Source organism: Mitsuokella sp. AF21-1AC, from assembly GCF_003458855.1.
In the GTDB taxonomy this organism is placed as follows: Bacteria; Bacillota; Negativicutes; order Selenomonadales; family Selenomonadaceae; genus Mitsuokella.
Window position 1 is genome coordinate 25,285 of sequence record NZ_QRVW01000007.1, and the last position, 57,671, is coordinate 82,955.

The following is a 57,671-nucleotide window of genomic DNA, read 5'->3' on the forward strand; positions in this document are numbered from 1 at the left end:
GGTGCTCTCCCAGCTGAGCTACGCCCCCATTATGGTATGTATATTTCCCTCTTAGCCTTCCCCTCTGGGGAAGGTGGCAGTCCGTAGGACTGACGGATGAGGTTTGTGAGAGGTTGTTCTCTCAAAACTAGACAATGCAACTTAGGCCAAATGACCGACCAGAGTCATGAGCTTGCGCTCATTTACTCCTTAGAAAGGAGGTGATCCAGCCGCACCTTCCGATACGGCTACCTTGTTACGACTTCACCCCAGTCATCGCCCCCACCTTAGACGGCTGCTCCCTTGCGGTTAGCCCACCGGCTTCGGGTGTGAATGACTTCCGTGGTGTGACGGGCGGTGTGTACAAGGCCCGGGAACGTATTCACCGCAGTATGCTGACCTGCGATTACTAGCGATTCCAACTTCATGCAGGCGGGTTGCAGCCTGCAATCCGAACTGGGAGATGGTTTATGGGGTTCGCTTGGCCTCGCGGCTTCGCTGCTCTCTGTCCATCCCATTGTAGTACGTGTGTAGCCCAGGACATAAGGGGCATGATGACTTGACGTCATCCCCGCCTTCCTCCGCGTTCTCCGCGGCAGTCTCTCCTGAGTTCCCACCATTACGTGCTGGCAACAGAAGATAGGGGTTGCGCTCGTTGCGGGACTTAACCCAACATCTCACGACACGAGCTGACGACAGCCATGCACCACCTGTTTTCGTGTCTCCGAAGAGAGGGAGCTATCTCTAGCTCTTTCACTCAATGTCAAGCCCTGGTAAGGTTCTTCGCGTTGCGTCGAATTAAACCACATACTCCACCGCTTGTGCGGGCCCCCGTCAATTCCTTTGAGTTTCAGCCTTGCGGCCGTACTCCCCAGGCGGAATACTTATTGCGTTAACTCCGGCACAGAAGGGGTCGATACCTCCTACACCTAGTATTCATCGTTTACGGCCAGGACTACCGGGGTATCTAATCCCGTTCGCTCCCCTGGCTTTCGAGCCTCAGCGTCAGTTACAGTCCAGAAAGCCGCCTTCGCCACTGGTGTTCCTCCTAATATCTACGCATTTCACCGCTACACTAGGAATTCCGCTTTCCTCTCCTGCACTCAAGAAAGATAGTTTCCATCCCCTCACGGGGTTGAGCCCCGCACTTTTAAGATAGACTTACCTTCCCGCCTGCGCTCCCTTTACGCCCAATAATTCCGGACAACGCTCGCCACCTACGTATTACCGCGGCTGCTGGCACGTAGTTAGCCGTGGCTTCCTCGTCAGGTACCGTCATTGGAAACGACTGTTTGCCGTCTCCACGTTCGTCCCCGACAACAGAGCTTTACGAGTCGAAACCCTTCTTCACTCACGCGGCGTTGCTCCGTCAGGCTTGCGCCCATTGCGGAAGATTCCCCACTGCTGCCTCCCGTAGGAGTCTGGACCGTGTCTCAGTTCCAATGTGGCCGTTCATCCTCTCAGACCGGCTACTGATCGTCGACTTGGTGGGCCGTTACCCCGCCAACTATCTAATCAGACGCAGACCCATCGCAAAGCGATAGCTTACAAGTAGAGGCCATCTTTAATGAAGTTCCCATGCAGGAATCTCACAACATTCGGTATTAGCAGTCCTTTCGGACTGTTGTCCCCATCTTTGCGGCAGGTTGTCTACGCGTTACTCACCCGTTTGCCACTCGGTTCATCAAAAGCAAGCTTTCAATTCACCTCGTACGACTTGCATGTGTTAAGCACGCCGCCAGCGTTCGTCCTGAGCCAGGATCAAACTCTCCATAAAATTTATGAAGAACCTTGATTGGCTCTAATTATCTTTGGATCTAAACTTCAATGAAGCTTAGTAAAGAAATTGCCGATTGCTTATAGTTCATAATCAATCGATGTTTTTAAAAACATCTGGCTTGAATCACAAATGATTCATGTTGCATTGTTTAGTTTTCAAAGAACAACTTTTGTCTTTCGAAGCTCTCGCTTCAAGCGACTTTTATATCTTATCGCATTTTGTTCAGGCTGTCAAGAAGTTTTTATTTCTTTTTTTCAGCCCGATGCGTCCGGCCCCAGCGGCTTCCGTTCAAGGAGCTCTGCGTGGCTGCCGTATCTCGCAGCGACTTGTATTATGATACACGTCCTTGCTGCTTTTGTCAACACTCTTTTTGAAAAAATCTCAAAAAGTTTATAGAATGCACGATACTCTGCCAGGAAACGAAAAAGCACCGCTTGCGCGGTGCTCACTTCCATATGGCAGGGGTAGCTGGACTCGAACCAACGCATGCGGGATTCAGAGACCCGTGCCTTACCAACTTGGCGATACCCCTGTGTTTTCAGCTCTGCGCTGTCAACATGTGATATTATAGCGCATATATACGTTCTTGACAAGCCTTTTTTTAATTTTTTTCGTTTCCAATAAATAAAAACAAGGAATGAAGTACAAAAAAAGGATGAAGCCAGATGTCCTCTTCACAGAAAAGACTTTATGATATAATATAAAGATATAGATGTGTGAAATAAAGCAACGATATTGTATGTATGTATATATCAGGAGGAACGAAAACATGGAAATTAAGTATGATGTCTCAATTACAGCCATCGGCAATCTCGCGCGCAACTTCTTAACAAACAACCACAGCGCCATCCTGCTCGATGAAGGCATCCGGCCAAATCTCGCCGATATGGTCATCGAGCATACGCCTGGCCAGCTCACGGAAGACATCAAGAAGGGCGACAAGCTCCTGATGGGCGGTGTAAAGTACACGATTGAAAAAGTCGGTGCGGCTGCCAACGACAATATCCGCGAAGAAGGTCACTGCACGATTGTCTTCAACGCCGAAGGTTCCATGCCGGGACAGATCATCGTCAAGGGTCCGTCTCAGCCTACACTGTCGGTTGGTGCTCACATCACCTTCACCAAGAAATAAACGGCTCCCTGCACAAAAATACGGCTTGTGGCAATTGCCACAGGCCGTATTTTTGTGCAGAATCATGTCATGCTTGCATAAGCTGTCGGTTCCTGCTGCTCAAAGTCCTTCTTGAGATTCCGCACGCTCTCGCGTTCGACAAAGAACACCGGCATTTCCATCGGACCTTCGGGTTCTCTGTCAGCCAGCAAATCCAAGAGATACTGCGCGGCCTTCATGCCCATGAGCTCATAATCAAAGGCCACTGTCGTCAAAGCGGGATAGACGACTGCACCGACATCATAACCGCCAAAGCCGACAACGGAAATCTGTTCCGGCACCCGGATGCTGCGTTCATGAAGATAGCGCAATACGCCGAGGCTGATATTATCCGTAGCGCCGACAATCACGCTCGGCTCCAGCTGCACGATATCGGCCGCCCGGTTATATGCCGAGAGAAAATCAAACCCCGTTTCCACAAAATCAACACGGGCTTCCGGGCGATTTTCCGTAAAGGCATCGATAAAGCCCTGCTTGCGCTCGATGCCAACGGCCTGGTCTGCTTCGGTAACACCGGCAAAAACGGCACGCGTATGTCCCATCTGACGCAGATATGCGCCGACCAGGCGGCCGGCCTGATGATCATCGATCTTGATGCAGGGTACCCCCTCGTGACGCTGCCCCGTATAGAGGATTGGCACGGACGTGCTGGCCGAAAGCTCCAGATGTTCCTCCGTAATGCCAACGGAATCCACGAGGATGCCATCGACGCCTTGCTGCTGCAGATTGCGGATGTTCTCCAGTTCCTTGGCTGGTGACAGATGGCTGACGAGCAGGATTCCCTGGTAGCCAGCCGGCTCGAAGATGCGGCTGATACCCATGAGCAGCTTGCCAACCGTCACGGAGTCCATACGCGGCAGGACAATACCGATGAGCTTGCTCTGTTTCGTCTTGAGCCGTTTTGCAAAGAAGTTGGACTTAAAGCCTGTCTTTTCGATGGCTTCGCGGACACGCTTCTGTTTCTCTACACTGATATAACCGCGATTCAGATAGCGGGAAACTGTGCTTTTCGAGACGCCTGCCAGCTCCGCCACATCCTTAATGGTTACCTTTGTTCCCAAAATTGCTCCCCCATATATAAATATATTGTTGTTTCACGGCCGCTCATCATACGGCCGGTATCATCAGATATCGGGCAGCTGCCAGTCAATCGGCGTCTGCCCCGTGCTGCGCAAGAAATCATTGACGCGGGAAAACGGACGGCTGCCGAAAAAGCCACGATGTGCCGACAGCGGACTCGGATGTGCCGACTCTACGATATAGTGGCGCGGATTCGTGATCATGGCTTTCTTGCGCCGCGCCGGACTGCCCCAGAGAATGAAGGCCATCGGCTTTTCACGCTGGTTCAGCAGCTCGATGATGCGGTCGGTGAAGATCTCCCAGCCCTGTCCATGATGCGAGTTGGCCTGATGTTCCCGCACCGTCAGTACGGTATTGAGCAGGAGTACCCCTTGATCGGCCCAGGGCTTCAGGCAGCCGTTGTTCGGGACCTTGCAGCCAAGATCCGTCTCGAGCTCCTTGAAGATATTCAGCAAAGACGGCGGCGGCTGAACGCCTGGCAGAACCGAGAAGGAAAGTCCGTGCGCCTGGCCGGGGCCATGATAGGGATCCTGACCGAGTATGACCACCTTCGTATCGGCATAGCTCGTATAATGAAGTGCATTGAAGATCGCGTACATGTCCGGATAGACATGATGGGTACGGTATTCCTGGATCAGGAACTGCCGCAATTGACGATAATACGGCTTCTGCAGCTCCGGATTCAAGAGTTCCGCCCAGTCATTATGAAAAATCTCCATGGTAAACACTTCTTTCTATACGATTAAACACCTTTTCCAATCACAGCCATTCGCATCGGATAGCAATAGCTGCAAAAGGCAAATCCCGGATGAACCTCCCGCCCCGTGCAAATGACTGAGCCCAGGGGCGGCAAATGACAGTCTGCCGCATAGGATGCCGTGAGTTCGGTGATATAGGCCTCACGCACATAGGGCAGCAGTTCCTCATAGACATGAGCGCCGCCAATGCACCAGAATATGCGGCCCGGATGCGCCAGAGCCAGCTTTCCCAGTAACGTCCAGAGTTCTGCCAGGCTCCGGCAGAGCAGGAATCCCTGTGCGTCTTCAGCCGGAAGCGTGCGGGAAAGGACGATATTGACGCGCCCTCGCAGAGGCTGCCGCCCGGGCAGGGATTCCATCGTACCACGGCCCATGATGACCACCTGCCCCATCGTCAACTGGCGAAACCGCGCCATATCCTCGGGCACGGATGCCAGGAGATGCCCGTTTTTCCCCAGTCCACGATCCGCATCAATGCAGGCCAGCAGGCGAAGAGGCCAGGGGTCCGACAGCTCTGCTGCAGGCACGACTCCCTCCCTGCTTACCTCCCGGCACCAATCACGAACACTGCGCCCTTTGACGAAATGTTCCGGCGCAATATCGGCCAGCGGCACGAGGACAAAGGCACGTTCCGTCATATAGGGATGCGGCAGGCGCAGTTCCTCGTCATCCGATGTAAAGCCTTCGATGGACAGTAAATCGATATCGATGGTTCTGGCGCCCCAGTGCTCATGGCGCACACGTCCCAGGTCCCGTTCAATGCTCTGGCAGGCGTGAAGGAAATCACGCGGCGCCAGCGATGTCAGGACCGTGGCCGCCGCATTGAGAAAAGACGGCTGATCGAGTTTGCCCCAGGGGGCTGTTTCATAGAACGGCGAGACTGCCTCCAGTAAAGTAACGGGCAGTGCTGCGATACGCCGCAGGGCCTCGCGCAGTGTCTCACCTCTCTCGCCGAGATTGGCTCCTAGGCTCAGATAACAACGGTATTCCATGTCATGACCGCTTTCTGGTCAGCGAAACGGCAGCATCGCGGAACTTGCCCGGAATCGGCGCAGAAGGCTTGTGAACCGTCACATCAATCACCGAAACGGGAGGATATTCCCTGAGAATGGCCGCTGCTATGCGCTCCGCCACGGTCTCAATGAGGTTGACGGGCTCGCCTTCCACGATGTCGCGAATCGTTGCAAAAACCTCGGCATAATTGACCGTGGCCGACAAATCATCATGAAGACCTGCCATCTGAAGGTCCAGATACAGCCTGACGTCCACGAAAAACGCCTGTCCCGCCCGGCGTTCAGCCGGCAGACAGCCATGATACCCATAGAATTCCATTCCATCCAGTTTGATGCAGTCCATGCGATCATCCTCTCCATTTTCTTCCGTCCGACAAACGGCATCAGGGTGCCTGCAGGACTGCATCCGTCATGCGGCACATGCGCGCGATAGGCTTGACATCGTGAACGCGCACGATGTTTGCCCCTTTTGTAATGCCGATCACACAGGTCGCCCCCGTCGCCTCCATGCGCTCATGAACATCGAGCCCCAGCGCAGCTCCCATGAAGCTCTTGCGGCTCGTGCCGAGCAACAGCGGATACGATTCTCCATCGATTGTCAGGAGCTCCTGCTGACGCCGTAATACCGTGAGATTTCCCTCCGGTGTCTTGCCAAAGCCAATGCCCGGATCAAGGATCAGATTCTCGCGCTTCAGGCCAGCCCGGTCGGCAATTGCAATGGTACGGCGAAAGAAATCCTGCATGGATGCGATGATATCCTTGTCGTAAACCTTCGTCGTCTGATTGTGCATGACGACAATCGGCGCATCGGCTCTGGCTGCAACCTCAGCCATGCGGCCCGGTTCTTCCGCATACTGCAGGCCCCAGATATCATTGAGGATATGCGCTCCGGCCTCAACGGCAGCCTGCGCCGTATCAGCCTTGAACGTATCGACGGAAACGGGCACCGGGCACTCTGCCAGCACCTTGGTCAGAAAAGGCATCAGGCGCTCGATTTCCTGTGCTGCCGGCATGGTATGAAACCCCGGACGGCTTGATTCCGCACCGACATCGATGATGTCGGCGCCATCACGTACCATGTCTTCCATATGCTGCAGGGCTTTGTCAAGGGTATTCCAGCTGCCGCCATCCGAAAAAGAATCCGGTGTAACATTGAGGATACCCATGATCAGCGTGCGCTTGCCGATCTCCAATTCCTTGCCGTCCCGAAATACATACTTACGCGTTACTGTCATTTCTTACTCCTTCCAACAGGGACCATGCCTGCTGACACAGTCCATGATCTGTCGCAAAAGCCCCGGTATATTCCGAAGTAACCGTCTGGGTACCATGTGCACGGCTGTCCCGCATCGTCATGCAGAGCTGCTGTGCCGTGACGACAGTCAGTACGCCGCGCGCGCCGAGGCCATCGGCCACCGCATGTGCGATCTGCGCCGTCAGCCGTTCCTGCAGCTGCGGCTGATGCGCCAAGCAGTCGACCAGTTTGACGAATTTGCCAAACCCGGCCACCTGCCCATCCCGCGGCAGATAGACAATACTGACCTCACCAAAAAAGGGAACAAGATGATGCTCGCACATCGAATGGAAGGGAATGCGGCGCACCGCCACGAGGCCATCCGCTCCCGTATGGAACAACTCGCCCCATAAATCTTTCGTATTGCAACCGAGGCCGTCAAACAAGGATGCATACATCTTCGCGACGCGCTCCGGCGTCTTTTCCATACCACGTGCCGCCAGATCGATTCCCAGTGCTTCCAGGAAATCCCGCATGGCCCGTACTGCCCTTTCATTCGTATCGCGCATTTTACTTTGCCCTCTCGTTTGCTATGACTTCATTCCTTTCCATTATAGGGAATCCCGTCTTAAAAAACAACTAAAACCGCGGCATACGCTCATGCAGGATCTGTCCTGCGCAATTCGATGGCACCAGCCGGACAATCCTCCAGCACCTGCCAGGCATCATCGAGATATTCCGCAGGGATTTCCCGTCCACCTCTCGCCCGTTTCCCTTCCATCGAGAAAGCCACCGGACAGGCAGCGGCACACATCCCGCAGGCAACACAAAGTGCCTCATTCACATACCCCGTATAACCGGCCATCTGCCCATTCCTCCTTGTAACAGAGCATACATACATACATACGTTTCCTACATATATAATATATCGGAAATCACCGCTCTGCAATCAGCAGCGGCTCATTTTCGGACCGAAAAAAATCCCCGCCAAAAGGCGGGGATTCAGAAGGGGTTGGAAAAAGGGGTAATTATTCTACTTATTCAGCAATGCCCGGCGTCGTCATCTGCTTCGGGGAGAGGATGTGCTCCATCTTTTCCTTGGAGAGCAGGCCCTTCTCCATGATGACCTGACGGATTGGTTTGCCCGTGTTGTATGCTTCCTTCGCAAGCATTGCGGAGTTCTCATAGCCAATATGCGGCAGCAGAGCCGTGACAACACCGACGCTCTTGTCGAGCCATTCCTGGCACTGTTCCTTGTTCGGTTCCAGACCGATGAGGAGCTTATCAACAAACGTATTCACAGCATTCGTCATGTACGTCATCGAATTGAACATATTGAAGGCCATGACCGGCTCCATGACATTAAGCTCAAACTGGCCATTCTCAACAGCCATCGAAACAGCGAGGTCATTGCCGATAACCTGATAGCAGGACTGATCGAGGACTTCTGCAATAACTGGATTGACTTTGCCCGGCATGATGGAGGAACCCGGCTGGCGTTTCGGCAGCTTGAGTTCGTTGAGGCCGCAACGCGGGCCGGAAGCCATGAGACGGAAGTCGTTTGCCATCTTGATGAGGACGAGTGCCGTCGTCTTCATAGCACTCGAAACATCAGAGAAACCATCCGTGTTGTTCGTGGCATCAATCATATTGTCAGCCGTAACGTATTTCTCACCCGTTACCTCACTGAGTGTCTCCGCTACTTTCTTGATGTAAGCAGGCTCTGCATTGAGGCCCGTACCAACAGCTGTGCCGCCCATGTTCATGACATGAATTTCTTCTACCGCATGATTGATACGGCGGATGCCACGACGGACAGCCGACGCATACATGCCCATTTCCTGGCCGAGCGTGATAGGAACAGCGTCCTGCAGATGCGTACGGCCCATCTTGAGGATATCCTTGTATTCCACAGATTTCTTCTCGAGTTCCGTAGCAAGACGGTCAAGAGCGGCCGTAACCTTCTTGGCCTTATGGCTCAGGCAGACCTTAATGCTCGTCGGAAACGAGTCATTCGTGGACTGTGCCATGTTGGCATGGTTGTTCGGGGAGATGATGTCATAACGGCCTTTTGCTTCACCGATAATCTCCAGAGCACGGTTGCAGAGGACTTCGTTCATGTTCATGTTGATAGATGTGCCAGCACCGCCCTGAATCGGGTCAACTGGGAACTGATCGAGGAGCTTCCCGGCGATAATCTCGTCAGCGGCCTCTACCAGGGCATCACCGATTTTCTTATCGAGACGGCCCGTTGCCATATTTGCCATAGCAGCAGCTTTCTTGACCTTTGCGATTGACTGAACAAAATCCGAATCGATTACCTGGCCGGTAATATGGAAGTTGTCGATAGCACGCATCGTCTGAACGCCGTAATAAACCTCATCCGGTACTTCGAGCTCACCAATGAAATCATGTTCTTTTCTCATTGTGTCCACATTCCTTTCTTAATCTCCGGTCTGTCCGGATCATATTTACCTTTTTATACTCCCCTGGCTCTTGGAGGACCAGGTCTGCATGGATAAGCGGCATTTATTTTTTTATTATCTCCGCTTGATGACTGTATTGTACCATGTATACAAAATACATGCAAGTACATTTTTGACAAAATGTTTATTTTTGTATACAATGTTGCAGGTGACTCAGAGAAAACATCGAATGATGCTTTCTCTCAAGGACACCTTCCTCTCAGATTTCCCTTACATCATACCAAGGATCCCCATGATTGGCAGGCCGAGCGCCATCCAGACCACGATATGCATGACCGTGATGACGAAACCGATCTTCCACCATTCGCCTTGGCCCATGAAGCCGGCACCGAAGAAGATTGGCGTAACACCGCAGCCGTAATGCGTCAGGAACGAAGCACTGTTGCAGAGGATGGCCAGGATGATGGCCGTCGGGATGACAGGCGCACCTGCTGCCACCAGAATGGTTGCAAAGGCAATGAACATTGCAGCGATATGTGCACTGTTGCTGGCAAGCAGGTAATGGGCCAGCGTGTAGATGATGCAGAGGACGATGAGCATCGTGAACCACGACATGCCGGCACAGGCAGCAGCCATCGTAGCAGCAAACCATTTCATGAAACCGAACTTCGAGAGATAGGCAGCCATGTTGACGAGAACGCCCATCCATACGAGGACATCCCATGCACCATGCTGTTTCGTGACATCGCTCCAGTCAATGCATTTCGTGATGAGCATTGCCGAAAGACCGAGCAGGGCGACAATGGCAGAATCGATGTGATGGATGCTGCCCGTTGCCCAGAGGAGCAGGCAGGCGATGAAGATGACGCAGAGGATCTTTTCCTTGCTGCTCATGGATCCCATCTTGCTGAGCTCTTTCTTGGCAAGAGATAGTGTCTCCGGTGTTTCCGTGAGTTCCGGCTTGATGAACTTATAGAGCAGGTACGGCGTGACGATCGAGAGAAGCAGGCCGGGGATGATGCTGACCATGAACCAGGACATCCAGCTCAGGGACTGACCAAAGGCCTGTTCCGTCAGGGTATTGGCCAGCACGTTGTTTGAAGCACCTGTCATGAAAATGCAGGCCGACGTGATGACAGCGGCATAAGCACTGTACATCAGGAATGCGCCCGTGCGCTTGTTCTTGCCATTTTTAGCATCACAGCCGAGAGCAAGGGCAACACTGTTGACGATCGGGTAGATGATGCCGCCGCCACGGGCCGTATTCGACGGCGTGAACGGTGCGATAATGAAATCAGCTGCGCTCATGACGTAAGCAACGCTCAGCGTGTTCTTGCCGAAGCGCGAGAGCAGCAGGTAGGCGATGCGCTTGCCGAGGCCCGTCTTGATGAAGCCCGTGGCAAACATGAACGCGGATACAATCAGCCAGATCGTGCCGTTCGAGAAGCCTTCCAGTGCCTGACCAGCCTTCATGATGCCGAGGACCGGGAGAAGTGCGCAGGCGATGAGTGCAATAGCGCCGAGTGGCAGCGGCTGCAGGATGAAACCCGCGATCGTCGCGACGAACACCGCGAGCAGGCCCCATGCCTGTGGCCCAACGCCAGCAGGTGCCGGGATGAACCAGATGATTGCGCCGAGGGCCACACAGAAGAGTCCTCGTAGCAAGTTTCCACTATTTTCTTTTGACATATCATACCCTCCTAAACTATCGATATGACTTATTGTTTTATTACTGTATTTAATATACAGTATCACCTACTGAAAACGACAAAATCCTACATTATCGTATGAATAGTTTTTTTTTTACTGACAACTTGTAATATACGTTTTCGAAGATGGACGTATGATATAATAAAGACAGTGCTTTGCCGCACATATTTGCACAAGAAACAAAGGATATGCTAAACTAGAGCACATACATCGCATATTTCATTCCTATCGTGCATGTATGGTATCATAAAAGGAGATTGTCATGCTTAGCAAACACCGGGAACTCTTCATCTTCATCTGTATGCTCATCATCGTGCCGCTGGCAGGCGAGCCGCAGATCCATCCGTTCGGCGGCGACTTCCAGAATTTCCGCGTGAGCTTCGGTTCACCGCTGTTCCTGCTGTTCCTGCTCTGGCTGCGGCGTGTCCCCATGGTCGTCTCCGGCCTCTGCACCGGTATCGCCGTCGTGCTGTTCCGCGCCCTGCTCGATGTCATAGGCGGCATGGATTTTTTCCCTGCACTCTATCTGCACGTCCCGACCTTCTTTTATTATTTTACCTACGCCATCTGCTTTGCGACCCTGCGTCTCAATGACATGCCCATTACGACGCAGGCCATGAAGATTGCCTGCTACGCCATCGGTGCAGAGGTGATTGCCAGCATTGCCGAACTCTATTCCATGGATTTCTTCCTCGGCACACATGCGGCCATCATCAATCTGTCCGTACTGACCAGGCTCACCGGCATTGCCTTCCTGCGCTGCTTCTTCATCCTGAGCTTCTTCTTCCTCTCACAGCTCTACATCACGGAAATCCATCTCTCGCACGAATCGCGGGAAAAGAATCGCTTGACCATGCTGATTGCAGGACTCTACGAAGAAGTATTTGAGCTCCAGAAAACCCTGCGCAACGCCGAAACGGCCACGCACGACTGCTACGGTGTATACGAGGAACTGCGCGTCCTGCACAGCAGGGAAAGCCTGCCGCGCATCACGCAGGAAGTCCTGCGCATCGCAGGCGAGGTCCATGAGATCAAGAAAGACAATCAGCGCATCTACGCAGGGCTCAGTGAGCTCACGAACAACCACCACATGAGCGATTACCTGTCGGCACCGGAGCTCTGCCACCTGATCATCAGCACGCAGAAGAAATATGCCCGCCGCCTCGACAAGAACATCACCTTCCTGACGAATCTCTCGCCGGAGCTGCCGGACATCCATGTCTACACGATGCTTTCCATTCTCAACAACCTCGCGGCCAATGCCGTCGAAGCCATTCATCAGAAGGGCACGATTTCCATTACGATGCGACGATCGATAACGGAAGACCTGATTCTCGAAGTACAGAATACAGGCAGCTCCATTCCCCTGCGGCGCCTCGCGCAAATCTTCCGCCCGGGCTATACGACGAAGTACGACAGTACCGGCCGCGCCTCCAGCGGCGTAGGCCTGACCTATATCAAGACCCTGGCGGAATCCCTCGGCGGCTCCATCACGGCGGCTTCCGACGGAACGTCCCAGGTACTCTTCAAGGTCACTCTGCCCCTTGCGCAGATTGCCCCGCAAAATGAAATGACTCCTCCCGCAACCACAAATGCCGAAACCATCGGCAAGAAAGGATTTTCATCATGAACATCATGCTCGTCGATGACGATGAAGCCGTCCGCACAATGCTGCAGGACATTATCGAAGACTACGAACTGGGGACAGTCGTGGCCTCACTCCCGAGTGCGGCCAATCTCACGCTTTCGGAGCTCGTTGCACGTCATATCGATCTGCTCATCATCGATATGCTGATGCCCGACTGCGACGGCATCGAGACGGTCCGGCGCCTGAAGAAATTTACCGGCAAGATCATCATGCTCTCACAGGTCGACAGCAAGGATCTCATCGGCAAGGCATATGAGAGCGGCATCCATTCCTACATCACCAAGCCGCTGAACCGCAATGAGATCGTTTGCGTGCTGCGCTCGGTCGAAGAACACATCCGCCTCGAGCGCTTTGCTCACACGCTGCAGAATACGCTGCAGACGACCCTGAATCCGGACGTCGTCATGCCGCAGAAGATGACACCGGAAGAAAAGGGCTCCAGCCTGCTCAAGGAACTCGGTGTCGCCAGTACGGCCGGGTACGATGATCTCATGGAGATCCTGCGTTACCTGCAGCTCCATGTCCAGGGCACGACCATTCCACCGCTGAAGACCATCTTCACGGCAGTAGCCGCTAATCACGCCACGGATAACGTGCAGAAAGAAGCCAAGGCCATCGAGCAGCGGCTGCGACGCACGATTTTCCAGGCCATGGTCAGCACGGCATCGATGGGTGTCGTCGATTACACAAATCCGAAATTCGAGGAATACGCGCCCTTTTACTTTGACTATGCCGATGTCTGTGCGCTCATGCACGTCATTGAAAACCATGAGAAGCCTCATATCTCCCATGTCCACATCAATATGAAGAAATTCATCCAGGCTTTTTACGCCGCATCCCTGGAACGATGATCTTATCCACAGAATTATCCACAAATCAGAAAAATGCTGTGCACAACTTGTGAAAAATCACGAGTTATGCACAGCATTTTATCATTTCTGCCTCAATCAGCCTTTGGAAGAAACTTCATTGTAAACGTCTTTCAGCAGGGTTTCCTTGCGCAGCTCACGGCATTCGCAGTGGTGGTCATCGGCGTCGACCTGACGGATTGTCTCGAGGATGATCTCGCCGATCATCGGCGCATCGTCGTAGAAGATGTTGCTCATATCCTCATGCGACCACTTCTCGCGGATGCCCTCACCGTAATTGACCGTGAAGTAAAGCCCCGCATAGCAGGCCCCAATCTCACGTGCCAGATAGACCTCCGGTGCGATGCTCTGGCCGACGATATCGGCATGGCCGTTCATCATCGCCACTTCAGCCGGACTCTCAAAGTGGCGGCCATCCGTGACGGCATAGGTGCCGCGCGTGAACACGCGGCCCGTGAAACGCTTCTTCGTCGCCCGGATCAGTGCCTGCCGCATCTCCGGACAGAGGGCATCGCGCATGATAAGCAGATAGCGCCCGTCGAGCATGACATCCTTGCGCACCGAAAGGTCCAGGTAATCATCGGGAATAATGAAATCGCGCAGATCGAGCAGCTTGTTGACCGTGCCGACACCGCCCTCCGAGATGATGCGCCGCACACCGGCTTCGCGGAACGTCCAGAATACCTGCCGGGAGGCATCGGCACGCGTTACACCGGAGCGCCATCCATGCATCCTGACGGTCAGCACGCGCTTCTCGCCCACGCGGAAGAGACGCATGGCGGGACTCATGCCGTAAGGTGTCTCAAAATGCATGTTATCGCTTATGATTTCCACATCTTCATCCGGCAGTCCCGCCGGGAAATTGCTCGAGAGCGTTCCCGAGCCGCCGACCACGGCATAAGCTGCCTTTGGGATTTCCTGATTCGTCATACTTTGCCTCTCCCCTTTTAAAATTCGCGGATGATCCGATATTCCGTATTGCGCTGCGCTGCTTTTTTGCCGGCGCCTTCGATAAGGTGGACCATCTTTTTCGTCGACATATCATAGGCCGTGCCGGCCGCCCGCACGACATTCTCCTCGAGCATGATGCTGCCGAGGTCGTCAGCGCCAAAGCCCAGCGTCAGCTGGCCGATGCGCTCACCCTGCGTGACCCAGGAACCCTGGATATGCGCGATATTGTCCATGTACAGGCGCGTGACTGCCAGCGTCCGCATGTAGTCCCAGCCGCTCGTCTTCTCGCCGCCGAGTTCCGTATGGCCCGGCTGGAACGTCCAGGTGATGAAGGCTCGGAAGCCGCCCGTCCTGTCCTGCAGGCGGCGCACTTTCTCCATATGCTCGATGCGCTGCGCCATCGTCTCGCCAAAGCCGATGACCATCGTGGCCGTGCTCTCCATGCCGATGGAGTGCGCACACTCCATGACATGCAGCCAGTCATCCGTCATGATCTTCTTGGGGCTGACGCGGCGGCGTACTTCGTCGACCAGGATTTCGGCACCACCGCCCGGCAGGCTGTCAAGCCCGGCTTCCTGCAGGCGCTTGAGCGTGTCGAGGATGGAAAGGCCGGCCTGACGGGCAAAATGCTGGATTTCCGTCGCCGTGAACGAATGAATCGCGATGCTCGGGAATTCCCGCTTGATGAGCCGCAGCATCTTCTCGTAATACGAAAGCCCGAGATCCGGGTACAAGCCGCCCTGGATCATGACCTGCGTGCCGCCGGCAGCCACCGTTTCGCGAACCTTGTCGAGAATCTCATCGTACGACAGGAGGTAGGCATCCCGGCTGCCCTGACGGCGGAAGAATGCGCAGAACCGGCATTCGTTGACACAGACATTCGTGTAATTGATGTTGCGGTCGATTATGAACGTGACGCGGTCCGACGGATAACGCCGATGACGCTCTGCGTCAGCCAGGCGTCCGAGTGCAATCGGGTCGCCGTGCAGGAGCATCTCCTCCCCTTCCCGTGGTGTCAGTCGCATGATGTCTCCTCCTTCCCGATTGCCTCAACCGGCTGATAAAACGTGTCACGTTCCACAGGCTCATAGCCCGTCTCACGGATGATGGCCTCGAGCTTCGTGCGCGTGATGCCCGTATTCGTCCTGGCACCGGCGGCATGGATGATCTTTTCCTCGCCGATCGTGCCGTCGAGATCGTCCGCACCGAAGCCCAGAGCCAGCTGCGCAATCGGCATGGTCAGCATGATCCAGAACGCCTTGATGTGATCGATGTTATCGAGAATCAGACGGGAAAGGGCCATCATCTTCATGTCTTCCCACGAGCCGGTGCGCTGCAGGTGATACGTGTCCCCAAGCTCCGTATGTCCCGGGTGGAACGGGAAGAGCATAAAGGCCTGGAAGCCGCCCGCCTCATCCTGGATGTCGCGGATCGTGAAAAGATGCTGCAGCCGCTCTTCGATGGTTTCCACATGACCGTACATGATGGAGGCATTCGTGCGGATGCCGAGGCTGTGCGCCGTCTTCATCGTCTCAATCCATTCCGCCGCCGTCGCCTTATTCGGACAGATAATCCGGCGCACACGGTCCGACAGAATCTCCGCGCCGCCGCCCGGCAGGCTGTCAAGCCCGGCCTCCTGCAGGATGGTCAACACCTCACGGATGGATTTCCCGGTCATATGCGCGAAATTCGCGATCTCCACCGGCGTAAAGGCCTTGACATCCACCTGCGGCAAAGCTTCCTTGACCTGCCGCACGACCTCCACATAATAAGAAAACGGCTTGTCCGGATGCAGGGCGCTGACGATATGAATCTCAGAAAGATGTTTCGTCGCCTTCGCTTCCATCAGGATTTTCGCGATATCATCCCGTTCCAGCACATACCCGCGCGCATCGCCCGCCCGTACCTGGAAGGCGCAAAGCGGGCAATTGGCACTGCAGATATTCGTCAGGTTGATATGACGGTTCACCGTATAAAAGACCTGTCTGCCGCTCTTCTTTTCCTTGGCTCTGCGGGCACAGTCCGCCAGGAAGAGCAGATCATTGTCTTCGTAGAGGGCCATCGCATCGACGAGGTCAAGGCGTTCGCCATTTGCTGCCCTTCTGCGGGCCCTTGCTGTATCTGCCATGAATCTTCACCTCACTCAATTGTCCGGATGATGTTGAAATTGCAGTCACAGGCTGCCGGAATGCGCCCGGCCTCCTTGATGATGCGGATGATCGTATCCTCGCGCAGCGCCGTCGGGCTCTTGGCTCCGGCATCGTGCAGGATGGTTTCCTTGTGGACCGTGCCGTCGATGTCGTTGGCACCAAAGCCCAGCGCCACCTGTGCCACGGGCACCGTCAGCATAACCCAGTACGCCTTGATGTTCTTGAAATTATCGAGCATCAAACGCGAAATTGCCATCGTGCGCAGATCATCCCAGACACTCGTCTGCTTGACGTGCTCGCCGAGCTCGGTATGCTTGGGCAGGAACGGGAAGCAGATGAACGTCTGGAACCCCCCTGTCTCATCCTGCAGCTCCCGCAGGCGCAGCAAATGGTCGACGCGTTCCTCCAGTGTTTCGATATGGCCGTAGAGCATGGATGCATTCGACTTGATGCCGAGCTCATGTGCCGTGCGCGCCACCTCCAGCCATTCATCCGCCGTGGCCTTATGCGGGCAGAGCTCTCCGCGCACGCGGTCCGACAGGATCTCGGCTCCGCCGCCGGCAATGGCCTGCAGGCCTCCTCTATCCCGCAGCTCGATGAGGACCTCGCGGACGGAAAGCCCGGAAATCTGCGCGAAATGCGTGATCTCAACACCCGTAAATCCCTTCATGTACAGATTGGGGAAGCGCTTGTGCAGCGCTTCGACAATGCCCAGATAATCCTCGAAGGACCATGTCGGATGCAGGCCCGAAACGACATGCAGCCCGGCAAGATTCGGGTCCTTCATCGCATCCTCGACCACGGCGATGGCCTGCGCCTTCGTCATCGCATAGGCTCCCTTATCCTCTGCATCGCGTCCAAAAGCGCAGAATTTACAATGCGACGTGCAGATATTCGTCAGATTGACGTGGCAATTGACGTTGTAGTAGACGATATCCCCGCATTTTTTCCTGCGCACATGATCGGCCATCGTACCGAGCCAGGCAAGATCATGGCAGTGGAACAGGCGGATACCATCTTCGCGCGTGAGACGCTCGCCGCGCATCACCTTTTCTTCAATATCTTGATATTCCCTTGTTGCCAGCAAAACAAAAACCTCCATATTCTGTGCCGCTTCCGGCAGCACGGATCCGCTCGTATGCGTGTAAGCAGATTCCATTATATCATTGAACCATTTAGATGCCTAGGAGAAAAGTCCGCAGGAAAAGCCAGCATAAACAACCATCAAAAAATGTCTCTAATCAGGAAACGGTTATGGCTTTTTCATGTGTAACATTGTATAATATAAGAGTCCATTCATCATGCACGCAAGTGTACAAAAACGAGAGAAAAGGTGGGATTTCCTATGAACTTATCGAGAATATCCAAGCAATGCCGCTTGCTGGCACTCGGCGCCACGGCCCTGCTGGCCCTGGGCCTGACGGCCGGCTGCAGCTCCAGCGACCAGGCTTCATCCTCCGGTGGCAAGACGTACAAGATCGGCATCGTCCAGCTCGTCGAGCACAATGCGCTCGATGCGGCCAACAAAGGCTTCGTCGACGGACTCAAGGAGCGCGGCTTCGAGGAAGGCAAGAACATCACCATCGACCGCCAGAACGCTCAGGCAGATCAGTCGAATCTCCAGAACATCGCCCAGCGCTTCGTCAGCGCCAAGATGGACCTGATCTGTGCCATCGCCACGCCGGCGGCCCAGACCATCGCCAACGCCACGCATGACATCCCGATTGTCGGCACGGCCATCACGGATTACGAGGGGGCAAAACTCGTCGCTTCCAACCAGGAACCGAAGGGCAATGTCACAGGCACAAGCGACATGAACCCGGTCAAGGAACAGATTGACCTGCTGCTTAAGCTCAAGCCGGATGCCAAGACCATCGGCACGGTTTACTGCTCCAGTGAAGTCAACTCCGAAGTCCAGGTCAAGGCCATGACGGAATATGCCGAATCCAAGGGCCTGACCGTAAAGGTCGCGACGATCTCCACGGTCAACGACATCCAGCAGGCGGCACAGAGCCTCGTCGGTTTCGTCGATGCCTTCTATGAGCCGACCGATAACATCATCGCGTCAGCCATGCCGACGCTGACGGATATCACGAATGCCGCCAAGATCCCAGTCATCTGCGGAGAACCGAACATGGTCAAGGCCGGCGGCCTTGCCACCTACGGCATCGATTACTACAAGCTTGGCGTCCAGACCGGTTATATGGCCGCCGACATCCTCGAGGGCAAGAAGCCAGGTTCCATGCCGATAGAAATGGCCAAGGACCTCAAGATCACCGTCAACAAGAAGAACGCCGCTCTGCTCGGCATCACGATTCCTGAGGATGTGCTGAAGGATGCCGATGTAGTCGAATGATAAGGAGTTTCCTATGGATTTAGTCATCTCCACGGTTTCACAAGGACTGCTCTGGGCACTGCTCGCCATCGGCGTCTATCTGACGTTCCGCGTGCTCGATATCGCCGACCTCACCGTCGAAGGCAGCTTCCCGCTCGGAGCCGCTACAGCAGCCACACTGCTGACTGCCGGGTATCACCCGATTCTCGCAATCCTTGCGGCCTGCGTAGCCGGCATGCTCGGCGGCGTCGTCACGGGTTTCCTCTGCACGAAACTCAAGATACCGGCCCTGCTCGCCGGCATCCTGACGATGATTGCCCTGTACTCGGTCAACCTGCGCATCATGGGCAAGGCCAACCTGCCGCTCCTGCAGCAGGACACGATCTTCACAATCTGGCAGTTCGCCGGTCTCGACAAGGGCATGACCACCCTCATCATCGGTGCCATCATCGTCGTACTCGTCGCCATACTCAATTACTGGTTCTTCGGCACTGAGATTGGCGCAGCCGTGCGCGCAACGGGCAATAACCCGCATATGATCCGCGCCAACGGCATCAATACCGATGCCATGATCGTGCTGGGCCTGCTGCTCTCCAACGGGCTCGTCGCCATGTCCGGCGCCCTCGTCGCCCAGAGCAACGGCTTCGCCGATGTCGGCATGGGCGTTGGCACCATCGTCATCGGCCTGGCCTCCGTCATCATCGGCGAAGTGCTTTTTGGCACCAGGAGCTTCAAGAACTGCCTGATTTCCGTCATCCTCGGCTCCATCGTCTACCGCGCCGTCATCGCCGTGGTCCTGCAGATGGGCATGCCGCCAAATGACCTCAAGCTCTTCACGGCCATCCTCGTGGCCATCGCCCTTTCGCTGCCGCTCATCCAGGCACGCGTCAATGCCTTTCGAAAGGCGGTGAAGAAATAATGTTGGACATCTCCCATATCTCCAAGACCTTCAACGCCGGTACCATCACCGAAAAGCTCGCGCTGCATGATGTAAGCCTGCACCTCGAGCCCGGCGAGTTCGTCACCGTCATCGGCGGCAACGGCGCCGGCAAATCCACGCTGATGAACTCCATCGCGGGGACGTATCCGGTCGATGAAGGCTCCATCAAGATTGCCGGCACCGACATCACGAAATGGCCGGAACACAAGCGGGCCAAATTCATCGGCCGTGTCTTCCAGGACCCGATGATGGGTACGGCCGGCGGCATGATGATTGAGGAAAACCTCGCCATTGCCGCCCGCCGCGGCCGCCGCCCCACCCTGCGCTGGAGCTCTTCCTCCAGAGACCGCGAGCATTTCCGCAAACTGCTGGCGGGGCTGAAGCTCGGCCTCGAAGACCGCCTGGAATCCAAGGTCGGCCTGCTCTCCGGCGGACAGCGCCAGGCACTGACCCTTTTGATGGCCACTATGGCCAAACCGAAACTGCTGCTGCTCGATGAGCACACGGCAGCGCTCGACCCGAAAACAGCCGAGAAGGTCCTCAGCCTGACCGAAAAAATCGTCGAAGAGCAGGAACTCACGACCCTCATGATCACGCACAACATGCGCGACGCCCTGCGCCTCGGCGACCGGCTCATCATGATGTACAACGGACATATCCTCTTCGACGTCAAAGGCGAGGAGAAGAAAAACCTCACGGTCAAGGACCTGCTTGCCATGTTCGAGAAAGCAGCAGGCAGCGAACTCACGAGTGACAGCCTGCTGTTGAGCTGAACACCGAAGCCATACATCTGATGAGGTGTACGTGCCCAAGCGGAGGTATGTATTCCGCCTGCAGGAGCGCAATGATTGCCCGCAGGGATGGGCCCCAATACTAAAGTGACCTGTTTGATGATGTCAGAACGCCGTGATATACGGCGAAGCAGCTTTAATGCATGTTGTCTGTTGGGGCCCATTTAATGGAGCGACGAAGCCGGAATACATACCGCAGCGACTTATACTAATAATATAATATTCTCCCCTAAAAATTAGAAGGGCTATGACATCCCGTCACATGCACGAGATGCCATAGCCCTTCTTTATTCTGTAACTCGATTGAAAAAACTCACAGATATTCCTCAAACCGCTCCAGGTCGAGCACCTGTATCTCTTTGCCCGACACGGACAGGAGCCCGTCCTTCTGCATCGCAGAAAGCTCACGCGACAGCGAAGGCCGCGTGACGGCCAGATATGCCGCCAGATATTCGCGGCTGACAGACAGCTCCACGCGCCCCTCTGCGTCCATGCTCTGGAACAGGAAGCGCACGAGCTTTTCGCGCAGGCTGCCACTCGCGAGCACCTTGATGCGTCCGTGCATGAAATACGCTTTGCGTGCAAAGATGCGCATGAGATTGCGCTCCACGAGCAGGGCGCTGCGCGATGGATTATCGCCGTCGAGCGTAAAGAAGCGGCTGCCGATCTCAAGAAGCTCGGTCTTTGCTGCAGCCTCGACGTATACATCATAAGGCTTGCGCAAAACTTCATAGACCTCGCCGAACATATCGCCCGGCTCATTGATTTCCGAGACGAAGATGCGCCGTCCCGAAAAGGTATCCTTGAGGATGTGGACTTCACCGCTCAGGAGGATGTACAGGGAATGCGGGACATCGCCCTCATGGAAGACGATTTCCCCGGTTGAAAAGACATGACGGCGGACCTGGCTCGAGGCCAGAAGATCCGCAATCTCCGCTTCGCCCATGCCCGCGGTCAAGGTGCTGCAGCGCAATACGGCTGCCACAGGAGAATCCGTGCCCGCCTGGCAGGCACATTCCTTCTGATGGGGCCTCACGAGCTCACTCATGCGTCTTCATTGACGAGAAGTTTCTCGATTTCAACGACATACATCGTGTGGTAATCGTTGTCGTACCACTTCTCATCACACGATTTGTCGATGAAGCATTCCTTCTTGAGCTCCTGTGCATAGAGCTTGCGGCAGAGCATCGTGACGCGGGCCTCCTGATAATAAGTGCGGCCATCATCGTGCAGGACAGTCAGGCCTGCCTTCTGGATCTTATCTTCATCGCGGCCCGACACCGTGCCAAAGTAACTCATCATCTTGCGATACGTTTCGGGAAAGACCGACAGCGAAAGCCCTTCGGCCTTGTCCACGAACTCCTTCGTATAGCGGCTCGGACGAATGAAGATATAGGCCACGGGCTTGCCCCACATGATGCCCAGACCGCCCCAGGAAGCCGTCATCGCATTTGCCTTGCCCTCGTACTCACCGGTCACGAGCAGCCAGTCCTTGCCGATGACCTGGAAGGCGCTTTCCTTGAATTCATACGGAGAAACTTCTTTAAATGCCATTGTTATCATCCTTTCATCTGCGGCTTTTCCACAATAAATGCACAGGGAAAGCCAGGTTATCCACAGAACACTACCGGATATCCACAGAAATATGTGGATATCCGGTAGTCTGTCATGCGTTCTGAGGATCTTTCAGGGCATCATCAAGCGTATGCCAGGCCAGGACCGCGCATTTGACGCGGGCCGGCATATTGGAAACATTCTGCAGAGCCAGGGCTTCATCGAGCTCTTCGAGCTCCGATTCATCCGTGATTTCCCGCTTGATCATGCCGATGAACTTATGCGCAAGTTCCCGGGCCTTCTCGACGGACTGTCCGCGGATCAGGTCAATCATGATATCGGTGGAGGCCTGCGAGATGGCGCAGCCCACGCCCGTGAACGAGGCGTCCTTGACGATCCCGTTCTCCACCTTGAGCTCCAGCGTGATCTCATCGCCGCAGCTCGGATTATGCCCCTTGAGCGCGCAGGTCGCATGATCAAGGTGATGCTTGTTTTCCGGATTGCGGCTGTGCTCGCCGATGAGCTCCGTGTAAATGTCCTCAAGCGCCATAGCCGAGCACCCCCCTTACCTTCTTGAGCGCATCGATCCAGCGGTCGATGTCCTCGCGCGTATTGTAGAGATAGAAGCTGGCGCGGCAGCTGGCGTTCTGACCGAGATAGCGGTGCAACGGCTGTGCGCAGTGATGGCCGGCGCGGATGGCCACGCCGTAGCTGTCGAGGATCGAAGCCACATCGTGCGGATGGACATCCTTGACATTGAAGGCAATGATGCCCGTCTTGTTGTCACGCGTCGTATCGCAGCCGTAAAGCTCGATGTACGGCAGCTCGCGCAGCTGCGGCAGTACGTAATCGACGAGGTCCTTCTCGATGGCCTCGATGCGGTCGAAGGTGATCGTCTCGAGGTAATCGATGGCAGCCGTCAGGCCGGCGGCACCGCCGACGTTCTGCGTGCCGGCCTCGAATTTCGAGGGCAGTTCCGCATACGTCGTATCCTGTTCCTCGACGTATTCGATCATATCGCCGCCGCGCAGGAACGGGGGCATGTCATCGAGGATATCATATTTGCCGTAGAGCACGCCGATGCCCATCGGCGAAAGCATCTTGTGGCCGGAAAAGGCAAAGAAGTCGCAGTCCATGTCGCGAACGTCGACCTTCATATGCGCGACGCTCTGGGAACCATCCACCACGCAGACAGCACCGACGCTGTGCGCTTTCTTGACGATCTTCCTGACATCATTCTTGAGGCCGAGCACATTGGAAACCTGCGTCACGGCGACAATCTTCGTGCGTTCCGTGATCTTCGTCTCGATATCCTCATCCGAAAGATTGCCGTCTTTCTCCAGATAGATGTACTTGAGCACGGCTCCCGTCGTCTTGGCCACGAACTGCCACGGCACAAGGTTGCTGTGATGCTCCGAAATCGTGATGACGATCTCATCGCCGGCCTTGACCTTGTGCAGGCCATAGCTGTAAGCGACGAGGTTCAGCGCTTCCGTTGCATTCTTCGTGAAGATAATTTCCTCGGGACGCGCGGCATTGATGAATTTCGCCGTGCGCACGCGGGCATTCTCATAGATTTCCGTGGCCTTGACGGAAAGCGCATAAGCCCCGCGATGCGGATTGGCATTGCAGCCGCCGTAATACCCGCAGATTGCCTGGATGATCTGTTCCGGTTTCTGCGTCGTGGCACCATTATCGAGATAAGCAATCTGTTTCCCGTTCATCTTCATCTTGAGGAGCGGGAAATCCTTCAAAAATTCCTGTGCATCAGCCATTGGAAAGTCTCCTCTGCAAATATGTATCGATCTCGTCTTTCAGTGATTCTTCCGGGATGCGGTCGAGTACCGGATTGAACGAAGCCTCAACGACCAGGCGCTGAGCCTCACTGAGGTCCAGGCCGCGGCTCATGAGGTAAAAGAGCTTGTTCTCATCCATGCGGCCGACGGAAACGGCATGATGGCCATCGACATCGTCCTCATGGGAGAGCATGATCGGCACGCTGCGGTTGCGGACCTGCGGGGAAAGCAGGACCACCTCTTCGTTCTCGCGGCCGACCGAGCCCTTGCCGCCCTCAAGGAAATCGAGGGTGCCGCGGAAAATCTTCTCGCTCTTGCCGAGCAGCGCCCCGCGAACCTGCATATTGGCGTCCGTGCGCCTGCCGCCCTGGCGGATCACGTAATTGAGATCGACGAAGCGTTCGCCGTCGCCGAAGTAAAGCCCCCAGATATCGGCCCGGGCCTCATCGCCGACAAGATCGACGTAGAGTTCCGTGGCCGTCTTGGAAGCACCGGCTTCCACAACCGTATAGGAGAACGTCGCGCCCTTGCCGACAAAGACCTTGACGCGGCAGGTGTACGGCTTTTCCGCATCCACAAGCTGCGCGTTGACCAGATGGAGTTTCGCGCCATCTTCAATATGGACCTGGATCTCAAACTGGCCGCTCTCGCGCTGTACCAGGACGACCTCGTCCTCTTTTCCCTTCTCTACAAGGATCTGCTGCGTCTTGACGGCGGTACCGTCAAGCTGTTCCGGGATCCTGCTCTCATTGACGCCGAGCCAGCGCCAGGTACGCATGGGGATCCGGGAGAATGTTTTTGTATCTGCCATATCAGCCCATCGTCCCTTCCAATTCAATATTGACCAGATTATTCATCTCAACAGCGTACTCGAGCGGCAGCTCCTTGGCAATCGGTTCGACGAAGCCGCGCACGATCATCGCGCGTGCCTCATCCTCATCGATGCCGCGGCAGGTGAGATAGAAAATCGCTTCATCGCTGATGCGGCCAATCTTGGCCTCATGCCCGATATCGGCCTCATCCCCCTCGATGTCCATGACGGGCAGCGTGTCACTGCGCGATTCATTGTCGAGCATCAGGGATTCACAGTTGACGGAGCACTTGGCAAACGGCGCGCGGCGCGTGACTTTGACGGCGCTGCGGTACGTTGCCTTGCCGCCGGCCTTCGAGATCGTGCGCGTGTTGATGTTCGCGGAAGTATGCGGCGCGGCATGGATGACGCTGGCACCCGTATCGAGATTCTGTCCCTTCGAGGCGAACGTGACACCCGTGAACTCGCAGCGCGCGTTCTCACCATGCAGGATGCTGCACGGATAGAGGCACGATACGTGCGAGCCGAACGAACCCGATACCCACTCGATGATGCCGTCCTTTTCAACGAGTGCACGCTTCGTGTTGAGATTCATCATGTTGCGCGACCAGTTCTCAATCGTCGAATAGCGCAGGCGCGCGCCTTCCTTGACGAAGAGCTCGACACAGCCGGCATGCAGGTTCGTGACATTGTATTTCGGAGCCGAGCAGCCCTCGATGAAATGCAGGCTGGCATTTTTCTCAACGATGATCAGCGTGTGCTCGAACTGACCGGCACCTGCCGCATTGAGGCGGAAATACGACTGCAGCGGGATTTCCACATGTACGCCTTCCGGCACGTAGACAAAGGAACCGCCCGACCAGACCGCACCATGCAGGGCCGCGAATTTGTGGTCCTTCGGCGGCACGAGCGTCATGAAGTATTCCTTGACGACATCTTCATGCTCGCGGATGGCCGTCTCCATATCCGTATAGATGACCCCCTGCTTGACGAGGTCTTCCTGGATGCTGTGATAAACGACCTCCGAGTCGTACTGCGCACCGACGCCTGCCAGGCTCTGCTTCTGCTCAGCCTCAGGAATACCGAGGCGGTCAAATGTATTCTTGATGTCCTTCGGGACTTCCTTCCAGTCGCCCGTCATCTTGGCATCCGGCTGGACATAGGTGACGATATCATCCATGTTGAGCTCGGAGATATCCGGTCCCCAGGTTGGCAAGGCCAGTGAATTGTAAACTTCGAGGGATTTGAGGCGGAAATCGAGCATCCACTGCGGATCGTGCTTGCGCTTCGAGATATCGCGGATGATATCCTCCGTCAGGCCGCTCTGGGTCTTGTAGACGGAATGGTCCGCATCCTTGATATCGTAGAGGGTGCGCTCGATATCCTCTACATATGTTTTCTTCTTCTCTGTCATGGCACGCCTCACTTCCCGGCCTGAGCATCGAGGATATGCGTAAAGCCACGGCTGTTGATCGTATCGATGAGCTCCGGACCGCCTTCCTCGACAATCTGGCCGTTCATCAGGACATGGACGCGGTCAACCTTGAGCTTCTCGAGGATGCGCGTATTATGCGTGATGATGAGGCAGGAATTCTCATCGTTGTGGAACTTGGCCACGCCTTCCGAGACAATCTGCACGGCATCGACATCGAGGCCCGAATCCGTCTCATCGAGCAGCGCGAGCTTCGGCTCGAGCATCAGGAGCTGCAGGATCTCGTTGCGCTTTTTCTCGCCGCCCGAAAAGCCCACATTCATGTAGCGCTCGGCATATTCCGGCTTCATCTTGAGTTCTTCCATCATCGCCTTGAGCTTGCGGCGGAACGGGATAATCTTGATCTTCTCGCCCGATATTGCCTGCTTGGCCGTGCGGATCATGTTCTCGACCGTGATGCCCGGGATCTCTTCCGGTGTCTGGAACGAGAGGAACAGGCCCTTGCGCGCGCGCTCAAACGTCTTGAGGTCCTTGAGATCTTCTCCTTCAAACGAAAGGGTGCCAGCCGTGACTTCGTATTTCGGATGGCCCATGATGATGTTCATGAGGGTCGACTTGCCCGAGCCATTCGGTCCGAGGATGACATGTACTTCACCTTTGCCTACGGTGAGATTAAGACCCTTGAGGATTTCCTTGCCTTCTACGCCAGCATGGAGATCCTTGATTTCCAAAAGCTTCTCTGCCATATATAAACTCTCCTTTAATACAGGACTTGTTAATCCTTACAAAAATACTCGGGATTGATGATTTCATTTTATGGCCTATGACAAAAATTGTCAATAGGAACGGCCCTATACCATAATTTTTATCTATACTTGATAAATATTATCATAAAGATAAAGCAAATGGGCTGCCCATATCTCCTATGGACAGCCCGATAAACAAGCATCATTGCCTCAGTCAGGACAGGAACGGATAATGGCGTTCGAGCGAAACAGCAATGCCATCTTCATTATTGGAAAGCGTAATCTCATCTGCCATCGCCTTGAGTTCTGCACAGGCATTGCCCATGGCGACGCCATGACCGGCGAAATCGAGCATGCTCCTGTCATTCTGGGCATCCCCGAAAGCCATGACCTCATCCTGACGGATGCCGAGGCGGCGGCAGACCTTCGCGAGCGAGCTCGACTTGCTGACCCCCTTGACCGTCGCTTCGTAGAACCACGGAGCCGACTGCACGAAGGACAGCTCCTCCTCAAAACCACGGCGGATATCCGCCAGGCGCGGCACGAGGATCTCCTCGGGGGCTGCCGTCAGGATCTTGACGGGGCGGAAGCCGCGTTTTTCCACTGCATCGGCAATGTTCCCGACGATCTCAATTCTTAGATTGTTGTTGCGGCTTTCATCCTGTACCTTGTGGCGGTTCGCATCCGTCGTGAAGATGGAGGTACCGTCATCAACAATCGGGGAAAGTTCCGGATACGCTTCAAGGTGGCGCAGGAAGCGCAGAGCCGTCCCGCGTTCAATTGCCTGATCAAAAAGCACCTCTCCCGTCGTCGCATCCTGGATGCGTCCGCCGTTATACGAAAGCAGCAGACCATGGTACTCCTTGAGGCGGAGCGCTTCGGACTCGCGCCGCAGGCCGGGAGCCTGTCGTCCGGAGGCCAGCACAACCGTCACGCCATGGCGCTGCACGGCAAGCAGTGCGTCCCGCGTCTTGGGCGTAATTTCCTTGGCATCGTTGTTCAGCGTGCCATCCAGATCAAGGGCAATCATCTTATACATCAAGTTCCATCCTTTCCCGCCGGAAGCTGACCGGAGAATCATCATTTCAATCCGTATTGAGATACAGTATAGCAAATATCGCGCAAGGAAACCAGTCAGACATGCAAGAAAATGAATGCTCCATTTGCCACTTCAAGACAAAAACAGGACGCATTCCCCAAAAGGAAATACGTCCTGCCTGGTTGTCAGAAATAAACCAATCAGAAAATGTCGTTGGCGATGACAATCGTCTCATCGCGGTTCGGGCCAACGGAAACGATGCCGAGGCCGATGCCCGTGACCTCAGCCATGCGCGTGAGGTACTTCTTGGCATTCTCCGGCAGGTCTTCGTACTTGCGGACCTTGCTGATGTCGCACTTCCAGCCCGGGAACGTCTCATAGACCGGCTCGACTTCCGCGAGGACCTTGAGGCTGGCCGGAATCTCGTTGAGGATTTCGCCCTTGTACTTGTAGGCGACGCACATCTTGATCTCATCGAAGCTGTCGAGGATGTCGAGGCGCGTGACAGCCATGTAGTCAATGCCCGAAAGGATGCCGGCATAGCGGACGACGCAGGCATCGAGCCAGCCCGTGCGGCGCGGACGGCCCGTGACGACGCCGTACTCATGGCCGACTTCGCGCAGCTTGTCGCCCGTCGCGTTGAGCTGTTCCGTCGGGAACGGGCCCTCGCCGACGCGCGTGCAGTAAGCCTTGACGATGCCGACGACCTTGTCGATCTTCTGCGGGGCCACGCCGGCGCCGATGCCGACACCGCCCGAAATCGGATGCGATGCCGTGACGTACGGGTACGTGCCATAGTCGATGTCGAGCATCGTGGCCTGTGCACCCTCAAAGAGGATCTTGCGGCCGGCCTTGATTTCCTCGTCGAGCAGAGCGATCGTGTCACAGACATACGGACGCAGGCGGTCAGCATAGCCGTTGTACTCATTCAAGATCTCATCGTAGTCGAGAGGCTCGTGATCGTAGAGCAGCTTGAGCTCGCGGTTCTTGATGGCGAGGTTCTCCTTGAGGCGTTTCGCGAATTCTTCCTTGTCGATGAAGTCGCAGACACGGATGCCGATGCGGTTGTCGCGATCGACGTAGCACGGGCCGATGCCGTTGTGCGTCGTGCCGACCTTGCCCTTGCCGCGTGCATCATCGGCGAGCTGGTCCATCAGGCAGTGGTACGGCAGGACGAGCTGAGCACGATTGCTGATGCGGATGCCGGAAAGATCGATGCCGCGCTCTGCAAGGCCGTCCATCTCCTGGAGCATGACCTTCGGATTGAAGGCCACGCCATTGCCGACGACGCAGTGGGAGCCCTTGAACAGAATGCCGGATGGCATCAGGCGCAGTTTATAATCCACACCGTCGACGACGACCGTATGGCCGGCATTGCTGCCGCCCTGGAAACGCACGACCGTATCCGCCTGCTGTGCGAGATAATCGACAATCTTGCCCTTGCCTTCATCGCCCCACTGGGTGCCGGTTACTACTACTGTTGACATAACTAGTCTCTCCTTTATGAATGGATTCATCCGATGAGATGTTCCACAGACATAGAAAAGCCTTCTCCCCGCAGGGAGAAGAGGCTTTCATTCACTTATTGGATTCTCAAAGGCCGAAGCGCTCGAAAATCATATCGACATGGCGCAGGAAATACTTGTAATCGAAGCAGTCATCGATTTCTTCCTTCGTCAGGTACTTCGTGATATCCGGATCATTCTCCACGCTCGTGCGGAAATCCTGGCCTTCCATCCAGCGTTTCATCGCATTGCGCTGTACCCACTTATAGGCATCCTCGCGCAGCACGCCCTTGTCGACAACCGACAGCAGGATGCGCTGGCTGTAGATGAGGCCGCCCGTGCGGTTCATATCGTGCAGCATCTTATCCGGATAGACGAGGAGCTTGTCGATGATGTCCGTAAGCTTCTGCGTGCAGTAGTCGAGATTGATCGACGAATCCGGCAGGATGACGCGCTCAACGGAGGAATGGGAAATGTCGCGCTCATGCCAGAGCGTGATGTCTTCAAGCGCCGCAACGGCATTGCCGCGGTTCAGGCGGGCCATGCCGGAAATGCGCTCGCAGTTGATGGGGTTGCGCTTATGCGGCATTGCAGAAGAACCCTTCTGGCCCGGGGAGAAGTACTCCTCTGCCTCGCGGATATCCGTGCGCTGCAGGTTGCGGACTTCCGTCGCGATCTTCTCGAGCGTCGAGGAGCAGATTGCGATGGAGGTGACGAACTCAGCATGGCGGTCACGCTGGATGACCTGCGTAGCAAGGCGCACCGGCGTCAGACCAAGCTTCTTGCCGACCATCTGCTCGATTTTCGGATCGATGTTGGAGTACGTGCCGACGGCACCCGAGAGCTTGCAGACCGAGACGATCTTTTTCGCATGCTCCATGCGCTCGATGTCACGCTCGATCTCCGCGCTCCAGAGGAGCAGCTTGAGGCCGAACGTCATCGGCTCGGCATGGATGCCATGCGTGCGGCCGATGCACGGCGTGTGCTTGAATTCCTTGGCGCGGCGGCGCAGGACTTCACGGAATTTCTTGAGGTCGTCGAGGATGATCGTGCAGGCATCGCGCATCATCATGCAGTATGCCGTATCCTTGACATCCGAGGACGTCAGGCCCTTGTGGATGTACTTGGAGTCATCACCAACGTTCTCAGCTACATTCGTCAGGAATGCAATGATGTCGTGATGCGTGACCGACTCGATCTCATGAATGCGGTTGACATCGAATTTTGCTTTCGCGCGAATGTTCTTGGCAGCCTCTTTCGGGATCTCTCCGAGTTCGGCCATGGCATCGCAGGCAGCCATCTCAACATTCAGGATCTGCTGCCACTCGTTCTCGATAGACCAGAGATGGCCCATTTCCGGCTTAGTATAACGCTCGATCATTTAGTGATTTCCTCCTCAATTTCCTGGCGGCGTCTCTGCACCGCGGAAGTGAAAACACGACGAAAAAACCCAAATTGACTTTTCCCTGCCTATCGCGGCATCTTACTGAAAAGCCTCATTTTGAGTTTGGAGAAGTTACCGATATTCCCTTGTCTATCATAGCATTTTCAAGGCCTCAGTGTCAACGTGTCAAGGTCATCCGGGCTTCTCTTTCCCAAACGCGCAGGAGCGCTTAAAGCTCCTTGCGCAGATAAACGGTGCGATGTTTTTTCCCGGGCAGCTGCACCTCGCGGAAAGCCGCAAACCCCAGCTTCTCGTACATCGTCCGCAGCCACGGATGGCTCGTGGCGGTGCCGAGCGTCACGAAGGGGACCTTGAGCTGCTTCTTCAGGACATCCTCCGCCACCAGCAGGATGAGCTTCGAGGCATAGCCCTTATGCATGTGCTGCGGGTCCGTGACGACCTGACCGATGTGCGGGACACCAGACGGGCCGGGATTTGGCCCCCAGGGCATGCGCAGCGAGATGGCGCTGACCAGGGTCCCGTCGACAAAAAGCCCGTACGTCGGATTGTTTGCCAGCCAGTCGCGCTCCTCTTCCTTCGTCGCCGTAATCGCGGCAAAGGAAATCGGATATTCCTTATCCGTCTGATACCCTTCGTGCAAAACATGGTAATACGCGTCCAGATCCGCTTCGCCGAGCTGACGATACGTTTTCATAAGCATTTGCCTCCTTTCTCAAATTCCTGCGCCATCACGCAGCGTCGTCCCGCCCAGATAACGGTTGAGGAACGCCCGCGTGCGCTCTTCGCGCGGATGGACCAGGACTTCCTGCGGCGTGCCGGACTCCACCACCATGCCGCCTTCCATGAAGACGATCTGATCGGCCACTTCGCGTGCAAAGGCAATCTCGTGCGTCACGATGATCATCGTGACCTTGAGCTTCTCGGCGACATCGCGGATAACCGCCAGCACCTCCCCGACGAGCTCGGGATCCAGCGCGCTCGTCGGCTCATCGAACAGGATGACCTGCGGCTCCACGGCAAGCGCGCGGGCGATTCCCACACGCTGCTGCTGGCCGCCGGAGAGCTGCGCCGGATATTTATCCGCATGCTCGCCCATGCCGACCTGCTGCAAGAGCTCCCGCGCCCGCTCGCGCGCTTCCGTTTTCTTCCTCCCCTGTACGGTCACCAGTGCTTCCATGACATTCTGCAAAGCCGTCATATTGGAGAACAGATTGTACGACTGGAAGACCATGGCCGTCTGACGCCGCACGGCAAGGATCTCCCGGCGCGAGGCGCCGTGAAGATCGTAGCTGGTTTCATTGATGGAAAGCCTGCCGCCGTCGGCCTGCCCCAGAAAGTTGATCGTGCGCAGCAGCGTCGTCTTGCCGCTGCCGGAAGGCCCCAGGATAACCGTTACGCTGCCGGTCGGCACCGTCAGGCTGATATCCTTGAGAATGGCCTTATCGCCAAAGGCTTTCTGCACATGTTCCAATTTTATCATATCTTACACCTCTTATACGACGAAAGGCTGTCTTCCAACTTCGTGAACAGATATTCAAACAGGATGCCAAGCCCCCAGTAGAGGCAGGCCGCCACGATATAGGCTTCAAAGTACTGCGAATTGTCCTCGCAGAACAGCTTGGCCGCACCGAATACCTCAATGACCGTGATGACAAAGACGATACTCGTGCTCTTCATCGTAGAAAGGAACTGATTGGCAAAAAGCGGCAGGGCAAACACGACGGCCTGCGGAAAGATCACCCGCCGGTACATCTGCCACTCCGTCATGCCCATGGCCCTGGCCGCCTCAAACTGTCCATCCGGCACGGAATCAAGCGCCGCACGGAAAATCTCGCTGAGATAGGCACCCGTGTGCAGCGTCAGGCCGATGACGGCGACCGCCATGGCCGGCACGTGCTCCATGGGGATATGGATGCCCGTCTTGCCGCGCAGGGCCAGGAAGGCCAGCGGCAGCCCGTAGTAGACGAGATACAGGAGGACCATGTTCGGGATGCTGCGGCAGACGTAGACGTAAAGCGCAAACAAGCGGCCCAGGACCGGCACGCGGCTCTTCTGCGCCAGGCAGCTGATGAGCCCCAGCACAGCTCCCAGAAACACGCTCGTGAGCGTCAGGAAAAGGGTCACCTTCACATAAGGAAGGATGAAGGCAAAGCCCTCTGCAATGTATTGCCAATCGATAAAACTGTGTCCATTCATATCTTACGCCTCACTGAGTTCTGCCAGATCCCGCCCGTCGCGATGGCGTCTCTCGAGGAAACGCCCGATGCGCGCGATGAGGAAAATCAAAATGCCATAGATGATCGCGACATCCACGTAGAGCTCCAGGCTGCGCTGAGAATTGCCCGCCATGAGCTCCGCCTTGCGCATGATATCGACGACGCCGACATTGAAGATCAGGCTCGTGCCCTTGACGACGCCGATCACCGTATTGATGAGGGCCGGTATCGCCATATGGAAGGCCTGCGGCAGGATGACGCGCCGATACATCTGCCATGTCGTCATGCCCAGGCTCATGGCCGCTTCCTTTTCGCCCACGGGCACCGCCAGGATGCTCGAGCGCAGGATCTCCGCGCCGTAGGCGGCCATATGCAGGGAAAAGACGGCCAGAACAAAGGCGAGCGGCGGCACGCCCTTCATGCTGATGCCGATGTGCGAGAAGATTTCCGGCACACCGAAATAAGCCAGGAAGAGCTGTACAAGAAATGGCGTGCCGCGCATGAACGAAATGAATACGCGCAGCACCGGTGCAACGACTGGCACCTTCTGGATCCTCAGGATGGCAATGCCCGCGCCCAGCAAGATGCCGCAGACCGCCGCGACCAGGGTCACCAGCAAGGTAATATGTACCATTCCCAGCAAGGCTGGAAAGGATTTGATCATATACGTGACATTAAAATACATTCCCATCAGGCGTTCTTCTTTCTATCCGTCAAGCCGGGCCAGGCACAAAGGCCGCGTTTATTCCGCCGGCTCCGATGTGTAATCTGCACCGAGATACTGTTCCGAGAGTTTTTTCAGCGTGCCGTCTTCTCGCATCGCTTTGAGTGCTGCATCAATCTTGTCAGCCACCTGCTGCATGTCGTCATCCTTGCGCAGCAGGAAGAAGGTCGGCACCTTTGTCAGCGTCGGTCCCACTGCCTTGATTGGCAGATTCTTTTCCTTCTTTGCCACGGACACGATGTATTCGTATTCACCGGCTGCCTGTGCACGTCCCGTAGCCACGAGATTCATAGTTTCCGACGGGCCCTTGTCCGTGTAGATGATCTCAATCGGCGTATCGGCCGTCTCATTGAATTTCTTGACGAGATCCGCAAATTCCGAATTCGTCGTTACGGCAACCTTTTTGCCCTTCAGATCGTCCAGCGATTTCGTCGTATTGTCGTCTTCCGGCACGACCAGCTTGCGGACCGTGTAATTGTTGACTTCCTTCGGGAAAATGTACTTCTCATCGCGGGCCGGGGAATGACGCATCTGATTGGCGATCATATCGACCTGGGAAGAATCCATGGCCACGAAAGCGGCATCGACGGCCATGGGCTTGAATTCAAAATGCAAGCTCGGATCGCGCTTCTCCACTTCTTTGAGGATTTCCACATCATAGCCCGTGAGCTTGCCGTCATCATCGGTATAGGAATACGGTTTCACGGTGCCACGCGTGGCGACAGTCACGGTCTTGGCATCCTTATTGACACTCGCGCTGCCATCCTCGTCGCTGCCGCAGCCAGCCAGCACGCTGAGTCCGGCCACCATCAGGGCCGCGGTCAGCATGCGCAAGAATTTATTCGATAACTTCATCAAAGATCACTCCTTCAATCGTTGTTAAGCACGATCCGATGGTTCCGGCAGGCCAGCCGCGGACCTCATGGATCAGCCTGGCGGCCAGAGGGCTTTCCCATGCCGCCGATACTTTCTCTTCTTCCTGAGCAAGCGTCAGGGGATTTGCCGGTGAGCCCTGCGGATCCCGTATGTCAATATGATGGCGCGTGCCATCCTTCATGATGGCTGTAACCGGTACAGCCCGTACAGAAAGGGGCAGCTTCCCTACATCGTACACGCGCTGGAATTTCGGCAGTGCTGCCAAAAACTCTGCAGGGACCTCCGGCAGCTGGAAATACGCATCGTCAATATCGCCATGCGCCAGGATCTGCCAGACGACGTACTCAGCAGAAAACTGTCCTTCCCGTCCGGTCTGCGGCTTTTCGTAGCGCAGCGCCCGGTCCGCTCCCGGCGGGAAATGAATCAGGACACGGGAGATATCGCCAAGCCGCACCCCCTGCTCATAGAGCTTTGCGGCCCCATCGGCCGCGCAGATGGCAGCCGAGCAGTAGCGGTGGCGCTTCATCCATAGTCCCGGCTCCAGGATCTGTCCGGGCTGGAGCCAGCAGCGGCGCCATGATGCTTCGTCAAAGCGCTGCTGCCCATTTGAGAAAACAGCCAGCCAGCCGGTTTCATCCTGGAAGATATTCGTCCGGGCAGAAAGGCCATATTCTGCCACGAGCCGCCAGGCGGCAAGAGCATGCGACGCGGCAAAGCCCGCATGCAGGGGCTTGCCGTCCGAGCCGGCTTCAAACGCCATGCCGGACGACTGCGTGGCGGCCAGCGACAAGACCATGGCTGCCTGCTCCCCGCTCAGGTGACGCAGGCGTATGATCGCTGCTGCTGCGCCCAGCGGCCCGATCGTCCCCGTCGAATGCCACCCCTGCTGGCGATGCGCCGGATTGAGGCAGGCGCCCAAAAGCCCCTCGAGTTCGGCCCCGGCCACATAGGCGGCCAAAAAATCCCGGACCGTGTCCTCAGGCCGCGCCGCTGCCAGCAGCGCGGAATAGAGCACCGTGCTGAAATGGCCCGCGATATTGGCCTGGGCATCGTCATAGTCGAGATAATGCGACGCAAAGCCGTAGGCCAGCGCCTTGTCCTCCGGCCGGCCGCGCCTGACGCCAGACAACAACCTCCTGACGGCCGGCTCGCGGCGGGCGGCGAAAAGAGCGGCGAGATAATCGAGGAAGGCCTTCCCGGCCTGCCCGGTGAGATCATCGCGGCCGGAAAGATCGGTCTCCGTCACGAGTTCAACGACAGTCCGCGTATTCTCATCCATAACGCCTCTCCCTCCCGAAACATACTCGTTCATTACTTGGCAAACTTGGCCGCTCTGTCATTCGGTTCAAGCCAGCGGCTGTCATCCGGGCCTTTCGGCATGATGCGCTTGAGGTCGGCAAACGGCGTATGGTCGACGTAGTAGAAGCGCTTGCGCATGGAATCGAAATCCGTATTGTTGCCAAATGCCGGATTTGAATAGAGATCCTTGGCGTAATTCCAGAGATTCGGGTAATCGACAAGGCGCTTCTTGTTGACGAAGTACTTCTGATAGAAGACGAGGTCAAAGCGCGAGAGCGTCACGAACAGGCGGATATCCGGCAGCGTGATCGTATCGCCCATGAGATAGCGGCGCGTTGAGAGGCGCTTGTCGAGCCAGTCAAGGCGGTCGAAAATCTTGTCATAATAGAATTCGTATTCTTCCTGCGTGCCGACGAGCGCCGCGAGATTGACGGCAAGATTGACATCGGCGTAAAGGATGATGTTCAGGGCGTCGATATCCTCGCGCAGGTCCTCGGGATAGATATCCGGTGCATCCTTGGCGATATAATCCTTGAAGGCAACGGCCAGCTCGGCATCGAGCACGTGGTAGTCGTTGTTGACGACCTTGCCCGTCTTGACATCGACGAGAGCCGGCACCGTGGCGCGCTGATCGAAATCAGGATCTGCCTTGCGATAGCACTCGCCCAGCGAATGAACACCGAGCACGGGATCCTTCTCATCCGGATCCAGCGTGAAGAACCAGTCGCCGACGACGCCGGCCGGACGCAGCGGGTCGACAACGCCCTTCGAAATCACCTTGTCGAGACCCAGGAGATCGATCGCGATGGAGATGCGGTTGGCCCAGGGGCAGTGACGCGACCAGACGAGGCGGTAGCGGTCCGGCTCCACCAGCAGCTCGCCCGTCAGGAAGCTCGCCGTGAACTGCGGCTCTTCCTCATCATTGTATTTCTTGCGGCGATTGAAATTCGAGGCATCGCGGCCCTCATACTCCTTCTGCTCGCCGTTGGCACGCGGATTCGTCGTCTGCAGTTCCGAGAAATCAATCGGGCAGGGATCCATCGCACGCTTGAATTCCACGTTCTGTCGCTCCGCTGCAATATCCTTGTCTTTTATAGCCATCTGTATCGTCCTCCATATTTTCATGTTTTCATGCAAAAAAGGAGACTCCAAGCGAGCCTATGGAAACGATTCAAAAAAATGACTGTGCCCTTATAGGCTCCATCGTCATAATCCGAAGCAAAATCCATATGCTGCTCAGAGTCTCCAATTCTTTTGGTCAACTCATCTTATGGGCTTTATCATATCAGTTAAAACATATAATGTCAATATGTTTTATAAAATTTTAAATAAAAAAGCTGTACGCATCGCGTACAGCCTGAGTATTCATCTGGTGCTCGCTGAGGGATTCGAACCCCCGACCCCCTCCATGTGACGGAGATGCTCTAGCCAACTGAGCTAAGCGAGCAAACAAAAAGAGGTTTCGTCGTCCGACGAAACCTCATCTTTCCTAAATGGTGGGGTTAACAGAATTCGAATCTGTGACCTCCTCGATGTCAACGAGACACTCTAACCAACTGAGCTATAACCCCATGTCTTAACGACAGAATTTATTATACGGTATATCGCCGCTCCTGTCAACAGGGATTTGAAAAATTATCATAAAAATTTTTTCACCGTCTTCGTGCTATAATAGATGGGTAACATATCGATTCCAGGGGAGGGAATGTTTCATCATGAACGATTTACTCGATGTCCATATGCACACGCTTGCCAGCGGGCATGCGTACAATACGATCCGTGAGATGCTGACAGCCGGCAAAAAGCACGGCCTGCAGCTCGTCGGCATCTCCGACCATGCACCGGCCATGCCCGGCTCCACTCATCGGTTTTACTTCGAAAACATGCGTGTCTTCGACCGCCAGGCATACGGCCGGGAAGCCGGCCTCGAGGTCCTCATGGGCGCAGAGCTCAACATCCTCAATGAGACGGGCAAGGTGGACCTTGAGGAAAAGGCCCTGAACTCCCTCGACTACGCCATTGCCAGCCTGCACAAGCAATGCATCGAGCCGGGCACCGTGCTCGAGAATACGACGGCCATCATCAGTGCCATGGCCAATCCCTACGTCAAGATCATCGGCCATCCGGATAATCCGACCTACCCGGTTGATTTCGATGCACTTGCCCGGGCAGCAAAGGAAAATCACGTGCTGCTCGAATGCAACAACAGCTCGTACCGCTCAAGCGGCAGCCGCGCCGGATCCCGTGAGACGGCGAAAGTCATGCTAGCCGCCTGCAAGAAATACGGCACGCATGTCATCATGGGCAGCGACGCCCATATCGATCTCGATGTCGGCAACCATACGGGCTCCCAGGAAGTCCTCGCACAGGCCGACTTCCCGGAGGAACTCGTCATCAATGCCTCACCGGAGAAATTCAAGGAATGGATTCGCCGTTAAAGCCGTCGCAAAAACGCATAAAAAGGAAGACAGCGCAGCGGGAATTCCCCGGAATGACAAAATTGCATGGCAGGGCCTCCGTCATATTGACGGAGGCTTTTGTGTTCCTTATAATAGTAACGTTATATGCGTAACGTTGTAAACAACGTCTGGAACAGAAAAGGAATGGTAAAAACATGAACTTATTCCGCACCAAAAGCATCGAACAGATGCGAGAAACGGCCGCCCATTCGGGCATGGCCAAGACCCTGGGCGCCTTTGACCTCATCCTGCTCGGCATCGGCTGTGTCATCGGCACCGGCATCTTCGTCCTGACGGGCGTGGCGGCAGCCAAGTACGCCGGACCGGCCGTCACGGTCTCCTTCATGATCTCAGGACTTGCCTGCGCCCTCGCGGGCCTCGCCTATGCCGAATTCTCCTCCATCGTGCCGGCCTCCGGCAGCGCCTACACCTACACGTATGCGTCCCTGGGCGAATTCATCGCCTTCATCGTCGGCTGGAATCTCATCCTTGAATACACCGTCACGGCAAGCGCCGTAGCCTCCGGCTGGTCCGGCTACGTCACGGGTCTCCTGCTCTCCGCAGGCATCGACCCAGGCCACGCCTTCACGCATGTGCCGGCCGACGGCGGCGTCATCAATATCCCGGCCATCTTCATCACCCTGCTGCTCTCCGTGCTGCTGATCCGCGGCACGCAGGAGAGCACGAAGCTCAACCGCATCCTCGTCGGCGTAAAGCTCACGGCCATCGCGATTTTCCTGCTGCTGGCCATCCCGCACGTCAATACGATGAACTGGGAGCCCTTCATGCCGTTTGGCGTTTCCGGCATCTTCGGCGGCGCCGCCATCGTCTTCTTTGCCTACATCGGCTTTGATGCCGTGGCCACGAGTGCCGAAGAGTGCAAGAATCCTTCGCACGACCTGCCGATCGGCATCATCGGTTCACTCGTGATCTGCACGGCACTCTACGTCATCGTCGCCGGTGTGCTCACGGGCATCGTGCCGTACACGGAGCTCAACAACCCGGAGCCCGTGGCCTTTGCCCTGCGCTACATCGGCTACAATCTCGGCTCAGCTCTCGTCGGCGTCGGTGCCATTGCCGGCATCACGACGGTCCTTCTCGTGCTGCTCTACGGCCAGGCCCGCATCTTCTTCGCCATGAGCCGCGACGGCATGGTACCGGCGCGCGTCTGCAAGATCCACAAGCGCTATCACACGCCTTACATCGTCACGGTCATGGGCGGCATCTTCGTTTCCATCATCGCCGGCTTCGTCCCCATCGGCATCATTGCCGAAATGGCCAATATCGGCACGCTTTCGGCCTTCCTCATCGCGGCCATCGGCGTCATGGTGCTGCGCATCACGAAGCCGGAAGTCCCGCGCACGTTCCGCTGCCCGCTTGTCTGGCTCATCGCACCGCTTGCCGTCCTGACGTGCGGATATCTCATGTATCACCTGCCCTGGGAGACCTGGGTCCGCTTCATCGTCTGGTGCATCTTCGGCTGTCTCGTCTATTTCGGTTACAGCTATCAGCACAGTGCGCTGGCACATCCTCACGAAGAGGAATAATTCCCCTCATGCACTTGAACATCCTTTGACAAAGTTTATGACCTGGGTATAAAATTAGGGTTGTAACAACTAGAAGAATTGTCCTCTGTGAAGGAAGGAATACAATGTTTGTACATGAACTGATCTACCAGGGAGATTCGGATTCCCTGGCCATCGTCGATCACGAGCGCCGCATCACTTACCGGGATCTCGGGCAGCACGTCGCTGCCTGCCGCGACCGCCTCTACGCCGCCGGCGTGCGCGTCGGTGACCGCGTCAGCATCTTCTCGCGCAACAGTGCAGATTACATCTACGCCTACATGGCCATCGCCTCGCTCGGCGCCATCGCTGTCCCCATTAACTTCCAGCTCAGCAACCGCGAGATTGCCTACATCATCAAGGACTCCGGCTCCCGTCACATCCTGACGTACCAGCCGCTGAACCTCGTTGATGCGCTCGCCGCGCTGCGCTGCGACATGCGCGTCACGCAGCATGACATCCGCCAGATGAGCAGGAAAGACGAGCGCATCCAGCCGGCACCGCCCCTGCCCGCAACATTTGACGAGCAGAACCCCTGCGTCATCATCTATACCTCCGGCACGACGGGCGCGCCCAAGGGCGCTGTGCTCTCGCACCGGAACCTCATCGCCAATGCCGAGCAGATGAGCTTCATGGGCTGCGAGGCCAAGCATCACGTGCTCTGCGTGCTGCCGATGTATCACTGCTTCGGCTGGACCTGCTCCGTACTCTACCCGCTGTTCTGCGGTGCAGAAGTCGTCATCCTCGATTCCTTCACGCCGAAGGAAACGATCAGCGTCATCCGCAACGAGAAAGTCAACGATCTCTACATCGTGCCTTCCATCTGCAGCCTGCTGACCAAGCTGGCCACGAAGGACGACATGGCATCGCTGCGCCTCGTCGTCTCGGGCGGTACGACCCTGCCGCTGAAGATTGAACAGGACTTCATGAACAAATTCGGCGTTGATATCTGCGAAGGCTACGGCCTTTCCGAGACTTCGCCAGTCGTCACGATGAACCCGCCGGAACGCCCGAAGGTCGGCTCCTGCGGCCCCGTCGTGCCCGGCATCCAGTGGAAGCTCGTCGATGCCGAGGGCAAAGAGGTCCCGGACGGCGAAGCCGGCGAGCTCGTCGTCAAGGGCGACAACATCATGCTCGGCTACTGGAATCTCCCGGAAGCCACGAAGGACGCCCTGCGCGGCGGCTGGTTCCATACGGGCGATGTCGCGCGTGCCGACGAAGACGGCTACATCTACATCGTCGACCGCATCAAGGACATGATCATCAGCATGGGCGAGAATATCTACCCGCGTGAGGTGGAAGAGCTCATCTATCAGTTCCCCGGCATCAGCGAAGCCGCCGTCATCGGCATCACCGACAAACTGCGCGGCCAGGCCGGCGCCTGCTTCTACAGCCTGCACGAAGGTGCCTCAATCAATATCCGTGAACTCAAGAAATTCCTGCAGGCAAATCTGGCACTCTACAAGATTCCGCGTGAGTTCCATGAGCTGCCGTCCCTGCCGCGCACGACGACAGGCAAGATTGCCAAGCGCCAGATCCTCAAGGATTTCCTGGCCAGCAAAGACAACAAATAAAACAGATGTTGAAAAACTGCTGCACATGACAAAATGTGCGGCAGTTTTTTAGTAAAAAGATTGCCGGAAGCAGCCCTGTCTTTCATCTGGTGATGATGCGGGCTTTATCCGCCCTGAAATGTGGTTGACTTCACCAACTATATAGTCAAGAAAAAACACCCGCCGCGTTCAGCGAGTGTTTTTGTCCTGGTTATCCTGCTTCTCAGAAGTGGTAAGCCGCCCAGATGTTGCCGCCAAGACCTTCATGCTGGCCAGCATAGGCTTTGAGGCTCAGGTTGACTTCCCACGGATTTTCCGGCGTTGCTTCCAGCTTCCAGCCGGCTTCAGCCATCAGGCTGCTGCCGCCGACATCCGCTTTGCGGATTGGCGCGGAAAGTCCGCCTGCCGAAACACGGCCCGTGCTCTCGCCGTCAAACTCATAGTCCCAGGCCAGGCCATAATAGAGATTGTTTCTGCCCGAACGGTTGTTGATGCGCGCGCCGATGCGCAGGACATCGCTGTTCATGCTGTCAATCGCATAGTTGACGTCGCCGGCCGTGAACGTATCGCCACCGAGATGCGTATGGAAATACTTGCCATAGACATCGAGATCACGCACGGCACGCTCCGTGCCGCCGCGGCTCTCGCTTGCCGCTTCATGCGTGAGATTGAAGATATGGCCGACGCCGACATGACCGGCCCAGTAATTCTGACTCGTCCTGTAGCGCTGCGCAGAGCCGTCCGTGCCATGCAGGACAGAGTCGGCATCGTTATCGAGCTGGCCAAAACGCAGGGAACCTTCGACATACGTCTTGTTTTTGCCGATGAATTTGCCCATGATGCCGCCACCATTGTAATGCGCGTCACCGCTGCCCGCATAGCCATCGCCCGAGACATCATAATTGCCTTTGCCGTATTCGTAGAACACGCCGCAGGTCAAATCGCCGCTGGTGAGCCTGGTATCATTGCCAATGCCGGCCACGCCGTTCCACGTATGCGTCGTCACGCTGTTGCCCGTGTCGTAGCGGTCGCGGCCGCCGCCGATACTGGCAAACGTGATGGTACCATTGCCCTGGTTCTGCAGGCCGTCGAGGACGCCTTCCATGCGATCACGGCCGGCAGCCAACGTGCCCATACCTGCTTCGTTCGCGATCAGGGCCTGATGCGTCTGCTCCGTGGCCGTAACGACTGGTACCGTCTGTCCGCCATTGCCAGTTTCAACGTTTGTCGTTTCCATCTGGTAAACGACGTTGCCATTGCTGTCGAGGCTCGCGATGCCTTTGCCGGTCAGGGCATTACCGATGTCCCATTTGCCTTCCTTGGCAGTGAGATTCCCGGCCGAAAGTGTCGTATTGCCCTTCGTATCAAGCAGCGTCATCGCATAATTGCCGGCACTCGTAATGCTCTGCAGAGAATTTGCGGTAAACGAAATGTTGGCTGTATCGACTTTCGTATTGGCAAGATCATAAGTTTTGCCGGCGTCCAGAGATACTACCGTGCCGCCGGTTTTCCAGTCCAGTGTGCCGTACGAAATCTTGTCAATGGAAGAAATCGTGTAATCCAGATTCTTCCCGTTGTCCTTCAGGGCGCCGCTGCCGGTGACGGTGACCGCACCGTCTGCCAGGTCATAGCTGTAGCTGTTATTTGCCGCCATGGCATCCAGCCCTGTCACGGTGCCTGCCTTCGTTCCGTCCACGAGCGTCCTGCTGTCTCCGGCGGCCAGGAGCGTCCTGCTGTCTCCGGCGGCCAGGAGCGTATCCGTTCCCGTAATCGTCATGTTTCCATTGGAGCCAAGCGAGAGGGCTGCCTGGCTGAAGTCAAAATCATAACTGCCGAGGTTGAGTACAGAATCATTGCTGCCCCAGTCAAGGGTACCAGCCGACAGATTGACTGTACTCACCTGGAGCGTGCCCGGTTTCAAAATAAGGTTTTCCGCATCGCTGTGGGCCGCATTGGTCTCGGTCTTCGCTTCATACAGGCTGCTGGCAGCAAGGGAATTCGTTTCATCCGCACTCTTCAAATCATAATCGAATCGATATTCTTTGAGTCCCGTGCTGCGGATATCCACATTCTTCACATTTTCGAGAAGCGTAATGGTTCTGCCCGCTTTTACAGCAGCTCCATTATCGCTGAACGAAAGATTCGACAAGTCGATGGCCGTGTCCGTAAGGTCTGCTGTATTGGTAACCGCAAGGACTGTGTTGGCCGGATTAATGGCATAGAAGGCGATCTTGTCGAATTTGTAAATGCCATTCACCGTACCGCCATTCCATATGCTCGCTTCGCCGCCGTCAAGGACCTCATAGCCGTTTTCATCTGTTTTGAGCTTCGATGCATAGCCGATGTTCAGGGCATTGCCGCTGTGTGAATCGGGGATTTCATTACTGGCATCTGCTGAATCTCCGTCGAGTGTGCGGGTATAGCCATAGAGATTTGCATACGTGATATCTGTGCTGCCGCTGAGATTGATGGCATTATCCGTAACAACGGGTCCTTCGCCTGCGACTACGTTAACAATCTTATTCTCTGCTCCCAGAGTACCGCCGGAGAGATTCACCACGTTCCCGGAAGCAGTCCCAGATTGGCTGTAGCCGCCAATGATACGGGCTTTAGAAGAAGGCTCGATGGTGCCGCCGGAAATATTCACATAGTTATTGGTGGCACTGCCAGTATTGGTATAGCCGCCCATAATTAGCAAATCAGTAGCGTCTTGACCCGCACGAACCGTACCGCCAGCGATGGTGACGCCATTATTCGTGACATTCCCATGGTTTGCCACACCACCACGAATGCCATTACTATCATATAACTGGATGTTTCCGTTCTCGATGGTGACCGTATTGCCACTGACCTTCGTATCATTATCTTCATCGGTATCCGAATTGCCACCGGTAATCGTGTTGAGGCTTAACGTCCCTGTAGTATCAATATCCACCGTGTTGTGAAGTACATTCCCTCTCATGGTATAGCCGCCATATAACTTTACCTGGGAATCAGGACGATGCAGGTCAACCCAAGTACTAGAAATAGACGTATCCCCAGTGATGGTAAGCACGTTATCCTTTACATGCGTATTGAAAGCCCGACCGCCGGCAACGATGTCCGGCAGCTTAAACGTACCGCCGGTCATACGGAGTTGGTTGCCGCTTACCACATAAGTGTCAGAGGCAGCAGTATCCTTGTTCCCACCGTGATAACCACCGGCAACACTTCCCGCATACAGAGTCGTCGTGCCGGAAATGGTAAGTATATTATCCGTCACATTGCCGCCGGAGCTTCCTACATAGCCTCCCGCTACGTAAGGGGACGAGTTGGGGATAGATTCTCCAACCGTGCCATTATCAATGGTTACCGTATTTCCTGCCGCATTGCCGCTTCCCTTTTCAACATAGCCGCCTGCAACCTCACGATCCGCCGCGCTGCCGGTCAAGATAACGGAGTTATGATTGGCATTGCTCGCATTGCCCATAGCATAGCCGCCGTAAACCGCCTGCGTTTTACTATTGTTTTGTACGGTGACTTCATTCGAAGAAGCATCGCCCTCATCGGAAGTACCGCCGGCGATAATGGATTCATTCGTCGTGCTGTCAACAATTACCTTGTTATTTTTCGATGTTCCAGTACCGCCGCCCGAGATATAATTACTGACGGTAGTCCCCGTAACGGTCACGGTATTTCCGGATGTCTCCTTCTCACTGCCTTGATATCCATAAATACTTTGCCAGCCATCCCCTTTGCTGATTTTCTGCTCAGGAGCAGATGTATCGTTGCGATTGGAAATGACCGCCTCTGTATTATCTACTATCACAACATTCCCAGAAGAATACTTTGACTCATGATGGCCTTCATAGTCATATGGGATAACATAAGTCTCAGCAAAAACCGGAGTGCCGCCCATCATCAAGCTTGCCACCACGGCCAGTGCCAGCTGGCGTTTGGCGGCTTTGCCGTATTTTTTATACTGTCCCCCCCCTGCTGGACAGATAACCGCATTTCATCATTTCATGGTTCCTTTTTTTCATCTTCTGAGCCTCCCGTTGTCCGTGGATTCTTGTTTTATCTCAGATGAATTTGCTCTTTTCGTCTTCTTGTAGAATCATCATAAACCGCTAAAAAAACGCGTGGAGCAAAATGGCACGAAAGGGCGACTTTTTGTCATGAAAAGACAATATTCTCTTTTATCCGCCGTTGCAGCATAAAAAACACCCGCTTGTTCAGCGAGTGCTTTTCTCAACATATGTGTGCAGCAGCTCTTTATTTTTTGCTGCCGGCTTTGCAGATCTGGTCGGCCCAGGCGAAGAGTTCGTCGAGGTCGTAATCGCCTGCATGACCCTTGCCCCACGGCGAGGCAAAGTTGACATCATAGCCGGCATTCTGCAGCTTGAGCGCCAGTACCGCCGGCACGGCCAGGCAGGTATCGCGGTCCTTCGCGCCGTGGCGGATGCGCCAGTGCGGGGCAACCGTCACGCCTTTCTGACCGATATAGTAGAGCGGGTTCAGGCGCTTGATGTCCTCCCACGGGGCCAGCTTCGTGCCGGGCTTCGTGGTGCGCGTCAGCGAGAAGCCCGTGAAGTCGCGCGGCTCATTCGCCGTCGTGCCGAATTCATCGTTCTCACCCGAGCTCAGGTCGAATTTGTCAAAGGCAGGCGTGGCCTTGAGCCGCGTTGCCCATGGCGCATACTTCGTGAGATCGACGTCTACGACCTTGCCGTCTTCAATGGTCAGCCAGTCAAGGTCAGAAAGATCCTCACCGGCATCGAGCGCCGTCTGTGCAGAAGCCGCATAAATGGACTTGATGTAGTCAGCAAAGCTGCCCGTGCCGTCCTTCTCGAGCGTCAGAGCCTCGCCATCGGCATCCTTGAGGTTCAGGCTGTTGATGTACGCCGGGTAGAGCGCCTTGAGCTGGCCCGACGCCACCTTCTGCGCATCGGTGAGCGGCGTGGCGGCGGCCGTCTCCGTCGGCGCATTGTCCGGACGGTTCGTCACGGTATCCGTTGCTCCGTCACCTGCCTCCGGCATGGCTCCCAGCGGCGGCAGCTTGCCATCGGCACCATCCATGTTCGTTCCTGCACCCGGTTTCATCAGCGGCATCATGACGCCGCTGCTCTGATAGGCCTCGTTGACGCCATTGAACATCCACTCATAGGCCATGTCCGCATGGTCGAGGTCGGTAATCGGACAGTAATCCTGAGAAGCGAAGATATCATCACGCTCACTGGCCGCACCGATTGCCTTGAGCTCCGCATCATAATCCCGGCTGTTGCCCGTTGCGCCCAGCAGGGCTGAGAGCGCACCGCCGGCACTCGTGCCGTTTGAGATGATCTTTTCCGTATCGCCGGCCGGCAGGCGTCCCTTGTTGTAGCGCAGGTAGCGCACAGCCGCCTTGTAATCGACGATCAGCGCCGGTGCCTTGCCGACATACGTCGTGCCGTCCGTCCCCACCGTCGTACGGCCGCGGATTGCAGGTGCGGCGACAACATACCCCTTGGAGAGCGCGACGAGCGATGCATTGGCGCCGCCGCTCATACGGTCATTGGCGCTCGGCTCCTTGATCTCGCCCGGCATGTAGCCGCCCACGCCATTCGGCAGGAAAATCGGGGCCGTCTTTTTCGTATAGCCGTTGACCGTACCGCCAGCCTTGAAATAAGCCTCGGGGATGAAGATGCTCATCGATTCTGCTTCCACGGAAGCCGGTTTCGATACGTAAACGATGTTGCGGTAAGCGCGAAACGCGACATCTTCGCCATTTAGCTTCAGCGTTTCCTTCGTATAGGCATTCTTATCGAATTTCAGGCTGTACGTCTTCTGCTTGGCGGCCGCAGCCGTCTTTGTCGTCGCGGCAGCAACGCTCGTCTCCTGTACGGCCGTCTTCGCCACGGCAGCGGCCGGCACGGCCTGCACCGAGGCATCTGCCGCCGCAGCCTGGCTGATCCCCGGCGCAAACGGCACGGTCAGGGCGCTGACGGCCAGCATCGTCAATACGTAACGTTTCAAACTCATAGTATCCCCATCCTTCCTTGTCAACAAAAAAGAAAACCGCCGTCCTTTCCGGAATAGCGGTTTTTAATTCTCTATATGCAATGTCACTTGGCGGCTCATCGGAGCCGATTCATTCAGGAAAGAAGACCGGCAGCCGGCTTGATGACAGCGGCCGTCGTTGCCTCTTTCTGCGCGTTCCTGACTACATTCGCTGCCTTCTTGTCCTTGGAAGAAGCAACTTCCTCCGGAGCCGGATTCTTGGCATCATTCCGAGCCGGCGCCTTGGCATTCTGCTGCGCATTGCGCTCCGGGACCGGATTCTTTGTCGTATTCTTGTTATTCTCCACAGCCGGAGCTTTTTCCTTCTGCGCTGCCGATTTATTTTTATCGTTTTTATCGCTGGTCTGGTTCGGCTGAATCTGCGGATCCTTCTGGATCTGCTGATTGTAATCCGCCGGCTCACGTCCTGCATCCTTTGCCGATGCCGCAAACGACGTGCTTGCCACCCCCAATGCCATGAAACCCGCCATCATCATCGTCAGGCCCTTCTGCCAACGCTTCTCTTTCATCATATCAAACCCTCTCAATCCAAATGCATGATCATCTTTGCCGTCAAAAGCGGCGTTTTGTTCTCTGCGGCTATCCTGCCCGTCAGGTGTTCTTGGCAAGGACAGCGCCGACGACAGCGCCGACAACGGCAGCCGTTGCCATTTCACCCGTGGAGTAGCTCTTTTTCGTCTCCTTGCGGTGCGTGCGCTTCGGCGGCTGCGGCTTATGCAGGTCGCGGTCATGATCCTGCTCAATGCGCGGCGGATCGTAGTTGCGGTGGCTGGCAGCCTCTGCCGAGGCCGAAAGCGTCGTACTCAGGATGCCAAAGCTCATGATGCCGACCAGTACGGCGGCAATCCCTTTTTTCCACTTCATCATGATAATCTCTCCCTTTCTTGTAACGAGAGTGTGTTCTCTTTTGATGATTGCAGTATACGGGAGCCGCCTTGCATTCGGCTTAGATGGCTGTTGGATTTCTGTTAAAACTGTGCCAGGAAGCGCTCGGCCAGCGAAGAGAGGTATTTGTCGCGCGGCCATATGGCCGCCAGCCTCGTTCTGAGCGCGGGCTCCTCAATCCGCTTGATGTGCAGGTTCTCATGCGCGGCGAGATCCACGGCTCCAGCCGGCGCAATGGCCACGCCAAGCCCGGCATTCGCCCAGAGGATGGTCGTGCGCGCATCATCATTGCGGCAGTAAATATCAGGAGAAAAGTCATGCGCCGCGCATGCATCCTGGATCAGTTGATGGAAACGGCGGTAGACGATCAGCGGCTTGGCCGCCAGCTCGTGAAGCGCGATGACGTCGCGCTCCGGCGCCCAGTCAAGCGCCGCGGCCATCGCCGCGATCATGGGCTCCGGGCGGCGGTAGCGGCAGTTGAAGCGCGCAGCGTTGAACGGCGTGCGGACAATGCCGATTTCAATGATGCCCTTTTCCAGCATGTCGATGAGCTGATACGTATTGCCATCGTAAATCTCGAAATGGATGCCCGGGTATGCCTGACGGAATTTCTGCATGCCGGGGCTCAGCAGGATATTGCCCGAGGACGATACCGTGCCCAGCGTCAGCGTGCCGCTGAGTCCCCGCCGCAGATCATCGATCTCGCGCCTGGTTGTATCCGCCATATCCAGAAGCTGCCGCGCGCGGCGGGCCAGCATGCGCCCGGCATCCGTCAGCTCGATGTGATGCGGGCCCCGTTCAAAGAGCTTCATGCCAAGCTCAGACTCCAGGAGTTTCATCTGATTGCTGAGCGGCGGCTGCGCCATATGCAGCTTCCTGGCCGCTGCCGTGATCTGCCGTTCTTCCACGATTGTCAGGAAATAATGAAGTTGTTTTAAATCCATATATCCTCGCCTTCATATTTTTAAAATATGATATTTATACTATTCAGATATAAAAAATATACTTGTCTTTCTTTTATCATAACAGTGTGCCGCATGAAAAACAAGCAGACCTTTCATTATGGCAGAACTGGTACGGCAATGCGCGTGATATATTCGTCCGGATCCGCCGTGCTGAGATCCTCGAGGATGCTTTCTTCATACGAATATGGACCGGGAGAAATCTCCGGATGCGCAGCCAGATAAGCGCGCAGGCGGCCGTAAGCAGCAGATGTATCCATATAATCGCCTTTGAAATACGTCACGAGGTAGCGGCCCGCCGAACGCACGGCGGCAATTTCTGCCGGAACATGCTCCAGGCTTTTGTCCGTAAGCGTGAAAAACCGCGTGATGAGCGTTTCCTGTCCCGGCGCCAGGAAATCGTCCCGGGCCACCAGTGCACCAAAGCCATAGCCTGTGTTGAGCCCGTTCGTAAGGATATAGCGCATATGCTCCATGATGATGCGCTCGACGCCATTCCAGTCCTCTGCGGCCATGGCAGCGCGCACGGGTGACGAATAGACAAGCGGCATGGCGGACATCTCCTCCTCCATCACCCGGTCGCAGACAATCGAGCGGGCATGTGCGAGTATGGCACGCTGATTTTCCACCATGCGCTTCATGTCCTGCAGGCGCCGCAGTTCCTGCTGCAGCCATTCCTCCTGACTGGCCAGCAGCTTCTCGAGCCGCTCGGGACTGCGCGCGGCCATATAGCTCTTGATTTCTGACAAATCAAGCCCCATCTGGCGCAGCATGCGGATCATGATAAACGGATAGAGCTGCCGCACGGCATAACTGCGATAGCCGTTTTCCTCCACATGATCCGGCGAGAAGATCCCCTGTTCATCATAGTAATGCAGCGTGCGCTTGTTGACGCCGCAGATCCTGGCGAATTCTCCCGTGCGAAACCCCATCTTATGCGTCATTTTTTACCTCCCTATTGACATTACAGTTGCTGGATACTTTACGATAATTATAGCACAAGCTTACATAAGCTTCATTCACCAGAAAGGACTGCGATATCATGTCACAAATTCTTGCAACCGCATCACCGCTGGGACGTCACTTCACTTTGAAATCTCTGCTGCGCTTTGCAGCACCGTCCATCGGCATGATGATCATCATCTCCCTCTATACCGTGACCAATGGCATCTTCATCGGCCGCTATGCCGGCAGCGACGCGCTCGCCGCCTCCAATATCGTCTACCCGGCCATCAATCTCGTACTGGGGCTGGCCATCATGCTGGCCTCAGGCGGTTCTGCCCTCGTCGCCAAGAATCTCGGCGAAGGCGAGCCTGAGGCCGCGCGGCGGCGCTTCACCATGCTCACCATCGCCACGGCCGTCTTCTCAGGCGTACTGGCGCTGCTGGCCTTTGCCGCAGGAGACAGTCTTCTCTTCCTGCTCGGTTCCTCCGCCGAACTCCTCAACGACTGCCGCAGCTATCTCTACGCGCTCCTGCCGTTCTTCCCGTTCGCTGCGCTCATGATTCTCTTCAATGCCTTCTTCATCGCAGACGGCCGCCCCAGCCAGGGATTCATCGTCTCCGTACTCGCCGGCCTGACCAATGCCGGGCTCGATTACCTGTTCCTCGCCCATCTCGGCCTCGGCGTAATGGGCGCCGGACTGGCAACCGGCCTTGCCGACGTGCTGGCGGCTGCCATCGGACTGATCTACTTCCAGCGTTACAGCCGCATCCTGCATTTCGCGCGCCCGCGCATGGAATGGTCCGCACTCGGGCAGGCCATGTACAACGGCAGCTCAGAACTCATCACGCAGCTCTCGGTCGGCATCACGACCTTCCTGTTCAACATCCTGACCTTCCGCTATGCCGGCGCCGACGGCGTCGCGGCCATCTCCGTCATCCTCTATGCCGAGATGCTGCTGACAGCCGTCTACATGGGCTTTACGAACGGCGTCGCCCCGATTTTCTCCTACCGCTTCGGTGCGCGGGACTTTAAGGAGCTGCGCCGCCTCGTCCGCCTGAGCCTGACGATCATCGCGGGCGGTGCGCTGCTCTCCTTCAGCCTCTCGCATCTGCTTGCTGAGCCGCTCGTCTCGCTGTTCCTGCCGCAGGGCGGCCACGTCTGCGAGCTCACGCGCCAGGGCTTTGCGCTCTTCTCCTTCACGTTCCTGCTCTGCGGGTTCAACCTCTTCATCTCCGGCTTCTTCACGGCCATCTCAGACGGCCGCACATCCGCGCTGATGTCGTTTGCCCGCAACCTGCTCGGCATCGTCTTCTTCCTTTTGACCCTGCCCCGGATGTTCGGGCTCTCCGGCGTCTGGCTCGCCGTACCGGCTGCCGATATCACGGCCCTGCTCTTCGGCATCTTCCTGCTCACCAGCAGGATGCGCGAGTTCAAGGATATGGATGCGGCACAGAAAGAAATCCGCCTGACCGGTATCCATGGCAGGAATGCCTGACAGCCAGGCGCAGATGTTTTACAGATGTTTCACGTGAAACAAAATCAGCCTTTCCACTTCGCAGCGGAAAGGCTGATTTTTTATTGCATGTGCTCCGATATGCCTCAGGCTTTGGCGCCCGTGGAGTACATCGGGATCTTTTCCGGATTGTCCTGGATTGTCCAGACACCGCAGGGGCAGACACCGGCACAGATGCCGCAGCCGATGCAGCGGTTCGGGTCGGACACGTACTCCCACGAGCCGTCTTCCTTCTCGACACGCGTGATGGCCTTCTCCGGGCAGGACTCGAGGCACATCTTGCAGTCACGGCAGGTACCGCAGCTCACGCAGCGCGTATGATCGCTGACGGGGTCGCCGAGCAGGCAGTGATGGCATTTATCGAAATACGCCTTGGAAAGGCGCTCTGCAGGGATTTGCGGCTTCTCAGGGAACGGCTGGGCAGGCTTGCCCATGACGTACTGGTCAACGAACCAGGCGGCCTTGCGGCCGCTGCCGATCGCATCCGTCAGGCGGCCCGGCTTGATCGTATCACCGGCCGTGAAGACGCCGTCCATGATGGAAAGGTCTTTCTTCGGCACAAGCCAGCTCTTGCGGAAGTATTCGATGCCCTCATCCTCCGGCAGGAAGTCGAGGACCGGCTCCTCACCGATGGAGACGATGACCTGGTCCGCTTCGATGAAGCGGCCGTCATTGCCATATACGCCCTCGGGCGTGATCCTGCTCGTGAAGAACGGCCAGACGATCTTGCCGCCAAGTCCCTCGAAATAAGCGATTTCCTTGGCAAACGCCGCCGGCTTCTGGACATCGACGGCGATGACGGATTCCGCGCCCATCTCATAGGCGCCGCGGCACGTATCCATGCCGGAGTTGCCGGCGCCGATGACGACGACCTTCCTTCCCGTTTTCGGGTGCTCGCCGCGGTTGATGGCCTTGAGGTACTCGAGGCCCATCGTCAGATGCTCCACGCCCTCCCACGGGAAGAAGCGGGATTTCGTGCCGCCCGTAGCGACGACGACAGCATCGCTGCTCTCGCGGATCTTGTCAAATTTCTCACGGTCTACCTTGCAGCCCGGAACAAATTTGACGCCGACGCTCTCAATGCGCTTGAGCTCGGATTCGAGCAATTCGTGTGAGAGACGGCCACGCGGGATGACCTGTTCGAGCTTGCCGCCAATGTGGTCAGCATCGTCGTAGACCGTGACCTCATGGCCCTTGCGGGCGAGCTGCCAGGCCGTCGAGAGGCCGGCGACGCCGCCGCCGATGATGCCGATCTTCTTGCCGGTCTTCGTCTTCGGCGGTTCCACCTTGGCAAAGGCGGAGCTGTAGCCGAGGTCACCGATCTGGATGGGCTCATCAATCGTGCCGCGCGTGCAGGCATCCATGCAGGGATTCGGGCAGACCGAGCCGCAGACCGAGCCGGGGAACGGCGTGTAATCGAGCTCAAGCTGGATGGCCTCTTCGAGGCGGCCCATGCGGATGAGATCGTAGCGGCGCTGCGTCGGGATGCCCGTCGGGCAGTTGAATTCGCAGGGTGCCGCGAATTTCGCATTGTCCCAGCTCGGCACGCGCAGACGGTAAAGGCCCGTGCAGATCGTATTGTGAACCTCGAAATCATCGTGTGCGACATCCGAGAAAATGCCGCCCTTGACCCATTCCTTGAGGCGGAAAGCGTGGAGATCCGGCGCTGCCTTCGGCTTGCGCTCAGCAGCCGTCAGCGGGCGCAGCTTGTGCCACTGGCTCCAGTCCGTCAGCTCCTTCAGGAGTTCCGGACGCTCGATATGCGCGAGGAAATCCTCCATGCCGCCTGCGAGGAAGGCAATGTCGTCATCGTCAAGGTCCGAGCAGATGATGTCGGCCGGATGCGTGCCGATCGGGCCGCGCACGTAGACGACGCCGCCGACCATGCCGACACAGGCGCGCTCGCCGAGTACGGACTCGAACTGCTCGCTGTCGTAGCCGCAGACGACGGCCTTGCCGCCACCCATGAACTCGAAGGAGAACGAGCCGACATTCTTGAGGATCCAGAGTTCCGGCTCCTCATAGAGCGGATCGTGCTTCATCAGGGAACCCGTACGCGTGCCGCCGCGGCCGCCGATAAAGATCTTGCCGCCCGAGGAGCAGTGACCTGCCGTATCGCCGGCATCGCCACGTACCGTAATGATACCCCCGGCGTTGAGCCAGCCGACATCGGCTGAGGTCGATTCCTCGATGATGATTTCCGTGCCCGGCAGGCACATGGAGCCGGCACGCTGGCCGGCGTTCCAGACATGGAAGTGCAGCTTCTTGCCTTCCGGATGCCAGAGCGGACCGCCGATGTCGTGCTGACCGGAAGCCTTGATCTCAAAGTCCGTCTCGCCCTGCTTGACGGCTTCGCCGATGGCCAGGAGCAGGTCCTGGGTGGACATGCGTTCATGCCCTTTCATGGTGTCTATCTTAAACATTAAGCTCTCCTCCTGCTATCAGCAAACGTACTGGATACCAAGCTTGTCCGCCACGGCCTTGTCCGTGGAAACGAGCGCATCGCTGCGGCCGATTGGCAGCGAGCTGTTGCCGATTGGCGCCATGAGTTTCTTGAGCTCGGCGTCGAAGGCCAGTACGTAATCGACGATTTTCTGTGCACCGCGGTCGATGTCAAGGCGCTTGACGAGACGCGGATCCTGCGAGCAGATGCCCATCGGGCACTTGCCCGTATTGCAGGAATTGCAGCGGCCCTGCTCATTGCCGATGCAGCCGAGGAGCTGGATGAGGATCTTGCCGACGAAGACGCCGTTGGCACCGAGGCACATCATCTTGAAGGCATCAGCTGCGGCATTGCCCGTCATGCCGATACCGCCGCCGCCGTAGAGGGGAATCTGTCCCTGCAGGCCCTGCTTGACGGCTGCGAGATAGCAGTCGCGGATCTTCGAGACGACCGGATGGCCTGTATGGTCGAGCGAGACTTCGTTGGCCGCGCCCGTGCCGCCCTGGATGCCGTCGATGAAGAAGCCGCCGCAGATCTTGTACGGATCGCGCAGCAGATTGTTGTAGACCGATACCGACGTGGCCGAAGCCGCGCACTTGATGGCAACCGGCACACGGAAGCCGAAGGCCGCATTCATCGAGAGATGCATCTTCTGGACGGATTCCTCGATGGAGTACAGGCCCTGATGGTTCGGCGGCGAAGCGAGCGTCGCCTTCGGTACACCGCGGATGGCCTGGACATGCTCGGCCACCTTTGCCTCCGGCAGCAGGCCGCCATCACCCGGTTTTGCACCCTGGCCAATCTTGATGAGGATGCCGGCAGGATCCGTCTTCATGTGCGGCATGGCCTTGATGATGCGGTTCCAGCCGAAGTGACCGGATGCGATCTGGATGATGAAGTATTTGAGGTAATCCGATTCGAGGAGTTTTACCGGCATGCCGCCTTCACCAGAGCTCATGCGTACCGGCAGGCCGCATTTCTCATTGAGGTAGCCGACGGCGAGAGCCACGGCCTCCCAGGCGCGCGTCGAGAGAGCACCGATGGACATATCCGAGAAAATCAACGGGTAGATCCAGTGAACCGGCGGCGTGTGTTTCGTCTCGACGAGCTTGCCATCCTTGATGGCAAACGGCAGTTCCTTGGCCGAGAGCACGCGACCGAACGGCGAGCGGATATCAAAGGTATGGCGCGCAGCATCGAGCGACGGGTCCGTCATCTGCGAGATGCGGCCGACGACGATGGAATCGAGCGTGCGCTGTGCATTGAGGTTCGTGCGGCCGCCGCGCTTGATGGGGCCATGATCCTTCGAGAGCAGCGTCTTTCTCGTATCCGGGTTGCGCACGGGGCGAATGGCATTGTTCGGGCAGACCTTCTCGCAGATGCCGCAGCCACGGCAGAAATCCGTGAGGCTCGCCACCTGCTTGATGACCGGACGGGCCGCATGCAAATGCTTTGGCTCCGGCTGCGTGCTCTCCGAAATGGTCATGTCGCGGCGCTCCACGCTGACCTTGATGGATTTGAAGGAACAGCTGGCCACGCAGCTGCCGCACATCGTACAACGCGAGGGATCGTATTCTATTTTCCAGGGCAGATCGTTGACGCCCACATCCTGAGTCTTTACTGCTTCCATCTCTGTACCTCCAGGTCATTGTCGATGACGACGATTTCACGTTCATTCGGATAGATATCCTGCGTCTGGTCACGATCCGGCATGATTTCATTGAGGCCGCAGACCTCCGACGAGATGGCTACCATATCATCCGTGCGTCCGACCACGACGGGGCGCAGCTTCTTGGAATCGCAGCAGGTAATCATCTTCATGTCCGGCAGGACGCCGATGATGGTGTTCGGGCCGTTGATCTCGAGGTTCGCGAGGCTCTGACGGATCGCGATGAGCACATCCTTGTCGGGACGCTCGGCGATCTCCTCGAACGGCAGCGGCGTGATGACGTGCTTGTAATACGTCAGCGGCCACTTGAGTTCGTGATGGACGTAATGGAGCGTATTGAGGAAGCACTGGGAATCGGACTCAAAGCCGATGTAGCCGCGGTGCAGGGATTTCTGGAATTCCTTGTTCTTCGTGTAGAACGTATTCTCACCGTTGGCGCAGAGCGTGTAGCCCTGCAGGAAGAACGGATGCGCCGCATAGCGGACGATGTCGTAGTTCGTGTTCTGACGGCACTGGGCCACGATGGATTTCGCCACGAGGCAGCCATTGTCGTCCCAGAGATGGAAATACGTCGCGATATCGCGCGGATCGCCGATCTCCTTGAGCGTCAGCACATCCGGCCAGAAGGAATAAACAAAGCCGGCATCCTCTTTCTCGAGCAGCTTGCGCAGTGCCAGGCGCGTATCGAGCAGCAGGTCTTCCTTCTGCTCCTTCGTCATGTGTTCGGCATCCTCCGGATAATCGTAATTGCGGAAGATGTAGTACGGCATCGCCTTGATATCAAGGCCCGGACGTTTATCCGGCACCGGGATCCACTCGGCCAGCTGGATGAAGTTATGGGCATCCATATACTCCTCCACGAGCTGCGCGCCGCGCTGCGTGCAAGCCAGCGACAGCAGCGGCTTGTCCTTATAATTGGAAAAGATTCCGTACAGGTCCTGCATGACCATGGCGAAACCAGAATTGTCGTGCCCTTCCTGCTGCGGCAGCATCAGGTGAAGTGCCTTGGATGGCTGAATGGGTACTTTACTCTTGATTGAACCTATCCGACACATGGCGGTCTCTCCTTCTATATACACACAAATGTATTTTTACAATGCATATTGGGTTACGTAACTTCTATTATAAAAATGTATACTTGCTATGTCAACCGGAATGTAACATGTATACATGAATACCACGCTTCCCATAATTATTTTTTTTTGTTTATACTTGTATGAAAAAGAATACAAAAAAATCCCGCGCAAACTCGAACAAACAAGTTTGTGCGGGATTCACTGTCAATCCAGAACCGATATGGCTTAGAGATAACCCACCGGATTGACCGGCGAACCATTGACACGGACTTCATAGTGGACGTGCGGGCCCGTCGAGAACCCCGTGCTGCCCATGTAGGCAAT

General features: G+C 56.2%; 50 protein-coding genes, 3 tRNA genes and 1 rRNA gene (1 of these 54 running past the window's edge). 10 read left to right on the top strand and 44 right to left on the bottom strand.

Translation table 11 applies throughout. The annotated features are described in order from the left end of the window. Window positions 1–193 precede the first annotated feature (193 nt). Together DWX75_RS03825 and DWX75_RS03830 are read right to left on the bottom strand one after the other, a co-directional pair. Window positions 194–1,756: ribosomal RNA gene (locus DWX75_RS03825) — 16S ribosomal RNA — on the bottom strand. Between the two features lie 459 nt (window positions 1,757–2,215). Further along, window positions 2,216–2,291, bottom strand: a tRNA-Gln gene (locus tag DWX75_RS03830). Between the two features lie 237 nt (window positions 2,292–2,528). On the opposite strand from DWX75_RS03830, the gene DWX75_RS03835 reads away from it, so the two are divergent. Beyond that, on the top strand, window positions 2,529–2,891 hold the full coding sequence (locus tag DWX75_RS03835) for a PTS glucitol/sorbitol transporter subunit IIA (protein WP_118015020.1): 363 nt from the start codon (window positions 2,529–2,531) through the stop codon (window positions 2,889–2,891). 62 nt (window positions 2,892–2,953) lie between these two features. On the opposite strand, the gene DWX75_RS03840 is transcribed toward DWX75_RS03835, so the two are convergent. The 9 genes from DWX75_RS03840 to DWX75_RS03880 all read right to left on the bottom strand — a co-directional run bounded on the left by DWX75_RS03840 (window position 2,954) and on the right by DWX75_RS03880 (window position 11,130). Further along, on the bottom strand, window positions 2,954–3,991 hold the full coding sequence (locus DWX75_RS03840) for a LacI family DNA-binding transcriptional regulator (protein WP_118015021.1): 1,038 nt from the start codon (window positions 3,989–3,991) through the stop codon (window positions 2,954–2,956). 63 nt (window positions 3,992–4,054) lie between these two features. Further along, a complete protein-coding gene (locus tag DWX75_RS03845) occupies window positions 4,055–4,729 on the bottom strand; it encodes a uracil-DNA glycosylase (RefSeq protein WP_118015022.1) in 675 nt (224 codons plus the stop codon). 23 nt (window positions 4,730–4,752) lie between these two features. Continuing rightward, the gene (folK, locus tag DWX75_RS03850; protein WP_118015023.1) at window positions 4,753–5,760 is read right to left on the bottom strand and encodes a 2-amino-4-hydroxy-6-hydroxymethyldihydropteridine diphosphokinase; all 1,008 of its coding nucleotides are present in this window, start codon (window positions 5,758–5,760) and stop codon (window positions 4,753–4,755) included. A gap of 1 nt (window position 5,761) precedes the next feature. After that, window positions 5,762–6,124: a dihydroneopterin aldolase gene (folB, locus tag DWX75_RS03855; RefSeq protein WP_118015024.1), complete on the bottom strand. Its 363-nt coding sequence runs from the start codon at window positions 6,122–6,124 to the stop codon at window positions 5,762–5,764. A gap of 40 nt (window positions 6,125–6,164) precedes the next feature. Then, window positions 6,165–7,016, bottom strand: a complete 852-nt coding sequence (folP, locus tag DWX75_RS03860) for a dihydropteroate synthase (RefSeq protein ID WP_118015025.1) — start codon at window positions 7,014–7,016, stop codon at window positions 6,165–6,167. Next, the gene (gene folE / locus DWX75_RS03865) at window positions 7,000–7,584 is read right to left on the bottom strand and encodes a GTP cyclohydrolase I (RefSeq protein ID WP_118015026.1); all 585 of its coding nucleotides are present in this window, start codon (window positions 7,582–7,584) and stop codon (window positions 7,000–7,002) included. Before folE ends, folP begins: the two co-directional genes overlap by 17 nt. A gap of 89 nt (window positions 7,585–7,673) precedes the next feature. Next, complete coding sequence (locus tag DWX75_RS03870; RefSeq protein WP_118015027.1) at window positions 7,674–7,880, bottom strand: ferredoxin; 207 nt, start codon at window positions 7,878–7,880, stop codon at window positions 7,674–7,676. A gap of 172 nt (window positions 7,881–8,052) precedes the next feature. Then, complete coding sequence (locus DWX75_RS03875) at window positions 8,053–9,441, bottom strand: aspartate ammonia-lyase (RefSeq protein ID WP_118015028.1); 1,389 nt, start codon at window positions 9,439–9,441, stop codon at window positions 8,053–8,055. Window positions 9,442–9,711: 270 nt separating this feature from the next. Then, a complete protein-coding gene (locus DWX75_RS03880) occupies window positions 9,712–11,130 on the bottom strand; it encodes a DASS family sodium-coupled anion symporter (RefSeq protein WP_118015029.1) in 1,419 nt (472 codons plus the stop codon). A gap of 283 nt (window positions 11,131–11,413) precedes the next feature. Between DWX75_RS03880 and DWX75_RS03885 the strand changes: the two genes are divergently transcribed. Continuing rightward, complete coding sequence (locus tag DWX75_RS03885; protein ID WP_118015030.1) at window positions 11,414–12,781, top strand: HAMP domain-containing sensor histidine kinase; 1,368 nt, start codon at window positions 11,414–11,416, stop codon at window positions 12,779–12,781. Next, a complete protein-coding gene (locus DWX75_RS03890; protein WP_118015031.1) occupies window positions 12,778–13,650 on the top strand; it encodes a response regulator in 873 nt (290 codons plus the stop codon). The genes DWX75_RS03885 and DWX75_RS03890 overlap by 4 nt, the downstream gene beginning before the upstream one ends. A 96-nt stretch (window positions 13,651–13,746) precedes the next feature. Here DWX75_RS03890 and DWX75_RS03895 read toward each other — a convergent pair whose 3' ends face one another. From DWX75_RS03895 to mqnE, 4 genes are read right to left on the bottom strand one after another with little or no spacing between them, the layout of a single operon-like run. After that, entirely contained in the window at window positions 13,747–14,598 is an 852-nt protein-coding gene (locus DWX75_RS03895; protein ID WP_118015032.1) for an MTAP family purine nucleoside phosphorylase, read from the bottom strand. A 17-nt stretch (window positions 14,599–14,615) separates the two neighbouring features. Next, window positions 14,616–15,644, bottom strand: a complete 1,029-nt coding sequence (gene mqnC, locus DWX75_RS03900; protein ID WP_118015033.1) for a cyclic dehypoxanthinyl futalosine synthase — start codon at window positions 15,642–15,644, stop codon at window positions 14,616–14,618. After that, entirely contained in the window at window positions 15,635–16,747 is a 1,113-nt protein-coding gene (locus DWX75_RS03905) for a CofH family radical SAM protein (RefSeq protein ID WP_118015034.1), read from the bottom strand. The genes mqnC and DWX75_RS03905 overlap by 10 nt, the downstream gene beginning before the upstream one ends. Before the next feature lie 11 nt (window positions 16,748–16,758). Continuing rightward, window positions 16,759–17,871, bottom strand: a complete 1,113-nt coding sequence (mqnE, locus tag DWX75_RS03910) for an aminofutalosine synthase MqnE (RefSeq protein ID WP_118015082.1) — start codon at window positions 17,869–17,871, stop codon at window positions 16,759–16,761. Between the two features lie 243 nt (window positions 17,872–18,114). Here mqnE and DWX75_RS03915 point away from each other — a divergent pair, with 243 nt between their 5' ends. The 3 genes from DWX75_RS03915 to DWX75_RS03925 are packed head-to-tail and all read left to right on the top strand — an operon-like array spanning window position 18,115 to window position 20,817. After that, on the top strand, window positions 18,115–19,125 hold the full coding sequence (locus DWX75_RS03915) for an ABC transporter substrate-binding protein (RefSeq protein WP_118015035.1): 1,011 nt from the start codon (window positions 18,115–18,117) through the stop codon (window positions 19,123–19,125). Between the two features lie 13 nt (window positions 19,126–19,138). Then, window positions 19,139–20,023, top strand: a complete 885-nt coding sequence (locus DWX75_RS03920; RefSeq protein ID WP_118015036.1) for an ABC transporter permease — start codon at window positions 19,139–19,141, stop codon at window positions 20,021–20,023. Next, complete coding sequence (locus DWX75_RS03925; protein WP_118015037.1) at window positions 20,023–20,817, top strand: ABC transporter ATP-binding protein; 795 nt, start codon at window positions 20,023–20,025, stop codon at window positions 20,815–20,817. Before DWX75_RS03920 ends, DWX75_RS03925 begins: the two co-directional genes overlap by 1 nt. A 331-nt stretch (window positions 20,818–21,148) precedes the next feature. Here the strand turns inward: DWX75_RS03925 and DWX75_RS03930 are convergent, their stop codons facing one another. The 19 genes from DWX75_RS03930 to DWX75_RS04020 all read right to left on the bottom strand — a co-directional run bounded on the left by DWX75_RS03930 (window position 21,149) and on the right by DWX75_RS04020 (window position 37,809). Beyond that, window positions 21,149–21,781 (bottom strand): Crp/Fnr family transcriptional regulator, encoded by a 633-nt coding sequence (locus DWX75_RS03930; protein WP_369974330.1) that lies wholly within the window; start codon window positions 21,779–21,781, stop codon window positions 21,149–21,151. 98 nt (window positions 21,782–21,879) lie between these two features. Continuing rightward, window positions 21,880–22,389 (bottom strand): flavin reductase family protein, encoded by a 510-nt coding sequence (locus DWX75_RS03935; RefSeq protein ID WP_118015039.1) that lies wholly within the window; start codon window positions 22,387–22,389, stop codon window positions 21,880–21,882. 112 nt (window positions 22,390–22,501) lie between these two features. Then, window positions 22,502–22,939, bottom strand: coding sequence for a Fe-S cluster assembly sulfur transfer protein SufU (gene sufU, locus DWX75_RS03940; RefSeq protein WP_118015040.1), 438 nt, complete (start codon window positions 22,937–22,939; stop codon window positions 22,502–22,504). Then, window positions 22,929–24,164 carry a cysteine desulfurase gene (locus DWX75_RS03945; protein ID WP_118015041.1) on the bottom strand — a complete coding sequence of 412 codons (1,236 nt, stop codon included), beginning with the start codon at window positions 24,162–24,164 and terminating at the stop codon, window positions 22,929–22,931. Before DWX75_RS03945 ends, sufU begins: the two co-directional genes overlap by 11 nt. After that, window positions 24,157–24,996: a SufD family Fe-S cluster assembly protein gene (locus DWX75_RS03950; protein WP_118015042.1), complete on the bottom strand. Its 840-nt coding sequence runs from the start codon at window positions 24,994–24,996 to the stop codon at window positions 24,157–24,159. The genes DWX75_RS03945 and DWX75_RS03950 overlap by 8 nt, the downstream gene beginning before the upstream one ends. Window position 24,997: 1 nt before the next feature. Next, on the bottom strand, window positions 24,998–26,410 hold the full coding sequence (gene sufB, locus DWX75_RS03955) for a Fe-S cluster assembly protein SufB (RefSeq protein WP_118015043.1): 1,413 nt from the start codon (window positions 26,408–26,410) through the stop codon (window positions 24,998–25,000). An 8-nt stretch (window positions 26,411–26,418) separates the two neighbouring features. Continuing rightward, entirely contained in the window at window positions 26,419–27,174 is a 756-nt protein-coding gene (sufC, locus tag DWX75_RS03960; RefSeq protein WP_118015044.1) for a Fe-S cluster assembly ATPase SufC, read from the bottom strand. 214 nt (window positions 27,175–27,388) lie between these two features. After that, a complete protein-coding gene (locus DWX75_RS03965) occupies window positions 27,389–28,213 on the bottom strand; it encodes a Cof-type HAD-IIB family hydrolase (protein WP_118015045.1) in 825 nt (274 codons plus the stop codon). A 200-nt stretch (window positions 28,214–28,413) separates the two neighbouring features. Beyond that, window positions 28,414–29,700 carry an adenylosuccinate synthase gene (locus tag DWX75_RS03970; RefSeq protein ID WP_118015046.1) on the bottom strand — a complete coding sequence of 429 codons (1,287 nt, stop codon included), beginning with the start codon at window positions 29,698–29,700 and terminating at the stop codon, window positions 28,414–28,416. Window positions 29,701–29,806: 106 nt separating this feature from the next. After that, entirely contained in the window at window positions 29,807–31,099 is a 1,293-nt protein-coding gene (gene purB, locus DWX75_RS03975; protein ID WP_005842790.1) for an adenylosuccinate lyase, read from the bottom strand. 232 nt (window positions 31,100–31,331) lie between these two features. Further along, window positions 31,332–31,817 (bottom strand): GNAT family N-acetyltransferase, encoded by a 486-nt coding sequence (locus tag DWX75_RS03980; RefSeq protein ID WP_118015047.1) that lies wholly within the window; start codon window positions 31,815–31,817, stop codon window positions 31,332–31,334. Window positions 31,818–31,835: 18 nt separating this feature from the next. After that, on the bottom strand, window positions 31,836–32,603 hold the full coding sequence (locus DWX75_RS03985; RefSeq protein ID WP_118015048.1) for an amino acid ABC transporter ATP-binding protein: 768 nt from the start codon (window positions 32,601–32,603) through the stop codon (window positions 31,836–31,838). After that, window positions 32,600–33,319 carry an amino acid ABC transporter permease gene (locus DWX75_RS03990; RefSeq protein ID WP_118015049.1) on the bottom strand — a complete coding sequence of 240 codons (720 nt, stop codon included), beginning with the start codon at window positions 33,317–33,319 and terminating at the stop codon, window positions 32,600–32,602. The genes DWX75_RS03985 and DWX75_RS03990 overlap by 4 nt, the downstream gene beginning before the upstream one ends. Before the next feature lie 3 nt (window positions 33,320–33,322). Further along, a complete protein-coding gene (locus tag DWX75_RS03995; RefSeq protein WP_118015050.1) occupies window positions 33,323–34,030 on the bottom strand; it encodes an amino acid ABC transporter permease in 708 nt (235 codons plus the stop codon). Window positions 34,031–34,081: 51 nt separating this feature from the next. Beyond that, the gene (locus DWX75_RS04000) at window positions 34,082–34,918 is read right to left on the bottom strand and encodes a transporter substrate-binding domain-containing protein (protein ID WP_118015051.1); all 837 of its coding nucleotides are present in this window, start codon (window positions 34,916–34,918) and stop codon (window positions 34,082–34,084) included. After that, window positions 34,902–36,218 (bottom strand): MmgE/PrpD family protein, encoded by a 1,317-nt coding sequence (locus DWX75_RS04005; RefSeq protein ID WP_118015052.1) that lies wholly within the window; start codon window positions 36,216–36,218, stop codon window positions 34,902–34,904. The genes DWX75_RS04000 and DWX75_RS04005 overlap by 17 nt, the downstream gene beginning before the upstream one ends. Before the next feature lie 32 nt (window positions 36,219–36,250). Then, entirely contained in the window at window positions 36,251–37,339 is a 1,089-nt protein-coding gene (locus DWX75_RS04010) for a glutathione S-transferase C-terminal domain-containing protein (RefSeq protein WP_118015053.1), read from the bottom strand. Window positions 37,340–37,608: 269 nt separating this feature from the next. Then, window positions 37,609–37,685: transfer RNA gene (locus DWX75_RS04015), tRNA-Val, on the bottom strand. Window positions 37,686–37,732: 47 nt separating this feature from the next. After that, window positions 37,733–37,809: transfer RNA gene (locus DWX75_RS04020), tRNA-Val, on the bottom strand. A gap of 144 nt (window positions 37,810–37,953) precedes the next feature. On the opposite strand from DWX75_RS04020, the gene DWX75_RS04025 reads away from it, so the two are divergent. From DWX75_RS04025 to DWX75_RS04035, 3 genes are all read left to right on the top strand, one after another. Further along, window positions 37,954–38,676 carry a phosphatase gene (locus DWX75_RS04025; RefSeq protein ID WP_118015054.1) on the top strand — a complete coding sequence of 241 codons (723 nt, stop codon included), beginning with the start codon at window positions 37,954–37,956 and terminating at the stop codon, window positions 38,674–38,676. A 176-nt stretch (window positions 38,677–38,852) separates the two neighbouring features. Further along, the gene (locus DWX75_RS04030; protein ID WP_118015055.1) at window positions 38,853–40,244 is read left to right on the top strand and encodes an amino acid permease; all 1,392 of its coding nucleotides are present in this window, start codon (window positions 38,853–38,855) and stop codon (window positions 40,242–40,244) included. A gap of 104 nt (window positions 40,245–40,348) precedes the next feature. Then, window positions 40,349–41,836, top strand: coding sequence for a class I adenylate-forming enzyme family protein (locus DWX75_RS04035; protein ID WP_118015056.1), 1,488 nt, complete (start codon window positions 40,349–40,351; stop codon window positions 41,834–41,836). A 202-nt stretch (window positions 41,837–42,038) separates the two neighbouring features. Here the strand turns inward: DWX75_RS04035 and DWX75_RS04040 are convergent, their stop codons facing one another. The 6 genes from DWX75_RS04040 to DWX75_RS04070 all read right to left on the bottom strand — a co-directional run bounded on the left by DWX75_RS04040 (window position 42,039) and on the right by DWX75_RS04070 (window position 50,645). Continuing rightward, complete coding sequence (locus DWX75_RS04040) at window positions 42,039–45,485, bottom strand: autotransporter domain-containing protein (RefSeq protein WP_147671521.1); 3,447 nt, start codon at window positions 45,483–45,485, stop codon at window positions 42,039–42,041. Between the two features lie 584 nt (window positions 45,486–46,069). Continuing rightward, window positions 46,070–47,815 carry a subtype B tannase gene (locus DWX75_RS04050; protein WP_233519463.1) on the bottom strand — a complete coding sequence of 582 codons (1,746 nt, stop codon included), beginning with the start codon at window positions 47,813–47,815 and terminating at the stop codon, window positions 46,070–46,072. Window positions 47,816–47,928: 113 nt separating this feature from the next. Further along, on the bottom strand, window positions 47,929–48,366 hold the full coding sequence (locus tag DWX75_RS04055) for a hypothetical protein (protein ID WP_118015059.1): 438 nt from the start codon (window positions 48,364–48,366) through the stop codon (window positions 47,929–47,931). A gap of 79 nt (window positions 48,367–48,445) precedes the next feature. Beyond that, window positions 48,446–48,721: a hypothetical protein gene (locus DWX75_RS04060; protein ID WP_118015060.1), complete on the bottom strand. Its 276-nt coding sequence runs from the start codon at window positions 48,719–48,721 to the stop codon at window positions 48,446–48,448. Between the two features lie 101 nt (window positions 48,722–48,822). After that, the gene (locus DWX75_RS04065) at window positions 48,823–49,683 is read right to left on the bottom strand and encodes a LysR family transcriptional regulator (protein ID WP_118015061.1); all 861 of its coding nucleotides are present in this window, start codon (window positions 49,681–49,683) and stop codon (window positions 48,823–48,825) included. A 116-nt stretch (window positions 49,684–49,799) separates the two neighbouring features. Next, window positions 49,800–50,645, bottom strand: coding sequence for a MerR family transcriptional regulator (locus tag DWX75_RS04070; protein ID WP_118015062.1), 846 nt, complete (start codon window positions 50,643–50,645; stop codon window positions 49,800–49,802). Window positions 50,646–50,743: 98 nt separating this feature from the next. On the opposite strand from DWX75_RS04070, the gene DWX75_RS04075 reads away from it, so the two are divergent. Further along, window positions 50,744–52,141, top strand: coding sequence for an MATE family efflux transporter (locus DWX75_RS04075; RefSeq protein ID WP_118015063.1), 1,398 nt, complete (start codon window positions 50,744–50,746; stop codon window positions 52,139–52,141). Between the two features lie 104 nt (window positions 52,142–52,245). Here DWX75_RS04075 and DWX75_RS04080 read toward each other — a convergent pair whose 3' ends face one another. From DWX75_RS04080 to DWX75_RS04095, 4 genes are all read right to left on the bottom strand, one after another. After that, a complete protein-coding gene (locus DWX75_RS04080) occupies window positions 52,246–54,582 on the bottom strand; it encodes an FAD-dependent oxidoreductase (RefSeq protein WP_118015064.1) in 2,337 nt (778 codons plus the stop codon). A gap of 18 nt (window positions 54,583–54,600) precedes the next feature. Beyond that, the gene (locus tag DWX75_RS04085; RefSeq protein WP_118015065.1) at window positions 54,601–56,232 is read right to left on the bottom strand and encodes a glutamate synthase-related protein; all 1,632 of its coding nucleotides are present in this window, start codon (window positions 56,230–56,232) and stop codon (window positions 54,601–54,603) included. After that, entirely contained in the window at window positions 56,220–57,326 is a 1,107-nt protein-coding gene (locus DWX75_RS04090; RefSeq protein ID WP_118015066.1) for a glutamate synthase, read from the bottom strand. The genes DWX75_RS04085 and DWX75_RS04090 overlap by 13 nt, the downstream gene beginning before the upstream one ends. A gap of 246 nt (window positions 57,327–57,572) precedes the next feature. Next, a protein-coding gene (locus DWX75_RS04095) for a peptidoglycan DD-metalloendopeptidase family protein (RefSeq protein ID WP_369974329.1) crosses the window boundary here: on the bottom strand, window positions 57,573–57,671 show its final stretch. 939 nt of this gene lie beyond the right edge of the window; only the last 99 of its 1,038 coding nucleotides appear in the window; its start codon lies off the right edge, out of view — the gene reads right to left on this strand; the stop codon is at window positions 57,573–57,575.

Coding starts and splice junctions, on each gene's coding strand:
- DWX75_RS03930 (WP_369974330.1), bottom strand. CDS start 21,781: ATGGGCGAAGCGGAGATTGCGGATCTTCTGGCCTCGAGCCAGGTCCGC.
- DWX75_RS04065 (WP_118015061.1), bottom strand. CDS start 49,683: ATGGATTTAAAACAACTTCATTATTTCCTGACAATCGTGGAAGAACGG.
- DWX75_RS04025 (WP_118015054.1), top strand. CDS start 37,954: ATGAACGATTTACTCGATGTCCATATGCACACGCTTGCCAGCGGGCAT.
- DWX75_RS03945 (WP_118015041.1), bottom strand. CDS start 24,164: ATGGCTGATGCACAGGAATTTTTGAAGGATTTCCCGCTCCTCAAGATG.
- purB (WP_005842790.1), bottom strand. CDS start 31,099: ATGATCGAGCGTTATACTAAGCCGGAAATGGGCCATCTCTGGTCTATC.
- DWX75_RS03970 (WP_118015046.1), bottom strand. CDS start 29,700: ATGTCAACAGTAGTAGTAACCGGCACCCAGTGGGGCGATGAAGGCAAG.
- DWX75_RS04060 (WP_118015060.1), bottom strand. CDS start 48,721: ATGATGAAGTGGAAAAAAGGGATTGCCGCCGTACTGGTCGGCATCATG.
- DWX75_RS03995 (WP_118015050.1), bottom strand. CDS start 34,030: ATGGGAATGTATTTTAATGTCACGTATATGATCAAATCCTTTCCAGCC.
- folK (WP_118015023.1), bottom strand. CDS start 5,760: ATGGAATACCGTTGTTATCTGAGCCTAGGAGCCAATCTCGGCGAGAGA.
- DWX75_RS03890 (WP_118015031.1), top strand. CDS start 12,778: ATGAACATCATGCTCGTCGATGACGATGAAGCCGTCCGCACAATGCTG.
- DWX75_RS03965 (WP_118015045.1), bottom strand. CDS start 28,213: ATGTATAAGATGATTGCCCTTGATCTGGATGGCACGCTGAACAACGAT.
- DWX75_RS03845 (WP_118015022.1), bottom strand. CDS start 4,729: ATGGAGATTTTTCATAATGACTGGGCGGAACTCTTGAATCCGGAGCTG.
- DWX75_RS04035 (WP_118015056.1), top strand. CDS start 40,349: ATGTTTGTACATGAACTGATCTACCAGGGAGATTCGGATTCCCTGGCC.
- sufU (WP_118015040.1), bottom strand. CDS start 22,939: ATGGCGCTTGAGGACATTTACACGGAGCTCATCGGCGAGCACAGCCGC.
- DWX75_RS03835 (WP_118015020.1), top strand. CDS start 2,529: ATGGAAATTAAGTATGATGTCTCAATTACAGCCATCGGCAATCTCGCG.
- DWX75_RS03985 (WP_118015048.1), bottom strand. CDS start 32,603: ATGATAAAATTGGAACATGTGCAGAAAGCCTTTGGCGATAAGGCCATT.
- DWX75_RS03905 (WP_118015034.1), bottom strand. CDS start 16,747: ATGGCAGATACAGCAAGGGCCCGCAGAAGGGCAGCAAATGGCGAACGC.
- DWX75_RS03950 (WP_118015042.1), bottom strand. CDS start 24,996: ATGGCAGATACAAAAACATTCTCCCGGATCCCCATGCGTACCTGGCGC.
- DWX75_RS03935 (WP_118015039.1), bottom strand. CDS start 22,389: ATGGCATTTAAAGAAGTTTCTCCGTATGAATTCAAGGAAAGCGCCTTC.
- DWX75_RS04070 (WP_118015062.1), bottom strand. CDS start 50,645: ATGACGCATAAGATGGGGTTTCGCACGGGAGAATTCGCCAGGATCTGC.
- mqnC (WP_118015033.1), bottom strand. CDS start 15,644: ATGCGACTGACACCACGGGAAGGGGAGGAGATGCTCCTGCACGGCGAC.
- mqnE (WP_118015082.1), bottom strand. CDS start 17,871: ATGGAGGTTTTTGTTTTGCTGGCAACAAGGGAATATCAAGATATTGAA.
- DWX75_RS03870 (WP_118015027.1), bottom strand. CDS start 7,880: ATGGCCGGTTATACGGGGTATGTGAATGAGGCACTTTGTGTTGCCTGC.
- DWX75_RS04030 (WP_118015055.1), top strand. CDS start 38,853: ATGAACTTATTCCGCACCAAAAGCATCGAACAGATGCGAGAAACGGCC.
- sufC (WP_118015044.1), bottom strand. CDS start 27,174: ATGGCAGAGAAGCTTTTGGAAATCAAGGATCTCCATGCTGGCGTAGAA.
- DWX75_RS03920 (WP_118015036.1), top strand. CDS start 19,139: ATGGATTTAGTCATCTCCACGGTTTCACAAGGACTGCTCTGGGCACTG.
- DWX75_RS03915 (WP_118015035.1), top strand. CDS start 18,115: ATGAACTTATCGAGAATATCCAAGCAATGCCGCTTGCTGGCACTCGGC.
- DWX75_RS03980 (WP_118015047.1), bottom strand. CDS start 31,817: ATGAAAACGTATCGTCAGCTCGGCGAAGCGGATCTGGACGCGTATTAC.
- folP (WP_118015025.1), bottom strand. CDS start 7,016: ATGACAGTAACGCGTAAGTATGTATTTCGGGACGGCAAGGAATTGGAG.
- DWX75_RS03885 (WP_118015030.1), top strand. CDS start 11,414: ATGCTTAGCAAACACCGGGAACTCTTCATCTTCATCTGTATGCTCATC.
- DWX75_RS04085 (WP_118015065.1), bottom strand. CDS start 56,232: ATGGAAGCAGTAAAGACTCAGGATGTGGGCGTCAACGATCTGCCCTGG.
- DWX75_RS04005 (WP_118015052.1), bottom strand. CDS start 36,218: ATGGATGAGAATACGCGGACTGTCGTTGAACTCGTGACGGAGACCGAT.
- DWX75_RS03895 (WP_118015032.1), bottom strand. CDS start 14,598: ATGACGAATCAGGAAATCCCAAAGGCAGCTTATGCCGTGGTCGGCGGC.
- DWX75_RS03875 (WP_118015028.1), bottom strand. CDS start 9,441: ATGAGAAAAGAACATGATTTCATTGGTGAGCTCGAAGTACCGGATGAG.
- DWX75_RS04010 (WP_118015053.1), bottom strand. CDS start 37,339: ATGGCTATAAAAGACAAGGATATTGCAGCGGAGCGACAGAACGTGGAA.
- DWX75_RS04050 (WP_233519463.1), bottom strand. CDS start 47,815: ATGAGTTTGAAACGTTACGTATTGACGATGCTGGCCGTCAGCGCCCTG.
- DWX75_RS04075 (WP_118015063.1), top strand. CDS start 50,744: ATGTCACAAATTCTTGCAACCGCATCACCGCTGGGACGTCACTTCACT.
- DWX75_RS04000 (WP_118015051.1), bottom strand. CDS start 34,918: ATGAAGTTATCGAATAAATTCTTGCGCATGCTGACCGCGGCCCTGATG.
- DWX75_RS04090 (WP_118015066.1), bottom strand. CDS start 57,326: ATGTGTCGGATAGGTTCAATCAAGAGTAAAGTACCCATTCAGCCATCC.
- folB (WP_118015024.1), bottom strand. CDS start 6,124: ATGGACTGCATCAAACTGGATGGAATGGAATTCTATGGGTATCATGGC.
- folE (WP_118015026.1), bottom strand. CDS start 7,584: ATGCGCGATACGAATGAAAGGGCAGTACGGGCCATGCGGGATTTCCTG.
- DWX75_RS04055 (WP_118015059.1), bottom strand. CDS start 48,366: ATGATGAAAGAGAAGCGTTGGCAGAAGGGCCTGACGATGATGATGGCG.
- DWX75_RS04080 (WP_118015064.1), bottom strand. CDS start 54,582: ATGTTTAAGATAGACACCATGAAAGGGCATGAACGCATGTCCACCCAG.
- DWX75_RS03880 (WP_118015029.1), bottom strand. CDS start 11,130: ATGTCAAAAGAAAATAGTGGAAACTTGCTACGAGGACTCTTCTGTGTG.
- sufB (WP_118015043.1), bottom strand. CDS start 26,410: ATGACAGAGAAGAAGAAAACATATGTAGAGGATATCGAGCGCACCCTC.
- DWX75_RS03925 (WP_118015037.1), top strand. CDS start 20,023: ATGTTGGACATCTCCCATATCTCCAAGACCTTCAACGCCGGTACCATC.
- DWX75_RS03990 (WP_118015049.1), bottom strand. CDS start 33,319: ATGAATGGACACAGTTTTATCGATTGGCAATACATTGCAGAGGGCTTT.